The sequence below is a fragment of the Pseudarthrobacter sp. 1C304 genome (genome assembly GCF_052245515.1).
In the GTDB taxonomy this organism is placed as follows: domain Bacteria; phylum Actinomycetota; class Actinomycetes; order Actinomycetales; family Micrococcaceae; genus Arthrobacter.
The window spans coordinates 1-57,671 of the sequence record NZ_JBQQCH010000005.1; the positions used below are offsets into that span (position 1 = coordinate 1).

The following is a 57,671-nucleotide window of genomic DNA, read 5'->3' on the forward strand; positions in this document are numbered from 1 at the left end:
GGGTTCTAGATGTTGAAGCCGAGGGCGCGCATCTGGTCGCGACCGTCCTCGGTGATCCGCTCCGGACCCCATGGCGGCATCCACACCCAGTTGAGGCGCCATTCGTCGACCACACCGTCCAGGGCCTTGCCCACCTGCTCCTCGATCACGTCGGTGAGCGGGCAGGCGGCGGTGGTCAGCGTCATGTCGATGAGCAGGGCGCCGTCGTCGTCGGAGTACTTCAGGCCGTAGAGCAGCCCGAGGTCAACGATGTTGACCCCCAGTTCCGGGTCGATCACATCCTTGAGTGCCTCTTCGACATCCTCGAGGCCCGCGCGGGCCACGTTGAGTTCCGTCATCGTCAAGTCCTTACTAGGCCTGTGCCGCGGCGTCCGCCGCAGCGATGGTGGCTGCCCCGGCGCCAGTGGCGTAGCGGTCGTAGCCTTCTTCTTCGAGGCGGTCGGCGAGCTCCGGGCCGCCTTCTTCCACAACCTGGCCGTCAACGAACACGTGCACGAAGTCCGGCTTGATGTAGCGAAGGATCCGCGTGTAGTGCGTGATGAGCAGGGTGCCCATGTTGCCTTCGGCGTGGGCGCGGTTGACGCCCTCCGAGACAACCTTCAGTGCGTCGACGTCCAGGCCGGAGTCGGTTTCGTCCAGGACAGCGAATTTCGGCTTGAAGAGTTCCAGCTGCAGGATCTCCACGCGCTTCTTCTCGCCGCCGGAGAAGCCCTCGTTGACGTTGCGCTGGGCGAAGTCGGCGTCAATGCGCAGCTGCTCCATGGCGGCCTTGACGTCCTTGGTCCACGTGCGCAGCTTGGGCGCTTCGCCGTCGATCGCGGTCTTAGCGGTGCGCAGGAAGTTCGTCATGGTGACGCCCGGCACCTCCACGGGGTACTGCATGGCCAGGAACACGCCGGCGCGGGCGCGCTCGTCGACGCTCATGGCCAGGACATCCTCGCCATCCAGCGTGATGGTGCCGGAGGTGACGTTGTAGCGGGGGTGTCCGGCGATGGTGGACGCCAGGGTGGACTTACCGGAACCGTTGGGGCCCATGATGGCGTGGGTCTCGCCGGTCCGGATGGTCAGGCTGACGCCCTTCAGGATTTCCTTCGTGCCCTGCTCGGTGTCGATGCTGACGTGCAGGTCCTTGATCTCAAGAGTAGACATGTGCCTTGTTCTCCTCTGCACGGTGCCCTCCGGCACGGTGCGGTTTCTTGTCGATAAGTTCTGTGGTGCGGGTTGCCGGCTGCGGGCAGCTAGCTGAAAGTCGGGGCCTCGGCGCCGTTCAGGACGTTGGTGAAGTCCACATAGACCTTGTCGTCCTGGACGGTCACGGCAAAGACGGGAACGGGATCGTAGGCCGGCAGCTGGAGCGGCTCACCGCTGCGCAGGTCGAACTGGGAGCCGTGGCCCCAGCACTCGATCTTGCAGCCTTCCACCTCGCCTTCGGACAGCGAGATGTCCGCATGCGAGCAGGTGTCCCCGATGGCATGGATTTCGCCCATGGAGTCCTTGACGATCGCGACAGGGTAGTCATCGATCAGGATCCGCAACGCCTGCTTGAGTTGAATCTCGCTGGCGTTGCAGACCAGCTCGCCCTTTGGCTGTTCAGTCATTGATGCCCGTTCCTGTCCTTGGGTGCCGTGCGTTAGTGGTTCGTCGCCGCGAGTTCACGCTCGACGGCGTCCGTCAGGCGCTCCTCGATGGCCGGCACCCTGATCTGCTGGATGATCTCGTTGAGGAACCCGCGGACCACCAGCCGGCGGGCAACATCCTCCGGGATGCCGCGGGCCATGAGGTAAAACAGGTGCTCGTCGTCGAACCGGCCGGTGGCGCTGGCGTGGCCAGCACCTTCGATGAGGCCGGTTTCGATCTCAAGGTTCGGCACGGAGTCCGCGCGGGCGCCGTCCGTGAGGACCAGGTTGCGGTTGGCCTCGTATGTGTCGGTGCCCTCGGCTTCCTTCCGGATCAGGACATCGCCCACCCAGACGGTGTGCGCGTTCCGGCCCTGCAGGGCGCCCTTGTAGAGGACGTTCGACTTGCAGTTGGGCACCGCGTGGTCAACGAACAGGCGCTGTTCCAGGTGCTGGCCTGCGTCGGCGAAGTACAGGCCGAACATCTCCGCTTCAGCGCCCGGCGCGGTGAACCGTGCCGACGGCGTGACGCGCACCAGGTCCCCGCCGAGGGAGACGACGATGTGCTTGAACTTGGCGTCGCGGCCCAGCTTGGCCTGCTGCGATGAGGCGTGGACAGCGTCGTCGTTCCATTCCTGGAGTGAGATGACGGTCAGCTGCGCGCCGTCCTCGACCAGGATCTCGACGTTCTCCGAGAGCACCGCGGTGCCCTGGTGGTCCAGGACCACCACGGACTTGGAGAAGCGTTCCGCCACGATCACGATGTGCTGGGCGGACGCGTCCGTGCCGGTGCCGGTGATCCGCACGGTCACTTCGCCGTCGGCCTGGACCTCGGCGGGGACCGTGATGACGGTGGCCTGGCTGAAGTTCTCCCAGGCGTTGGCGGAGACGCGGTCCTCGGGGATGGCGGCGGAGCCGATCCGGCGGTCATCGCGGCCGACGGTTTCCACCTGCACGTTGCCCGGCGCGGTGACGTCCACCGTGGTGGCGTTGCCGTCAAGGACTGCGGTATGCAGGCCGCGGAGGCGCTTGAGCGGGGTGAACCGCCAGTCCTCCTCCATGCCGGTCAGCGGCTTGAAGTCGGCCAGCTTGTAGGAGGTCAGGCGGCCGGCGCGTGAGCTGTCCGGAACGCCGACGCCGCCGCCGTGTGAGTGGCTCTTGACGGCGTCGCCGGCCAGCGGCGACTTGGAGTCCGCGGCGTTCAGCGGCGACAGGCTCTCGCCTTCCTCCGTGAACCCGTCAATGAACGGCTGGGCTGACGGCGCGCCGATGCGTGCCTTTTCAGTAGTGATGTCAGTCATTAACCGACCGATCCTTCCATCTGCAGTTCAATCAGTCGGTTCAGCTCGAGCGCGTATTCCATCGGCAGCTCGCGGGCGATGGGCTCGATGAAACCGCGGACGATCATCGCCATGGCCTCGTCTTCACGCATGCCGCGGGACATCAGGTAGAACAGCTGCTCTTCGCTGACCCGCGAAACAGTGGCCTCGTGGCCCATGGTCACGTCATCCTCGCGGATGTCGATGTACGGGTAGGTGTCCGAGCGGCTGATCGTGTCCACCAGGAGCGCGTCGCAGCGCACCGTGTTGGCCGAGTGCTTGGCGCCCTCGCGGACCTGGACCAGGCCGCGGTAGGCGGCGCGGCCGCCGCCGCGGGCCACGGACTTGGAGATGATGGAGCTCTTGGTGTTCGGCGCGATGTGGACCATCTTCGAGCCGGTGTCCTGGTGCTGGCCCTCCCCGGCGAACGCGATGGACAGGGTCTCGCCCTTGGCCCCCTCGCCCACGAGGTAGACGGCCGGGTACTTCATGGTGACCTTGGAGCCGATGTTGCCGTCGACCCACTCCATGGTGGCGCCCTCTTCGCAGATGGCACGCTTGGTCACCAGGTTGTACACGTTGGTGGACCAGTTCTGGATGGTGGTGTAACGGACGCGGGCGCCCTTCTTCACGACGATCTCCACGACAGCGGAGTGCAGCGAGTCCGAGGTGTAGATCGGGGCGGTGCAGCCTTCGATGTAGTGGACGTAGGAGTCCTCGTCCGCGATGATCAGCGTGCGCTCGAACTGCCCCATGTTTTCCGTGTTGATGCGGAAGTAGGCCTGCAGCGGGATGTCCACGTGGACGCCCTTGGGCACGTACACGAAGGAACCGCCGGACCACACGGCCGTGTTCAGCGACGCGAACTTGTTGTCGCCCACGGGAATGATGGTGCCGAAGTATTCCTGGAAGATCTCCGGGTGCTCGCGCAGGGCCGTATCGGTGTCCAGGAAGATGACGCCCTGGGCCTCGAGGTCCTCGCGGATCTGGTGGTAGACCACCTCGGACTCGTACTGGGCAGCGACGCCGGAGACGAGGCGGCTGCGCTCAGCTTCCGGGATGCCCAGCTTCTCGTAGGTGTTCCGGATGTCCTCGGGCAGGTCTTCCCACGTGGCGGCCTGCTTTTCCGTGGACCGCACGAAGTACTTGATGTTGTCGAAGTCAATGCCGGACAGGTCCGCGCCCCAGGTGGGCATGGGCTTGCGGTCGAAGTACTTCAGGCCCTTGAGGCGCAGGTCCAGCATCCACTCCGGCTCGCTCTTCTTGGCCGAAATGTCCCGGACAACGTCCTCGTCGATGCCGCGGCGGGCGTTGGCGCCGACGTCGTTCTTGTCGGACCAGCCGTACTCATAGGTTCCGATTCCGTGGAGCTCGGGATTCTTTTCCAGAATCTCCGAGATCACAGTGGATTCAGCAACCTTCTTCTCTGATAGTTGGTCCGTCATCACGGCCTTTCTTGCAGATGGTTGGATTCTTCGTCCAGGCTGGCCGGTGCTGCGGGACTGGCGGCCCCGGAAGCGGCCGGACGGCCTGTAGGTATGTGGGTGGTGCAGACGTGCCCGCCGCGCGCCAGCGTGGAAAGCCGGCGCACATCGACGCCGACCAGGCGCGAGAACACGTCGGTCTCGACGTCGCAGAACACCGGGAACTGCGCGGCCAGCTGCTGGATGGGGCAGTGTCCCTGGCACAGCTGGACGCTGGACAGTGCGGCCGGCAGTGGCGCCTTGGCCTCGATCGACGCCGTGGAGGCCACGAAGCCGTCGCGGCTCAGCGCCTCGGACAGCGCCTGCGCCCGGGCGGTGATGTCCGGCCCGGCAGCGTTGATCTCCGGCGCGTAGCGGCGTTCCATGTCGCCGAAGCGCTCGACGGCGAACTGCCGCACGGCGTCGGGCCCGGCCATCTCACTGAGCCGCTGCAGCGCCAGGGTGGCGATGTCCAGGTAGTCGTTGCCGAGTGTGGACTGGCCCTGCGAACTGAGCACGTACCGCCGGGCGGGGCGTCCTGCCCCGGCGCCGGCGCGGGCTGCCCGCTTGACCTCGATCACGCCGTTCCGTGAGAGATGGTCCAGGTGGCGGCGGACGGCTGCCGGCGTGAACCCGAGCAGGTCGCCGAGTTCCGCGGCGCTGATGGGGCCGTGCTCCAGGACGGCGTTCAGGACGCGGTCCCTGGTGCGCTCGTCGGCGTCGGACGCCGGAAGAACGGGCGCAACCTGCGCCGGCCGGGGTCCACGGGCCCCCGCTCCCCCTGCCCCGGACAGGGCAGCAGACCCCGCGCGGGGACGACCGCGCCCGGCGGGGGCAACAGAACTCGAGGAACTCACGGAATACACAACACAATCATGTCGTAATTTACTCCCCCGATCCAGTAAGGCATGGCTATCCTCGGACCGCCCGGGCACTCGGCCGCCCGCCGGACCGGGGCGTACTACATCCCGTAGAATGCTATGGTGCGATCCCCCGAATCCCCCGTCCTCTCCATCAACGGGCTAGTCAAGGATGTTGGGCCGCTGCCCACCCTCGACGGCAAGATGCTGCGGGTGGTCAGCGGCCTTTCCCTCGTCGCCGAACGCGGCCAGGTCACCGCGCTCCTCGGCGCCAACGGAGCCGGCAAGACCACCACCATCGAATGCGCCCAGGGTCTGCAGAAACGCACCCACGGCAGCATCAGCCTCCTGGGCCAGGACCCGGACACGGCCGGGGCCGGGCTGCGGTCCCGCGTCGGCGTGATGCTGCAGGACGGCGGGCTCCCGCCGTCGGCCCGGCCCATTCCCCTGCTGCGGCACATCGCGGGCATGTACCAGGACCCCTGGCCGGTCGGGGAGCTCATTGAGCGGCTCGGGATCGACGCCTTCAGCCGCACCTCCGTGCGGCGGCTTTCCGGCGGGCAGAAGCAGCGCCTCGCGCTCGCCGCGGCCCTGGTCGGCAACCCCGAGGTGCTCTTCCTCGACGAACCAAGCGCCGGCCTGGACCCGCAGTCGCGCCAGCTGGTGTTCGGGCTCATCTCCGAACTCCGGAACCGGGGCATGGGGATCATCCTGACCACCCACCTGATGGATGACGCCCAGCGGCTGGCCGATTACGTGTACATCATTGACGCCGGGCGCAACGTCGCCGAGGGGACGGTCGCGCAGCTGCTGCAGCACCCCCTGCCGCCGGGCGCTGGGGAACAGCACGTCCGCACCCTGCTGTTCGAGGCGGACCCGGGGCTGGACTTCACCGGGGTGCTGCCCGACGGCGTCGACGTCACCGAAGCGCGGGCCGGCAGCTACGCCGCCACCGGCGCGCTGACGCCGGCAGACCTCGCCGCCATCACCGCCTGGTGGGCCGCCCGCGGGATCATGCCCCGCTCGCTGAGCCTGGAGGCCCGCAGCCTCGAGGACGTGTTCCTCGACATCTCCGGAAGGGAGATCCGATGACCCGCGACAGTGCCGCGCTGGGAAACGCGCCTGCGGGCAGCACCCACCCGGGCCGCCCCCTGGGCGGCGCACCTGCCTCCCTGCCGCGCCGCATACTGCTGCAGGGCAGGTACGAGACCGTCACCATGCTGCGGAACGGCGAACAGCTGATCCTGGCGATCGTGCTGCCGCTGCTGGCCATGGTGGGCCTCACCGTGACGCCCCTGCTGGACGGGTTCGGCGCGAGCCGGATCAACGTGGCCGTGCCGGGCATCCTCGCCTTGTGCGCGATGTCCACCGCGTTCACCGGGCAGGGCATCTCCACCGGCTTTGACCGCCGCTACGGCGTGTTGCGGTTCCTGTCCACCACGCCGCTGGGACGGACCGGCCTGATCGCCGGGAAAGTCCTGGCCGTGCTCGCGGTGCTGGCGCTGCAGGTCCTGGTGGTTACGGCGGTGGCCCTGCCGCTGGGCTGGACGCCGGACCCCCAGGGCTGGGCCCCGGCCCTGGGACTGCTGGTGCTGGGCGCCGCGGCGTTCACCGCCCTGGGCCTGCTGGTGGCCGGAACCGTCCGCCCCGAAGCGACCCTCGCGATCACCAACCTGCTGTGGATCCTCCTGGGCGCCCTCGGCGGCATTGTGATCCCCGCGGAGCGGCTGCCGGCGGCCCTGCAGGCCGTGGTGCACTTCCTGCCTTCCGGCGCCCTGGGCGCAGGGATGCGGGAAGCGTTCCTGGCCGGCACCGTCAACCCCGCCTCCGTACTTATCCTGCTGCTCTGGACGGCGATCGCCGGCGGCGCAGCCACCCGTTGGTTCAAATGGAATTGAGAAAACTGTGAGCACGGCCTCCCGCCCTCCCCGGACCGCGACCCGGACCGTTTCCTGGCTGCCCGTCACCGTCGACAAGACGGTGAAGCGCCTTGCGGTGCTGTCCCTGATCGGCCAGACCATGCTGATCGTGACCGGCGGCGCCGTCCGCCTCACGGCGTCCGGCCTGGGCTGCCCCACCTGGCCCCGCTGCACGGAGGCCTCGCTCGTGAACACCCCGGAAATGGGGATCCACGGCATCATCGAATTCGGCAACCGCCTCCTGACCTTCGCCCTGGCCGCCATTGCCCTGGCGATGCTCGTGTACCTGTGGAACCTCCGCAAGGAACGCCGCGACCTGTTCCTGCTGGCCCTGGGCCTGCTCGCCAGCATCCCGGCCCAGGCCGTGATCGGCGGCATCACGGTGCTGACCCAGCTGAACCCCTGGGTGGTGGGGCTGCACTTCCTGGTCTCCATGGCCCTCGTGGTGGTGGCAACCCTCCTGGTGAACCGGGCCTACGGGCGGACGGGGAAATTCCGGACGGTGGAGCTCGTGGCGCTGCCGGGCATTGCGCGTCCGCTCATGACCGCCGTCGCGGTGTTCGCAGCCGTGGCGGTCTGCCTCGGCGTTGTGGTCACCGGCGCCGGGCCGCACGCCGGTGACGCCGACGCTCCGCGCAACAATCTGGACTGGGACCTGTTCTCGCACATCCATGCCGTTCCGGCCTACCTGGTGACCGCGGGCGCACTGTTCGCGCTGTACCTCGTGATGAGGGACCGGATCGCGGGCCCGTTCCGCACCGCCGTCGTGCTGCTCCTGGGGATCACCGTGCTGCAGGCCGCCATCGGGTTCACGCAGTACTACAACGGGATCCCGGCGCTCCTGGTGGGGGCGCACATGCTGGCGGCCGCCCTGCTGATGAGCGCGGCCACCAACGCGGCCGACCTGGCCCGCAGCAGCCCGGTCAAATAAAGCACCGCCGACCACAACGCGGGGTCAGATACTGCCCATTCCGGGCCTCCGGATGGACGGTATCTGACCCCGCGTTGTTTATCTGCGGCAGGAACGGACCGCAGCAGTCTGTCTTGCCCCGGTGCCTGCCTCGGAGCAGCCGTCCGGGGGCACTTTGGCGGCAATTTCCGACGTCGGACCTCAACTTGTCGGCGTGTCCGCGCCAATGTGCCCCCGGAACGCTGGCCGCCGCCGAGACATAGCGGCCCGGAGTATGGCGTCGAGGGCGGCTACCGTGGCGGCGGCCCGAGGGTCCAGGCTGTCGCGTCCCCGAGCCTGCCTCGGAGCAGCCGTCCGGGGGCACGTTGGCGGCGATTCCCGACGTCGGACCTCAACTTGTCGGCGCGTCCGCGCCAATGTGCCCCCGGAACGCTGGCGGCGGCGCTGCTGACGAGCGCGGCCACCAACACAGGCCGACCTCGCCCGCAGCAGCCCGGTCACCCAGGTCCGCCCACACAACAACGCGGGGTCAGATACGGTCCGTTCCGGGTATCCGGAGGGACGGCATCTGACCCCGCGTTGTTTGTGTGGAGCCGGGACGGGCCGCTGGTCAGCCGCCCATGAGGGCGGAACCGACGAACGGGTCGACGGCGAGGGCAATGAAGAGCAGGGTCAGGTAGCTGATGGAGCCGTGGAAGACCTTCATGGCGCCCTTGTTGGACACGTCGCCTGCCTGCGCCCGGTTGTACAGGGCGTGGGATTCGTACAGGAACCAGGCTCCGGCGAGGACTGCGGTGATGGAGTACACCCAGCCGGCGCCGCCCACCGGGATCAACAGCAGCGAACACGCCACCATGGCCCAGGCGTACAGGACCACCTGGACCGAGACCACCTTCGCCCCGGCAATGGCGCCCAGCATGGGGACGTTCGCATTGCGGTAGTCCTCGCCGTAGCGCATGGACAGCGGCCAGTAGTGCGGCGGGGTCCAGAGGAAGATGACCATAAAGAGCACAATGGCGGGCCACTCCACGGTGTTGGTCACCGCGGCCCAGGCGATCAGCACCGGGAAGCACCCAGCCGCGCCGCCCCAGACGATGTTCTGCGCCGTGCGGCGCTTGAGGATCATCGTGTAGATGACCACATAGAAGACGATGGCGCCGAGTCCCAGCCAGGCCGACAGCGGATTGGCCCCGAACCAGAGGATCGCGATGGCCGCCGCGCCCAGGAGCCAGGAGAAGACCAGCGCCTCGCGGGGGGTCACCTCGCCCGTGACGAGCGGCCGGTTCTCCGTGCGGTGCATGAGCTTGTCGATGTCGCGGTCAAGGTAGCAGTTGAACGCGCCCGCGCTGCCGGCGGCGAAGGCACCGCCCACGAGGGTCGCCAGGATCAGGCCGATCGAGGGGAAGCCGCGTTCCGCGTAGATCATGGTGGGGAGAGTGCTGACCAGCAGCAGTTCAATGACGCGGGGTTTGGTCAGCGCCAGATAGGCCTTGGCTTTGCGGGCGAAGCCGACCCTTCCGCGGATGGGCGAAGCGGTCAGCGGCGTATCTGTTGTGCTCACGGTGGCAGTCACTCTGTTCTGTCTGGCTGTTCAGTCCGGCTGGTTCCGCAACGCGGGTTTGCATACAGGAAGGGTCCGTCGCAGTCCACAGGCAAGGCCCGTGTTCACAGAAGGCCCGGTGCACAGGTATGGCGCGGGCAAGTCGCCCGCCCCCGTTGGTAGCCACCCACCATCATACCGTGCGGGCCCATGCGGGCGACCCCCGGGCGACCCCGGGACGGCCCCGGGAGGGCCCCCGGACGGGACACACAGCACGGTTTCCGGGACCGCTCCCGCCACGCCGCGGCAGTGTCCCCATGATTCGGGGAGATTAACGCGTACTCACAGCCGGTGCGGGCGGCGGTGATTCATATAAGCGTAAATCCCGTCCATTTAGTGAGATATAAAGCCCCCGGCGGTCGGAATGGGGCTAAGCTGTCAGCAAGATCAGCGTGCACGGGCCTCTGCCGCACACGGCCGTCCCCGCGCGTCTGGAGCTCCTGCAGATGTGCGTTTGCGCACGCGACTGAATGATAGATCAACGTTTCGATGGTGAACGGCTGGTACGTACCGCAGCGGGCACCGAACTGTGCCCCGCGCGGGACTGACCATACCTCCCGCCGTCAGCACAGAGAGGGGCCCGGTTTTCGTGCCACATTTGGAAGAGCAAGAACTGTCATGGACTGACTTGGACCAGCGCGCCGTGGACACCGTCCGCGTCCTGGCGGCCGACGCCGTGGAGAAGGTCGGCAACGGCCACCCCGGCACCGCAATGAGCCTGGCCCCCGCCGCCTACCTCCTCTTCCAGAAACTGATGCGGCACGACCCGCAGAACCCCGACTGGCTGGGGCGCGACCGGTTCATCCTCTCCCCCGGCCACACCTCCCTGACGCTGTACATCCAGCTCTTCCTCTCCGGCTACGGCCTGGAGCTGAAGGACCTTGAGGCACTGCGCACGTGGGGTTCACTGACCCCGGGACACCCGGAATACAAGCACACCAAGGGCGTCGAAATCACCACCGGGCCGCTGGGCCAGGGCCTCGCCTCCGCCGTCGGCTTCGCCTACTCCCAGCGCCGCCAGCGCGGACTGTTCGACGCCGACGCCGCCCCCGGCACCAGCCCGTTCGACCACACCGTCTGGGTCATCGCCTCCGACGGCGACCTGCAGGAAGGCGTCACCTCCGAGGCGTCCTCGCTTGCCGGACACCAGGAGCTCGGCAACCTCGTGGTGATCTACGACGAGAACCACATCTCCATCGAGGACGACACCGACATCGCCTTCACCGAGGACGTCCTGAAGCGCTACGAAGCCTACGGCTGGCACGTCCAGCGCGTCGACTGGACCCGCACCGGGGAGTACAAGGAAGACGTGGCCGAACTGCACGCCGCCCTGCTGGCCGCCAAGGCAGAGACGTCCAAGCCCTCCATCGTCTCGCTGCGCACCATCATCGGCTACCCGGCGCCGAAGAAGCAGAACACCGGCAAGATCCACGGCTCCGCCCTCGGGTCCGAGGAAGTCGCGGCCCTGAAGAAGGTCCTCGGCTTCGACCCGGAACGCGCCTTCCAGGTCGACGACGACGTCCTCGCCCACGCCCGCCAGGCCGTGGACCGCGGCGCCGCCGCCCGCAGCGAATGGCAGGAAGCCTTCGAGGCGTGGCAGTCCGGCAACCCCGAGGCAGCCGCCCTCCTGGAACGCGTCGAGGCGAAGAAGCTCCCCGCAGAACTCGACGCGGCCCTCCCGGTCTTCGAAGCCGGCAAGGATGTCTCCACCCGCGCCGCCTCCGGCAAGGTCCTGAACGCGATCGGGCCGGTCATGCCGGAACTGTGGGGCGGCTCGGCCGACCTCGCGGAGTCCAACAACACCACCATCGAAGGGTCGCCGTCGTTCATCCCGGCGTCCCGCTCAACGGACGCCTGGAAGGGCAACCCCTACGGCCGTGTGCTGCACTTCGGCATCCGCGAGCACGCAGCGGCGTCGATCGTCAACGGCATCAGCCTGCACGGGCGCACCCGCGCTTTCTCCGGCACCTTCCTGATCTTCAGCGACTACCAGCGTCCGGCGATCCGCCTCGGCGCCCTGATGGGCGTGCCGTCGCTGTATGTCTGGACGCACGACTCGATCGGCCTCGGCGAGGACGGCCCCACCCACCAGCCGGTGGAGCAGCTCGCATCCCTGCGCGCCATCCCGGGCCTCGACGTCGTCCGCCCGGGCGACGCCAACGAGGTCGCGGCGGCCTGGAAAACGATGCTCGAAAACCACGAGAACCCGGCCGGCATTGTCCTGACCCGGCAGAACATTCCCACCTACGCCCGCGGCACCGGCGACGCCGACGGCGACACGTTCGGTTCCACCGCCGGCGTCGCACGCGGCGGCTACGTCCTGGCCGAGGCATCGGCCAACGGCGCCACCGTCGACCCGCAGGTCATCCTGATCGGCACCGGCTCCGAGGTCCAGCTGGCCGTCCAGGCCCGCGAAGCGCTGCAGGCTGACGGCATCCCCACCCGCGTCGTCTCCATGCCCTGCGTGGAGTGGTTCAACAAGCAGGACGCCGCCTACCGCGAGGCGGTGCTCCCGGCAGCAGTCAAGGCCCGCGTCTCAGTCGAAGCCGGGCTCGCCCTGGGCTGGAAGGAATTCGTCGGCGACGCCGGCCGTTCCATCTCCCTCGAGCACTTCGGTGCGTCTGCAGACTACAAGCGCCTGTTCCAGGAATTCGGCATCACCGCGGAGGCCGTAGCCGCCGCCGCCAAGGATTCCCTCGCCGGCCTTCCGGCCTGATCCGCACTTCCCGTTTTCCGGGCCGCCGCCCACCGACGGCGGCGGCCCCCTAGCTTCAGGAGTTCCCCATGAACACCACCCCCACCGCTACTCCCACGCAGATGCTTTCCGATGCCGGCGTTTCCATCTGGCTCGATGACCTCTCCCGCGGCCGCCTGGCCACCGGCACCCTGCGCAAGCTGATCGAAGAGAAGAACGTGGTTGGTGTCACCACCAACCCGTCCATCTTCCACGCCGCCATCACCACCGGCCACGACTACGACGCCATCGTCGCGGCCCAGGCCGCCGCCGGCGCCACCGTCGAAGATACCGTCTTCGAAATCACCACCACCGACGTGGCCGACGCCTGCGACCTGTTTGCCCCCGTCGCCGCGGCCACCAGGGGTGTCGACGGCCGTGTGTCCATCGAGGTGGACCCCCGCCTCGCCTGGGACACCGCCGGCACCATCGCCGAGGCCAAGCACCTCTACAAGAAGGTCAACAAGGACAACGTCCTGATCAAGATCCCGGCCACCCTCGAAGGCCTCGAGGCCATCACGGCCACCCTGGCCGAGGGCATCAGCGTCAACGTCACCCTGATCTTCTCGCTGGAGCGCTACCGCGCCGTCATCAACGCCTTCCAGTCCGGACTGGAACAGGCCAAGGACAACGGCCACGACCTCTCCAAGATCCACTCCGTGGCGTCCTTCTTCGTCTCCCGCGTGGACAGCGAGATCGACAAGCGCCTCGACGCGATCGGCACGGACGAGGCCCGCGCCCTCAAGGGCAAGGCCGGCGTGGCCAACGCCCGCCTGGCCTACCAGGTCTACGAGGAACTGTTCTCCACCGAACGCTGGGACCTCCTGGCCGACGCCGGAGCCCTTCCGCAGCGCCCCCTGTGGGCCTCCACCGGCGTCAAGGACCCGGCCTACCCGGACACCCTTTACGTCACGGAACTCGTCGCCCCCGGCGTCGTGAACACCATGCCGGAGAAGACGCTCGACGCCACGTTCGACCACGGCACCGTCACCGGCAACACGATCAGCCGCGGCTATGACGACGCCAACGCCACCCTGAACGCCCTCGACGGGCTCGGCGTCTCCTACAACGAGGTCGTCGCCCTGCTGGAGTCCGAAGGCCTCGACAAGTTCGTGGCAAGCTGGAAGGAACTGCTGGCCGACGTCGAGGGCGCCCTCGCCGCTGCACGGAAGGACGCATAGTCCCCATGACCACTCTCAGCTACGACGCCACGGGCGCCGCCCGCCTGGCCCATGAACAGCACCTGCCCGCCCTGCTGGAGGACAAGGTCGCCACCCGGATCTTCGCCAAGGACCCCACCCTGTGGGGCCCCGACGCCGAGGCCGAGGCGTCCGTCCGGCTCGGCTGGGTCGAGGCGGCCACCGTCTCCCAGCCGCTGGTCGCGGACATCCTGGCACTCCGGGACGCCCTGCGCGCCGAGGGCGTCAGCCGGATTGTCCTCTGCGGCATGGGCGGCTCCTCCCTGGCCCCCGAGGTCATCGCCGGAACCGCCGGCGTCGAGCTGACGGTGCTGGACAGCACCGACCCGGAGCAGGTGGCGGCCGCCCTGGCCGACCGCCTGGGCGAGACCGCGATTGTGGTCTCCTCCAAGTCCGGCTCCACCCTGGAGACGGACTCCCAGCGCCGGATCTTCGAGCACGCCTTCACCGAGGCCGGGCTCGACGCGAAGAGCCGCATCATCATCGTCACGGATCCGGGCTCACCGCTGGACAAGTCGGCCCGCGAGGCCGGCTACCGGGCCGTCTTCAACGCCGACCCCAACGTCGGCGGACGCTACTCGGCGCTCACCGCGTTCGGGATGGTCCCGTGCGGCCTGGCCGGCGTCGACATCCAGGCCTTCCTGGACGAGGCGGAGGAAGCCGCCGAGGTCCTCAACGAGGACGGCGAGGAGAACATCGGCCTCGCCCTGGGTGCGGCACTGGGCGGCACCAGCCCGCTGCGCGACAAGATCGTCATCGCCGAGGACGGCTCCGGGATCAAGGGCTTCGCCGACTGGGCCGAGCAGCTCATCGCCGAATCCACCGGCAAGCTCGGCACCGGCGTCCTGCCGGTGGTCGCCGGACCCGCGTCTCCGGAGGCCCAACTGGGCGCCGACGACGTCCTGGTGGTCCGGCTCGTCGCCGCGGACGCCGACGTCGAACTCGGCGCAAACGAGGTCGCCATTGGCGGCGGTCTGCCCACGCAGATGATGACGTGGGAGTTCGCCACCGCAGTGGCCGGGCGCCTGCTGGGCATCAACCCGTACGACCAGCCCGACGTCGAAGCCGCCAAGGTGGCCGCACGCGGGCTGCTGGACGCCCAGCCGGAACCGACGCCCGCCGCCTTCACCGACGGTGCCATCGAGGTCAGCGGCGGCGGCTGGCTCGGCGGCGCGGACACCGCGGAAGCGGCCGTCCGGGCCCTGCTGGGCGAACTCGGCCCGGACAGCTACCTGAGTGTCCAGGCCTACTTCGACCGGATCGCCTACGCGCCGCTGGAGGGTGTGCGCGACCAGCTGGCAGCGGTCAGCGGCCGTCCCGTGACGTTCGGCTGGGGTCCGCGCTTCCTGCACTCCACCGGGCAGTTCCACAAAGGCGGACCTGCGATCGGCGTGTTCCTGCAGGTGACCGCCGCGGCCGCGGCGGACCTGGGCATCCCGGACCGCCCGTTCAGCTTCGGCGAACTCATCGCGGCCCAGGCCGCCGGCGACGCCCAGGTCCTCTCCGACCACGGCCGCCCGGTCCTCCGGCTGCACCTCACGGACCGCGCCGCCGGCGTCCGCCAGCTGCAGGACCTCGTCTCGGCCCTGGCGGGCCAGGCAGTCACCTCCACCGAAAGCTAAGGCACCCACGCAACCATGCCAGAAACACACAACGGCGGCCGCACGTCCCCGACGCGTTCGGGACGGGCTGGCCGCAACCCGCTCCGGGACCCGCGGGACCGGCGCCTGAACCGTATCGCCGGACCGTCGTCGCTGGTCCTGTTCGGGGTCACGGGGGACCTCGCCCGCAAGAAGCTGATGCCTGCCGTGTACGACCTGGCAAACCGCGGGCTGCTGCCCCCGAGCTTCGCGCTGGTGGGCTTCGCCCGGCGGAACTGGGAGAACGAGGACTTCTCCGCCGAGGTGAAGGAGGCCGTCAAGGCCTACGCCCGCACCCCGTTCGATGAGACGGTGTGGAAGCAGCTCTCCGAGGGCATCCGCTTCGTGCAGGGCGAGTTCGACGACGACGACGCCTTCAAGCGCCTGAGCGAGACCATCGACGAACTGGACGAGCAGCGCGGCACCCGTGGGAACCACGCGTTCTACCTCTCCATTCCGCCGAATGCGTTCGAACTGGTCTGCACGCAGCTGTCCAAGCACGGGCTGGCCCAGGCCGAGGGCGACAAGTGGCGGCGCGTGGTGATCGAAAAGCCGTTCGGGCACAACCTGGAGTCGGCACGCCAGCTCAACGACATTGTGGAGTCAGTCTTCCCGCAGGACGCGGTGTTCCGGATTGACCACTACCTGGGCAAGGAGACGGTGCAGAACATCCTGGCGCTCCGCTTCGCCAACCAGCTGTTCGAGCCGCTCTGGAACGCCAACTATGTGGACCACGTCCAGATCACCATGGCCGAGGACATCGGCACCGGCGGCCGGGCAGGGTACTACGACGGCGTGGGCGCTGCCCGCGACGTGATCCAGAACCACCTGCTGCAGCTGCTGGCGCTGACCGCGATGGAGGAGCCCATCTCCTTTAACGCCGACGACCTCCGCACCGAGAAGGAGAAGGTCCTCGCCGCCGTCCGGCTCCCCGAGGACCTGTCCACCCATTCGGCGCGCGGGCAGTTCACCGGCGGCTGGCAGGGCGGCGAGGAAGTGGTGGGCTACCTGGAGGAAGAGGGCATCCCCGCTGACTCCAAGACGGAGACATTCGCCGCGATCCGGGTGGACATCAACACCCGCCGCTGGGCCGGCGTGCCGTTCTACCTTCGCGCCGGCAAGCGCCTGGGCCGCCGGGTGACCGAGATCGCCGTCGTCTTCAAACGCGCGCCCAACCTGCTCTTCACCGACCACGGCGAGGACGACTTCGGCCAGAACGCCGTCGTGATCCGGGTCCAGCCCGACGAGGGTGCCACCATCCGGTTCGGGTCCAAGGTTCCCGGCACACAGATGGAAGTCCGCGACGTCACCATGGACTTCGGTTACGGCCACTCCTTCACGGAGTCCAGCCCCGAGGCCTATGAACGGCTCATCCTGGATGTGCTGCTGGGCGAACCGCCGCTGTTCCCCCGGCATGCCGAGGTGGAGCTGTCCTGGAAGATCCTCGACCCGTTCGAGGAGTACTGGGCGTCCCTGGACGAGCAGCCCGACCCGTACGTCCCCGGAAGCTGGGGCCCCGCCTCCGCCGTCGAACTCCTTGCCCGTGACGGACGAACCTGGAGAAGGCCATGATCGTAGATCTTCCCGACACCACCACCTCCAAGATCTCCAAGAAGATCATGGCCCTGCGCGAACAGGGCGGCGTGATTGCCCTGGGCCGGGTGCTGACCCTGGTGGTCGTCACCAAGAACGGCCTGGAGGAGGAAGCCATCGAGGCGGCCAACGAGGCCAGCCGTGAGCATCCCTGCCGGATCATCGTCCTCGCCGACGCCGGGGCCGAAGCCCCGACCCGGCTGGACGCGCAGATCCGCGTGGGTGGTGATGCCGGAGCCTCCGAGGTCATCTTGCTCCGCGGCTACGGCGAACTCGCTGAGGAAAGCGAATCCCTCGTGGCGGCCCTGCTTCTGCCGGACGCGCCGATTGTGGCCTGGTGGCCGCACGGGGCACCGAAAAACGCCTGCGAGACGTCGATCGGTCGGATCGCGCACCGCCGCATCACGGACTCCGCCAACGAGGCCGACCCGCAGGGGGCGCTGGAGAACATCCGCCGCACCTACAAGGCGGGCGACACCGACCTCGCCTGGACCCGGCTCACCAACTGGCGGATCCAGCTGGCAGCGGTCCTGGACCAGGTGGACGACTCGCCGGTCACCGCCGTCGCTGTCGAGGGCGCCTCCGACTCGCCCAGCACCATCCTGCTGGCGGCATGGCTCACCCTGGCCCTCGATGCGCCCGTGACAATCGTGGCGGACCCCGCGGGGACGGGCATCCGGCGGGTGCGGCTGACCCGGACGGGCGGCGACGTCCAGCTGTTCCGGCCCGGCCTCACCGTGGCGGAGCTCACGCAGCCCGGCCAGCCGGCGCAGCGCATCTCGTTGCCGCGCCGCAGCCTGAAGGACTGCCTGGCCGAGGAGCTGCGCCGCCTCGATCCGGACGAAGTGTTCGGCGAAGTGATTACTATTGGACTGCCCCGTACCAATCTAAGGAGTGTCCGTCCCAGTGAGCGCTGACCCCAGAGTAAGCATCCATCCTGACTCGACCGTCCTCATGGCCGCGATCGCGGCCCGGCTGATCACGAAACTGGTGGACATCCAGGACAGACACGGCGAGGCCACGGTGGTGCTTACCGGCGGGTCGATGGGCATCGGCTCGCTCAAGGCCGTGGCGGAATCGCCGGCGTCCCCCGCCGTCGACTGGTCCAAGGTCAACTTCTGGTGGGGCGACGAGCGTTTTGTCGCAGCCAACGACCCGGAGCGCAACGCCTTCCAGGCGCGCGAGGCGCTGCTGGCGCGGATCCCCGCCGACCCCGCCCGGATCCACGAGCCCGGCTCCGCCGACGACTTTGATACCCCCGAGGAAGCGGCCGCCGACTATGCCCGCCGGCTCGGCGAGGCAGCGGCCGCGGAGCACGCCGCGGACATGTCCGATGACCGTCCGGAGAATCCCGCAGAGCTCCCCCGCTTCGACATCGTGCTGCTCGGGGTGGGACCTGACGCCCACGTCGCGTCCCTCTTCCCGGAGCAGGCCGGGATCCGGGAGAAAACCCTCCCGGTGGTGGGGGTCCGTAACTCGCCCAAGCCGCCGCCGTTGCGGGTTTCCCTCACGCTGCCCGCCATCAACACGGCCTCGGAAATCTGGATGGTGGTCGCCGGGGACGACAAGGCAGGCGCCGTGGGGCTCGCCCTTGCGGGGGCCAACCCGGTGCAGGTGCCCGCGGCCGGCCCGCGGGGACGGAAGGAAACCCTCTGGCTGATCGACGAAAACGCGGCCGCGCGGGTCCCGGAGCAGCTGGTCCGCAAGGGCTGAGTCCGCCAGAATGGTTCAGCACGGGCGCTCCCGCGCTGACCCCGGCTAGGCCGGCGGGGCACCGCGCCGGGACCGAAGCCTCTCAAGCGCTCCGGCCAGCACGTCTTCGGCGTCCTGGCTGGAGCGCCGCTCTTTAACGTATTCCAGGTGGCTCTTGAACCCTTCCACGGGGGCTTCCTCGAGAGCGAACTGCGCCTCGTCCCGGGTGGCGGTCCCGCCGCAGCGCCGGCAGTCCCAGACCCCGGGGATCTGCTCGTCGGGCAGCTGGGCGAAGACCAGCGGCGTCTCATGGCCCTTGGCGCACTGGTAGGTGACGCGGATGCGGGGCGAGCGGACAGCGGCGCCGTCGAGCGGCTCGTGGCGCGGCGCGGCCCCTTCGGTGGCTCCTACACGGATGCCCCGGAAACCGGAGGCAGAATGCAGCATCGGGAACTCCTGGCTACTTGGCGGACGGAAAGCGCATGCAGTCAGCCACAGTGTAGGTCGAAGTTCCCGATGCCGGGGAGGGTCCTAGGACCCCTATGAAATTGTGCCGGGAGCCGGTTAGGAGTCGCCGCCGCCGGTGAACCGCATCATCAGGCCGAGTCCAACAATGACAATGCCCCAGGTGATGCCGAGGATGATCGTGAAGCGGTTCAGGTTCCGCTCGGCCACGCCGGAGGAGCTCAGCCCGGAACTCATGCCGCCGCCGAACATGTCGGACAGACCGCCGCCACGGCCCTTGTGGAGCAGGATGAGCAGGGTCAGCAGGAGGCTGGTGATGCCCAGGAGGACCTGCAGGATGACATGAAGAACGTCCACGACGGCCTTTCAGAAGATGGGGATTGCGGGGGCCACGACGGTGTCCGGACTAATCCGTCAGCAGGTGACTCTCGAACCTGACAATATTAGCAAACTCGGCGGCGTCCAGGCTGGCACCGCCGACCAGCAGTCCGTCCACGTCGCGTTCCTTGAGGATGGCGGCGGCGTTGTTGGCCTTGACCGAGCCGCCGTAGAGGAGGCGGGTCTTGCCGGCGACGTCCGCGCCGAAGAGGGTGGCCAGCTCGGCGCGGATGGCGGCGCACATTTCCTGCGCGTCCTCGGGTCCCGCGACCTCGCCCGTCCCGATGGCCCACACCGGCTCATAGGCGACCACCAGCTCGGCGGCCTGCTCGGGAGTCAGTCCCTCGACGCCGGCACGCAGCTGGGCGAGGGTGTGGTCCACGTGCGTGCCCGCCTGGCGGATCTCCAGCCCTTCACCGACGCAGAGCACGGGGGTGATGCCGTGCCGGAAGGCCGCCTTGGTCTTGGCGTTCAGCACGTCGTCGGTCTCGTGGTGGATGGTGCGGCGTTCGCTGTGGCCGACCAGGACGTAGCTGCAGCCCAGCTTGGCGAGGAACTGCCCGGAGATGTCGCCCGTGTAGGCGCCGGAGTCGTTCGGGGAGAGGTCCTGGCCGCCGTAGACGATCTTTAGTTCGTCGCCCTGGACCAGGGTCTGCACGCCGCGGAGGTCGGTGAACGGCGGGAAGACGGCGACCTCGGCCCGGCTGTAATCGTGCTTGGCGTCGGACAGGGTCCACGCGAGTTTCTGCAGGAGGGTGATGCCCTGGACGTGGTCCATGTTCATCTTCCAGTTGCCTGCAATGAAAGGCGTGCGGTCGAAGGTGCCGTTGGTTGACGTAGTCACGTGGTCTCCAAAAGGTCGTAGCAGTGGAACAGCCGGCAGGGCGCCCCGTTCCGGGAAGATGCGCCCTGCCGGCTGGAGGTTCTATCGGTCCAGGACGCTGAGGCCGGGAAGGTCCTTGCCTTCGAGGTACTCGAGGCTGGCGCCGCCGCCGGTGGAGATGTGCCCGAACGCCTCATCGGCGAAGCCGAGGGTCCGGACCGCCGCAGCGGAGTCGCCGCCGCCCACCACGGTGAACGCGCCGGTTTCGGTCAGTGCCTGGGCGACGGCCCGGGTGCCGGCGGCGAAGGCCGGGAACTCGAAGACGCCCATGGGCCCGTTCCAGAACACGGTCTTGGCACCCGCTATCCGGTCGGCGAAGGCCTTGGACGTTTCCGGTCCGATGTCCAGGCCGATGCCCCCGGCACCAAAGCTGCTGTCCTCGATCGCGTCGGCGCGCACCGTCTCATGGTCGGCGTCGGCGGCGAACTTGGCAGCCACGACGACGTCGGTGGGAACCACGAACTCGGTTCCGGCCTCGGCGGCGCGCTTCAAGTAGTCCTGGACGACGGGGATCTGGTCCTCCTCGAGCAGGCTTCCGCCGACCTTGTGGCCTGCGGCCGCGAGGAAGGTGAACAGCATGCCGCCGCCGACCAGGATCGTGTCGGCTTTGCCGATCAGGTTGTCGATGACCGCGAGCTTGTCCGAGACCTTGGATCCGCCGAGGACCACAACGTACGGCCGCTGCGTGTCGGTGGTGAGCTTGCGCAGCACTTCGACTTCGGTGCGCACCAGGTCGCCCTGGTAGGACGGCAGCCGCCGGGCGACGTCGTACACGGTGGCGTGCTTGCGGTGCACAGCGCCGAAGGCGTCATCCACGAAAGCGCCGTTGTCACCGGTCAGGGCCACGAGTTCGTCGGCGAACGCGCCGCGTTCGGCGTCGTCCTTGGACGTCTCCCGGGCGTCGAAGCGCACGTTCTCCAGGACCAGGGCTTCGCCGTCCTGCAGCGCGCCGGCGGCCGCGACCGCGGCCCCGCCGACGGTGTCATCGGCCAGGGAAACCTTGAAGGAGGCCAGCTCGGCGAGCCGCGCCACGGCGGGCTTGAGCGAGTACTTGTCCTCTGGTGCGCCCTTGGGGCGGCCAAGGTGTGCTGTCACCAGCACGCGGGCACCGGCGTCCGTGAGCTTCGACAGCACTGGCAGGGAGGCCTTGATGCGGCCGTCGTCAGTCACTGTAGAGCCGTCGAGCGGCACGTTCAGGTCACTTCTGACCAGAACGTACCGCCCGCGGACACCATCAGCGATCAGTTCGTTGAGGGTGTGGAATGTCATGTGTCTTACCCTAGCCCAGCTTGGCTGCGACGAGCTCCGTGAGGTCGACGAGGCGGTTCGAGTAGCCCCATTCGTTGTCATACCAGGAAACAACCTTGACCTGGTTGCCGATCACCTTGGTCAGGCCGGAGTCGAAGATGGACGACGCCGGGTCCCCGACGATGTCCGAGGACACGATCGGCTCGTCCGTGTAGGTCAGGAGGCCCTTGAGCTCGGGAGTCTCGGAGGCTGCCTTGAGGGCGGCGTTGACTTCCTCGACGGTGGTCTCGCGGGAGACGGTGACGGTGAGGTCCGTGGCGGAGCCGGTGGGCACCGGTACGCGGATGGCGTAGCCGTCGAGCTTGCCCTTGAGTTCCGGCAGGACCAGGCCGATGGCCTTCGCGGCACCCGTGGAGGTGGGCACCATGTTGATGGCGGCGGCGCGGGCGCGGCGGAGGTCCTTGTGCGGGCCGTCCTGCAGGTTCTGGTCGGCGGTGTAGGCGTGGACCGTGGTCATCAGGCCGCGCTCGATGCCGAAAGCGTCGTTGACCACCTTGGCCAGCGGGCCGAGGCAGTTGGTGGTGCAGGAGGCGTTGGAGATGATGTGGTGCGCCGCCGGGTCGTAGAGGCCGTCGTTGACGCCCATCACGATCGTGATGTCCTCGTCCGAGGCCGGAGCGGAGATCAGGACCTTCTTGGCACCGGCGTCGATGTGCTTCTGCGCATCGGCGGCCTTGGTGAAGAAGCCGGTGGATTCGATGACGATGTCGACGCCCAGCTCGCCCCAGGGCAGCTTGGCCGGGTCGCGCTCGGCGAGGACCTTGATGGTCTTGCCGTCGACGACGATGTTGCCGTCCTTGACCTCGATCTTCTCCTGCAGGCGCCCGCCCACGGAGTCGTACTTGAAGAGGTGGGCCAGGGCTTCCGGGCTGGTGAGGTCGTTTACGGCGACGATCTCGAGGTCGGCCCCCTGGGCGAGTGCGGCGCGGAAGTAGTTGCGGCCGATACGGCCGAAGCCGTTGATACCAATACGGGTGGTCACGTTTTCAGTCTCCTTGGTGCTCCTGCGAGCACGACTAGTTGAGAAGGCGCTCAAGCCAACTAACAGATCCCGCACGCCATTGGGCAGAGATGATTTACAGATCGGAGGGCGACCAGCCTCATTGCTGAAGGCTAACCGCCTTCCGTGACCTATCTTACGTTTAAGTTGGACTGCCCCCGCAAGTGCGGGGGCAGTCCGTCCACTATTCGAGCCTGACGGCGGCAAATGTGAGCTTTGTTACGTGCAGGTTAACTGCGGCCCAACTGCAGCTGCCCCGATGGCCCGGTGCCCGGTGCCCCGGACGTGGCCTAAAGCGTGATGAGGCCGGTGGCGTTCTTGCGGGCGGCGTCGAAGCGCTTGGCGACGTCGGCCCAGTTCACGATGTTCCAGAATGCCTTGACGTAGTCAGCCTTGACGTTGACGTAGTCCAGGTAGAACGCGTGCTCCCACATGTCCAGCATCAGCAGCGGGGTGGTGCCCAGCGCGACGTTGCCCTGCTGGTCGTAGAGCTGCTCGATGACCAGGTTCCCGCCGATGGGCTCGTAGGCCAGGAAGCCCCAGCCGGAGCCCTGCAGGCCCAGTGCGGCGGCGCTGAACTGGGCGCGGAACGCGTCGAAGGAGCCGAAGGCGTCGTCGATGGCGGCTGCCAGCTCACCCTCGGGCTTGTCGCCGCCGTCCGGGGACAGGTTGTTCCAGAACACGGAGTGGTTGATGTGGCCGCCGGTGTGGAACGCGAGGTCCTTGGAGAGGCGGTTGATGTTGGCGAAGTCGCCCTTCTCGCGCGCCTCGGCCAGCTGGGCCAGGGCGTTGTTGGCGCCGGTCACGTAGGCGGCGTGGTGCTTGCTGTGGTGCAGCTCCATGATGCGCGCGGAAATGTGCGGCTCCAGCGCTGCGTAGTCATAGCTGAGTTCTGGCAGTACGTATTCGGTCACAAAGTCCTCCAATGTCGTGGACAGGTTGTCCGTGTTGGTAACTCTCGGTTGTGCATCCGGATGGCTGGCATCCGGAAGTCTGTGGATCGGGATCCAGTGGGCATAGCCTCCGCTCCCCCCAAGGTATTCCCACCGGTCCGATCCGATTCTGCCGGTGTTCCTTCGGGGAAGGCTACTCGTCCAGCATTTCAGGTGTCACATTGGCTTCCGTGCCGGGAATGCCAAGGTCCTGGGCGCGCTTGTCCGCCATCGCCAGGAGCCGGCGGATCCGGCCGGCGATGGCGTCCTTGGTCATGACGGGGTCGGCCAGGCGGCCCAGTTCGTCCAGGCTGGCCTGTTTGTGCGCCACGCGGAGTTCCCCGGCGTACTTGAGGTGGTCCGGGACGTCGTCCCCCAGGATTTCCAGGGCACGGTCCACGCGGGCGCCGGCGGCCACGGCAGCCTGTGCCGACCGGCGCAGGTTGGCGTCGTCGAAGTTGGCCAGCCGGTTCGCGGTGGCGCGGACCTCCTTGCGCATCCGCCGCTCTTCCCACACCATCAGCGCGTCGTGGGCGCCCATCCGGGTCAGGAGCGCGGCGATCGTATCGCCGTCGCGGATGACCACACGGTCCACTCCCCTGACCTCGCGGGCCTTGGCCTGGATTCCCAGCCGGCGGGCGGCGCCGACCAGGGCCAGCGCGGACTCGGGGCCGGGGCAGGTGACCTCCATAGCGGAGGACCGTCCGGGTTCCGTGAGGGAACCGTGGGCCAGGAACGCGCCGCGCCAGACAGCCTCGGCGTCGGCGGCGGACCCGTTCACCACCACTGAGGGCAGGCCGCGGACGGGCCGGCCGCGGGCGTCCAGCAGGCCGGTCTGGCGGGCGAGGGCTTCGCCGTCGCGCACCACGCGGACCACGTAGCGGCTGCCGCGGCGCAGGCCGCCGCCGGAGACGACGATGATTTCGCTCTGGTGCCCGTAGACCTCGGCGATGGCGGCGCGGAGACGCCGCGCGGTCGAGGCGAGGTCCACTTCGGCCTCGATCACGATCCTGCCCGAGATGATGTGGAGTCCCCCGGCGAACCGGAGCATGGCGGACACTTCAGCCTTGCGGACCGAGGACTTCTTGATGTCCAGCCGGGAAAGTTCTTCCTTGACTGATGCTGTCAGTGCCATGGCACCTTTCCTACCTGTTCCCGAAAATGTCGTGGTACGCCGTTGCCAGACGCAGCGGGTCGTGGATCGGCCGGCGGTTCGACGCCCCCACTTTACCCAACACCACCTCGGCACCGAGCATCCCGGCCGCCTGTTCGAAGTCGGCGCGGTCGGCCACGGAGGCCGGATCGGCCAGGACGACGTCGATCGTGAAGTCCGGCGCATACTCCCGGAGGACCCGCAGGTGGTCCGCGGCGGTCATCCCGAGGGTTTCCTTGGTGTCTGTGGCGAGGTTCATGGTGAGGCAGCGCCGGGCGGCCGTGCTGCAGAGCGCCTCGCGCATTTCGGGCAGCAGGAGGTGCGGAAGCACGGACGTGTACCAGGAGCCGGGGCCCAGGATGACCCAGTCGGCGAGTTCAATCGCGGTGAGCGCCTCGATGCAGGCGGGGGCGTTGTCCGGCAGGAGCCGGACGTGCTCCAGCGAGCCGGCGACGGCGCACTTTGCCTGCCCGGTGATTCTCTGGAGCGCCGTGCTCCCGTCCGGCGCCGTCACGCGGGCCTGGCCCTCGATGGTCAGCGGGACGCTGGACATCGGCAGGACTTCGCCGCGGGCGCCGAGCAGCGCGCCGGCCCATTTGAGGCCGGCGACGGTGTCGCCGAGCAGTTCCCACAGCGTCACGATCAGCAGGTTGCCCATGGCGTGCTCGTCCAGCGAACCGCCGGGGCCCTTGCCGGGAGCGAACCGGTGCTGCATCACGTCGCGCCAGGTGCGGCCCCAGTCCGTATCGTCGCAGAGAGCGGAGAGCGCCATCCGGAGGTCGCCGGGCGGCAGGACGCCGTACTCCTCGCGCAGCCTTCCGGACGAGCCGCCGTCGTCAGCGACCGTCACGATGGCGGTCAGCTCCGACGTGAGCAGGCGCAGGGCGGACAGGGAGGCGGCGAGCCCGTGCCCGCCGCCGAGCGCGACGACGGACGGCCCCTTGTCCTGCTGGCTGGCGAAGGACGAACTGGCCGCGGGGACGAGCGGCAGGGGCCCGGTCAGCAGCGCCATTACTCGCGGCCCAGATCCCGGTGGGTGGTGGTCACAGTCACGCGGGGGTACTGCGCCAGCCGGCGGGACAGCTCGACGGCGACCGCGACGGAGCGGTGCTTGCCGCCGGTGCAGCCCACGGCAATGGTTGCGTAGTGCTTGTTTTCCCGGCGGTACCCGTCCAGGACCGGTTCGAGGGCCAGGACGTAGCGTTCCACGAAGTTGCTGACGCCCTGCGCTTCCAGCACGTAGTCGCTGACGTCCTTGTCCAGGCCGGTGTGCGGCCGGAGCGCAGGCACCCAGTGCGGGTTGGGGATGAACCGCGCGTCGGCGACGAAGTTCGCATCGACGGGGAGGCCGTACTTGAAGCCGAAGCTCATCACGTTCAGGCGGAGGGCCACAGGGCCGGTCTCGCTGAACAGTTCGGTGATCGCCGTGGCAAGGCCGTGGACGTTCAGCGCGGACGTGTCCAGGACGATGTCGGCGGAGGTCCGGAGCTCGTGCAGCAGCTCCCGCTCTGCGGCGATGCCGTCCAGGATCCGGCCGCCGCCCTGCAGCGGGTGGGGCCGCCGGCCCTGTTCGAAACGGCGGACCAGGACGTCGTCGTTCGCGTCCAGGAACAGGACCCGGAAGCCAACCCCGCTGGTTTCGAGGTTGCGGAGGGCGGTGCGGATGTCGGCGAAGAGCTCCTTGCTGCGGACGTCCATCACCACGGCGAGCTTGGAGATGGACCCCGGGGCGTGGGACACGATCTCCGCGAGTGTGCCCAGCATCTGCGGCGGGAGGTTTTCCACGACGTACCAGCCGTGGTCCTCCAGGGCGTCGGCTGCGGTGCTCCGGCCGGCTCCGGACATGCCCGTCACCACCAGCAGTTCGGCCTCAACGGGTTTGACCGGCGTCATGCCGTCCGGTTCCGTCCCGGATCCTGCCGTCGACTCTGCCATCAGTGAAGCCCCGTTCTGCTGTGCTGTTGTGCTGCTGTGCTGTTGTGCTGCTGTGCTGTGCTGCCGTGCTGGTCCCGCTGGCGGCCGCGGCGCGGACACCCGTGCCCCGGCCGTTACCCAGTCCTTACCCTAGCTAAGTTTCCCGGTGCTAGCTAAGTCTCCAGGACTTCGCCGGTGGTCATGTTGATGGCGGGAACGGCGGCCGTGTTGGCGTCGTCGCTGAAGTGCCGGACGATCGCCGCGGCCAGCGACGGGCCGATCCCTTTCGCTCCGGTGAGTTCCTCGGCGGTGGCGGCCCTGATGCTCTTGACCGAGCCGAACTCGGCCAGCAGGGCCTTGCGCTTGGAGTCGCCCAGGCCGGGGACCCCGTCCAGCGCCGAGACGGTCATGGCCTTGCCGCGTTTCTGCCGGTGGAAGGAGATCGCAAAGCGGTGGGCTTCGTCGCGGATGCGCTGCAGCAGGTACAGCCCGGCGGAGGCGCGCGGCAGGATGACGGGGAAGTCGCTGTCGGGCAGCCAGACTTCCTCAAGGCGCTTCGCGAGCCCCACGACGTAGACGTCGTCGATGCCCAGCTCGGCGAGGGCGCGGGCCGCCGCGTTGACCTGGGGCTTGCCGCCGTCGACCACCACCAGGTTGGGCGGGTAGGCGAACTTGGCCCGCGGGACAGGGGTGGTGGTGTCGGCGAGCATGGTGTCCGCGGCGGCGGATGGCGGCCCGGCCACCGCCGCGTCCGCTGCGGCGGTGAGCATGGCCTGATGGCCCGGCTGCCGCGCGGCGTCGGCCTGGACGGCCTGCTCCTGCAGGTAATTCCGGAACCGGCGGGTCAGCACGTCGTGCATGGCCGCGGTGTCGTCCGTGGCGGCGGCGCCGGTGACGGAAAACTTCCGGTAATCCGACTTCTTGGGCAGGCCGTCCTCCACCACCACCATGGAGCCGACGACGTTGGTGCCCTGGACGTGGGAGATGTCGAAGCACTCGATCCGCAGCAGCGCGACGGGCAGCTCCAGCGCTTCCTGCAGTTCCTGGAGCGCCTGCGACCTCATGGTCAGGTCCCCGGCGCGCCGGGACTTGTGGAGTTTCAGCGCGTGCTCGGCGTTGTCCCGGACCGTGGACAGCAGGGTGGCCTTGTCGCCGCGCCGGGGCACCCGGATGTCCACCCGGGCGCCCCGGAGTCCGCTGAGCCACTGCGCCAGCTCGGCGTCGTTGCTGGGTTCCACCGGGACCAGGACCTCGCGGGGCAGCCTTCCCTGCAGCCCTGCCTCCTCGCCGTAGACCTGCTGGAGCAGGTGCTCCACGAGGTCGGGGGTGGTGGTGTCCTCGACCTTTTCGACCACCCAGCCGCGCTGGCCGCGGATGCGGCCGCCGCGGACGTGGAAGACCTGCACTGCGGCTTCGAGTTCGTCCTCGTGCAGGGCGAAGACGTCCGCGTCCGTGCCCTCGGCGAGGACCACGGCGTTGCGTTCAAAGACCTTCTTGAGCGCGACAATGTCGTCCCGGATCCGCGCGGCCCGCTCGTAGTCGAGTTCCGCTACGGCGGCGGCCATGTCCTTCTCCAGCCGGGTGACGAACGGCTTGGCTTCCCCGCCCATGAAGCTGCAGAAGTCCTCGGCCAGGGCGCGGTGGTCCTCGGCCGAGATGCGCCCCACGCATGGCGCCGCGCACTTGTCGATGTAGCCGAGCAGGCACGGACGGCCGCTGGCCTCGGCGCGCTTCAGGACACCGGAGCTGCAGCTGCGGACCGGGAACACGCGCAGGAGCGTGTCCATGGTGTCCCGGATGGCCCCGGCCGTGTACGGGCCGAAGTAGCGGGTGCCCTTGCGCCGTTCACCGCGCAGCACCTGGACCCGCGGGTACTTCTCCCCCATCGAGACGGCGAGGTAGGGGTAGCTCTTGTCGTCCCGGAACATCACATTGAAGCGGGGCTTGAATTCCTTGATCCAGGTGTATTCAAGCTGCAGCGATTCGAGCTCGCTGCCGACCACGGTCCACTCGACGCTGCTGGCCGTATGGACCATGGCGTAGGTCTTGGGCAGCAGTCCGGCCGGGTTGGCGAAGTAGGAGTTCAGCCGGGACCGGAGGTTCTTGGCTTTGCCGACGTAGATGACCCGGCCGTGCGGGTCGCGGAAGCGGTACACGCCCGGATTGGTCGGAATTTCACCCGTCTGGGGTCGGTAACTCGCTGGATCTGCCACAGTTCAAGTCTACTGAGGGCCCGGACGTGCCCGGGACGGTTAAGCCGCGGGCCGAGGTTCCCGGCCGCGGCCCGCGCCCGCCCGCAGCCCGTCTAGTCGGTGGCCTTGCTCTGGTTGTAGCTGGTGGAGCGCTCCTGGCCGCTGAGTTCGGCGATGGCGTCCATGATGCGGTCCGTGGCCTGGCGGCGCGCGGGCAGGGAGTGGTCCGGGCCGGTCTTGTCGAAGTACAGCGGCTCGCCGACCTTCATGGTGAAGTGCTGCGGTTTGACCGATTTGCTGTCCGCGGGCTGCAGGTTCCCGGTCCCGATCAGGCCGACCGGGATCACGGGGGCGCCGGTGGTCAGCGCCAGCCACCCCACTCCGGTGCGGCCGCGGTACAGGATGCCGTCACGGGAGCGGGTGCCCTCCGGATAGATCCCGACGCCCCGGCCGGAGTCGAGGATTTCCAGCAGGGTCTTGAGGGCCTGGACGCTGGCGGCCTGTTCACCGCGTTCCACCGGAATGGAGCCCACCGCCTCGAAGAACGACTTCATCACCTTGCCCTTGACTCCGCCGGTGGTGAAGTATTCGGCTTTGGCGAAAAACGCGACCGGGCGGGGCATCAGGGCCTGGACGATCACGCTGTCCAGGAAGGACAAATGGTTGGGCGCCACAATGAACGGGCCCTCCTTGGGCACGTTCTCGAGTCCGATGACCGTGGGCCGGCAGGTGCTGGTGACCAGGCCCCGCGTGGTCCAGCGGATTGCGTCAAACATTGCCATGGGTGTGCACCTCGTTCAGGGCCGTCGTGGTCAGGTCCGGGTCTGCGGTGCGGGCGTGTGCCGCGTCCCGCCGGGCAATGGTTTCGTGGAGGGCCGTGCTGCTGTGCACGATTTCCACGGCTCCGGCGGCGTGCAGCTCACCGTCCGGAGCGAAGCCCCAGGCCACGCCGATGCAGTCGAGGCCGTTGGCCGCGGCTCCGGCCACGTCCTGCGCCCGGTCCCCCACCATCACGGCGTGCCGGGTGTCGAGCCCGTGGACGGAGGCGAGGTCTGACAGGGCAGCGGCCACAATCTCGGTTTTACCGGACGGCACGTTGGCTGCTGCAGCCTCATCCGCGGCCGAGCCGCGGATGGTGTGGAACAGGGCGGCGATGCCGTGGTGCTCGAGGACGGTGCGGGCGATGCCTTCGGGTTTCTGGGTGGCCACGGCGATCGGCCGGCCGGCGTCGGCGAAGGACTCCAGCAGGGTCCGGATGCCCGGGTAGAGCCGGCTTTGGCCTATGCCGGTGCTGAGGTAGTGCGCGCGGTAGATCCGGATGGCTTCGTCGAGCTGTGCTGCCGGGACTCCGGCGATGTCCGTCAGCGAATGGCTGAGTTTCGGGCCGATCATGGCATCCATCCGGTCTTTGCCGGGGATGCCGAGTCCGAGCTCGGTGAGGGCCGCTGCGATTCCGTCCGAAATCCCGCCGGCCGGATCGACAAGAGTGCCGTCCAGGTCGAAGATCACGGGCACTGTTGTTTGCGTCACCGGCCTAGTTTCTCACGAGTAGGCGGATGCCAGAAACTCGCATGCCGGCACGGGAATATATCGCCCCGAAGCGGCCGGCCGACGCCGGTGCGGTGCCTGCAGTGCAGGCACCGCACCGGCGGTGCTCAGGCGAGGATCTCGGCCAGGAAGGCCGCCGTGTGGCTTTCCTTCGACTTGGCGACCTGTTCCGGCGTTCCCGTGGCGATGACGCGGCCGCCGCCGGACCCGCCGTTGGGACCCAGGTCCACGATCCAGTCTGCGCTCTTGATGACATCAAGGTTGTGCTCGATGGTGATGACGGTGTTGCCCTTGTCCACGAGGCCCTGGAGCACCAGGAGCAGCTTGCGGATGTCCTCGAAGTGCAGGCCCGTGGTGGGCTCGTCCAGGACGTAGATGCTGCGCCCGTTCGAGCGTTTCTGCAGCTCTGCCGCGAGCTTCACCCGCTGCGCCTCGCCGCCGGAGAGCGTGGTGGCGGGCTGGCCCAGCCGGACGTAGCCGAGTCCGACGTCCACCAGGGTCCGGAGGTGCCGGGCGATCGGCGAGAAGGCCGCGAAGAACTCCGCGCCTTCCTCGATCGGCATGTTCAGGACATCCGCGATGGTCTTGCCCTTGTAGTGGACCTCGAGCGTCTCGCGGTTGTACCGGGCGCCGTGGCACACCTCGCAGGGCACGTAGACGTCGGGCAGGAAGTTCATCTCGATCTTCAGCGTGCCGTCGCCGGAGCAGGCCTCGCAGCGGCCGCCCTTGACGTTGAAGGAGAACCGGCCCGGGAGGTAGCCGCGGACCTTGGCCTCCGTGGTTTCGGCGAAGAGCTTGCGGATGTTGTCGAAGACGCCCGTGTAGGTGGCCGGGTTGGACCGCGGGGTGCGGCCGATGGGGCTCTGGTCGACGTGGACCACCTTGTCCAGGTGCTCCAGGCCCTGGACCGACTTGTGCCGCCCGGCCACCTGCTTGGCGCCGTTGAGCTTGTTGGCCAGGACCTTGTACAGGATCTCGTTGACCAGGGTGGACTTGCCGGAGCCGCTGACGCCGGTCACCGCGGTCAGCAGGCCCAGCGGGAAGGCGGCGTCCACGTTCAGGAGGTTGTTCTCCTTGGCGCCGATGACCTTGAGCTCGCGCTTCTTGTCGTACTTCCGGCGCTTCTTGGGGACAGCGATCTGTTTCCGGCCGGACAGGTAGTCGCCGGTGAGCGATCCGGTGTTCTCGAGCAGTTCCTTGTAGGAGCCGGAGTGCACCACCATGCCGCCGTGTTCGCCGGCGCCCGGTCCAATGTCCACCACCCAGTCCGCCTCCTGGATGGTGTCCTCGTCGTGTTCGACCACGATCAGCGTGTTGCCGAGGTCCCGCAGCCGGGTGAGCGTCTCGATCAGGCGGCGGTTGTCCCGCTGGTGCAGGCCGATGGACGGTTCGTCCAGGACGTAGAGCACCCCCACGAGGCCGGAGCCGATCTGGGTGGCCAGCCGGATGCGCTGGGCCTCGCCGCCGGACAGGGTGCCGGACGGGCGTTCCAGGTTCAGGTACTCAAGGCCGACGTCGAGCAGGAAGGTCAGGCGGGCCTGGATCTCCTTGAGGACCTGGTGGGCGATGTGGGCCTCACGGCCGGTGAGGACCAGGTTGTCGAGGAAGTCCGCGCATTCGCGCATCGGCAGGGCGGCGACCTCGGCAATGGACTTGCCGTTGATCAGCACCGAGAGCGACGCCGGGTTCAGGCGTGCGCCGTTGCAGGCCGGGCACGGGATCTGCCGCATGTACTCCTCATAGCGGTCCCGGGCCGAGTCGGAATCCGTTTCGAGGTGCTTGCGGTGGATGTACTGGATGACACCCTCGAAGCCGGTGCTGTATTTGCGTTCCCGGCCGAAGCGGTTCCGGTACTGCACCACGACCTTGTGGTCCTTGCCGTGCAGCACGGTCTGGCGGGCGTCGTGGGAGAGCTTGTCCCACGGGGTTGTCATCGAGAACCCGAGTTCCTTGGCGAGCCCGCCCAGCAGGCGGTTCCAGTACTCGGTGGTCGCCGTGCCGAGCGACCAGGGCGCGATGGCGCCCTCCGCGAGGGACAGCTCCCCGTTCGGGATGATCAGTTCCTCGTCCACCTCCAGCTTGGTGCCGATGCCGCTGCACGCGGAACAGGCGCCGAAGGGGTTGTTGAAGGAGAAGGAGCGCGGCTCGATCTCGTCGATCGCGAGGGGGTGCTCGTTGGGGCAAGCGAGGTGCTCGGAGAACGCGCGGATCCGTTCCGGATCATCGGCGTCGAGGTCGACGAACTCGGCCAGGATGCGGCCCTCGGCAAGGCCCAGGGCGGTCTCCACCGAGTCGGTCAGGCGCTGGCTGATGCCGTCCTTGACCACCAGGCGGTCCACCACCACCTCGATGGTGTGCTTGAACTGCTTCCCCAGCTTGGGCGGATCGCTCAGCTGGATCAGCTTGTCATCCACCCGCGCACGCGAGTAGCCCTTGGCCGTGAGTTCCTTGAACAGTTCGACGAACTCGCCCTTGCGGCCGCGGACCACGGGGGCCAGGACCTGGAACCGTGCGCCCTCCGGCAGTTCCATCAGCTGGTCGACAATCTGCTGCGGGGTCTGCTTGGTGACGGGCTCGCCGCAGACGGGGCAGTGCGGGCGGCCGACGCGGGCCCACAGGAGGCGCATGTAGTCGTAGATCTCGGTGATGGTGCCCACGGTGGAGCGCGGGTTCTTGCTGGTGGACTTCTGGTCGATCGACACCGCGGGCGAGAGGCCCTCGATGAAGTCGACGTCGGGCTTGTCCACCTGGCCGAGGAACTGCCGGGCGTAGGCGGAGAGCGATTCGACGTACCGGCGCTGTCCCTCCGCGAAGATCGTGTCGAAGGCCAGGGACGACTTTCCCGAGCCGGAGAGCCCGGTGAAAACGATCATCGAGTCGCGCGGCAGGTCCAGGTCCACATTGCGCAGGTTGTGCTCGCGGGCGCCTTTGACCACGAGGCGGGACATGTCGGGCCGCGTCACCGCGGGGCGGGTATCGAGGGCCCGCCCCGGTGTTGCGGAGTCGCTCGGGCCTGCGCTTTCCGCCACTGCGGCGGTCTGGTCATCAACGGCTGGATCTTCAGCTACGGCTTTAGGCACGCTACCAATGCTAATCGAAAACTTCTTCGAATCTATATTCCATACTGTGTCCCGGGCCGGGAAAAGCGCCCCCGTGTGTTAGCCGGCGCTACTCCCGGTCGTACGCTGCGGCGAGCAGCTGCACGGCTTCCGCGAAGCTCGCTCCGCGGGCTTTGGCGGAGGCGGCGAATTCGGCGGCGGCGGCGGACAGCGAGCTCCAGGCCTCGTCCCTGGCGCACACCACCGTTCCGTTCCGGCCCTGGGTCAGCACGACGCCGGCGGCCTCAAGTTCCTTGTAGGCGCGGGCCACCGTGTGCGGTGCGACGCCGAGTTCGACGGCGAGGGCCCGGACGGCCGGGAGCCGGGTCCCGGGGGCGAGGCTGCCCGTCTCGGCGCGCTCGATGATATTGAGCCGGAGCTGTTCGAACAGCGGGACGGTGCTGCCCGGGTTGGGCCGCCAGGTGCCGGGAAAAGGCCTTGCCGAGGCTTCCGCGGCGCTCACTCCCCCGGCTCCCGGGCGTCGTTGCGGTGTTCGCGGCGGGCGAACTGCGCCTCGTACATTTGCAGGTAAAGCCCGCCCTGGGCCATCAGCTGCTGATGGGTCCCCTGTTCAACGATCCGTCCGTGGTCCATGACCAGAATTAGATCAGCGTCGCGGACAGTGGACAAGCGGTGGGCGATGACGAAGCTGGTCCTGCCCTGCCGGAGCCCGCGCATGGCGTGCCGGATCTGGGCTTCGGTGCGGCTGTCGACGGAACTGGTGGCCTCGTCCAGGACCAGGATGTTCCGGCCCGCCAGGTGCGCCCGGGCGATGGAGATGAGCTGGCGCTGCCCGCGGCTGAGCGAGCCGCCGTCGTCGCCCGGCACGGTGGCGTACCCGCAGGGCAGGGCCCGGACGAACTGGTCCACGTGGCTGGCCTGCGCCGCGGCGGCGATCTCGTCGTCGCCGGCGTCCGGTCGCCCGTACGCGATGTTGTCCCGGATGCTGCCGGTGAACAGCCAGGTGTCCTGCAGCACGGTGCCGATCCGGGCCCGCAGTTCATCCCGGGACTGGTGGGTGGTGTCCGTGCCGTCCACCGTGATCCGGCCGGAGTCCGGGTCGTAAAAGCGCATCAGGAGGTTTACCACCGTGGTCTTCCCGGCTCCGGTGCTGCCCACGATCGCCACCGTCTGACCGGATTCCACTGTGAAGGAAAGGTCCTGGACCACCGGTGCACCCGGGCTGTAGCCGAAGCTGACGTGGTCGAAGACGACCCTGCCGGAGCCGGCGGGCGCCGCCGGGGCCGGCTCCCCGGCCGCTCGCGGCGCGTCCTCGGCCTCGATCTCGGGCGAATCCAGGAGCTCGAAGACCCGCCCGGCCGAGACGAGGCAGGACTGCACGAGGGTCAGCATCCCGCCGACCTGCGCCATCGGCTGGCTGAAGAGCCTACTGAACTGGATGAACGCCTGGAGGCCGCCGATGGTCAGGGCGCCGGCCAGCACCTGGAGCGCCCCGACGACGGCGACGGCGATGTAGTTGAGGTTGGACACAAACACCATCAGGGGCTGGACGACGCCGGAGACGTACTGCGCCCGGGCGCTGGCGCGAAACAGCTTGTCATTGCCGTCCCTGAAGACCGCCGCGGCTTCCTCCTGCCGGCCAAAGGCTTTGAGGACCTCATGGCCGGTGACGGACTCCTCAAAGTGGGCGTGCAGCTCGCCCGTGCCCGCCCACTGTTCGGTGAAATGGGCCTGGGATCTCCGGGCCACGGGGACAGTGATGAGCGTGGAGACCGGGACGGAGACCAGCGCGATCACGGCCAGCACCGGAGAAAGCCACAGCATCATGGCGAGTGACCCGGTGAGCATCAGCAGGGACATGATCAGCTGGTTGAGGAGCTGGTTGAGGGCCTGGGCGACGTTGTCGACGTCGTTCGTGGCGCGGCTCAGCACGTCGCCGCGGCGCTGCTCGTCAAAATGGCTGGACGGCAGGACGTGCAGTTTCCGTTCCACCGAGGCCCGCAGTCCGTAGCCCAGGCGCTGCACGGCGACAGCGGTCAGGGATCCCTGGACCCAGCTGAAGACGGAGGCGCCCAGATACAGGACAGACACCACGGCCAGCAGCGCAGCCAGCTCCGCCTGGTTGAAGGTTCCGCCGACCGCCCCGGCGACGACGACGTCGGTGGCGTCCCCCAGTAATTTCGGCGCCGCCACGTTGAGGGCCACGAACGCGCACGTGGCGGCGATGACTCCGGCCATCAGCCACCTCGAGGGCCGCAGCAGTCCGAGCAGCCGCCGCGCGGTGCGCCAGTGGATGCGGACGCCCTTCGGGGGTTCCTCCGGGAAGACGGCGGGGAGGGACTGGTTGCGGCCGCCGGACGGCGTGTCCACCAGGGGCTGGTCCCGGGCGTCGCGCGGCGCGGGCGCCTCGGCTCCGGCCTCGGTTCCGGCAGCCGTTTCAGCGTCGAGCGCCTGCTCCGGGGTCACCGGGTCTCCTCCAGCACCAGCTGGGAGGCCGCGATCTCCCGGTAGCTGGGCGAGGATTCCATCAGCTGCCGGTGTGTCCCCTGCGCCACCACCCTGCCGTCCTCGAGGACCAGGATGAGCCCCGCGTCCACGATGGTGGCGACGCGTTCGGCCACAACCAGCACGGTAGCCGTGCTCAGCAGCGGCGCCAGCGCCTCGCGGAGGCGTCGGTCCGTGCCGTAGTCCAGGGCGGAGAAGCTGTCGTCGAACAGGTACACGGGCGCCTCACGGAGCAGCGCCCGCGCGATGCACAGGCGCTGGCGCTGGCCGCCGGAAAAATTGGTGCCGCCCTGGCTGACGGGGGCTTCCAGTCCCAGCGGCAGCCGCCGGACGAAGCCCTCGGCCTGCGCGCTGCGCAGCACCCGCCAGAGGTCCTCGTCCGTCGCCGCCGGGGCACCCATCCTGAGGTTGGCGGCGAGCGTCCCGGAGAACAGGTAGGAATGCTGGGGCACGACGGCGGTCAGGCGCCGCAGGGCCTCCAGGGGCAGGGTGCGCACATCGCAGCCGCCGATGCTGATGGTTCCGCCGGTGGCGGCCAGGAACCGGGGCAGCAGGTTCAACAGGGTGGTTTTGCCGCTGCCCGTGGCGCCGATGACCGCCGTCACGGTTCCGGGGACGGCCGTGAAGCTGACCCCTTCGAGGACGGGGGCCTCAGCGCCGGGGTACGCGAAGGAAACGTCGGTGAATACCACGTCGTGGCCCTTCAGGGCGCCGCCGCCGGTGCCGTCCGTGATGGCCGGAACCGTGTCCAGGACGGCCTGGATCCGTTCCGCGGACGCCGCCGCGCGGGGGGCCGTCATAAAGACGTACATCGCCATCATGATGGCGATCAGGATCTGCAGGATGTAAGCGATGAACGCCGTCAGTGCGCCTATCCGCATCTCGCCGGACTGGATCCGGTGCCCGCCAAACCAGACCACCCCGACGGAGGACAGGTTGACCACCAGCATGATCAGCGGCATCATCCCGGCAACCAGCAGCGCCGACCGCAGGTTGTTCTGCGTCAGGTCCTTGTTGACGGCGTCGAAGCGCCGGATCTCGTGGCCCTGCCGCACAAAGCCGCGGATGACGTTGGCGCCGATGATCTGCTCGCGCAGCACCCGGCCGACGCGGTCGATCAGGTCCTGGCCCTGGCGGTAGAGCGGCACCAGCCGCCGGACGATCAGGGCCATGATCACCGCGAGCACCGGAACCACCGCGACCACGATGCCGGACAGGACGATGTCCTGGTGCATGGCCAGCACGATGCCGCCGACAAAAATCGCCGGCGCCGCGACCAGCATGGTGAACACCAGCACCGCAAGGTTCTGGATCTGGGTGACGTCGTTGGTGGCCCGCGTCACCAGGCTGGAGGCACCGAAGGAGCCCACCTCCTGGGATGACAGGGACTGCACCTTGGCGAACAGCTCCCCGCGCAGCTGCCGGCCCAGTTCCATCGCCGCGACGGCGCCGAGGTAGCCCGCGGCGATGGCAGAGGCCACCTGCACCAGGGCGGCCGCGGCCATCCAGGACCCCAGCTGCAGGATTGCCGGGACCTGGCCGCGCACCACCCCGTCGTCGATGATGGCCGCGTTCAGGGTGGGGAGGAGGAGGTTGGCGGTGGTCTGCACCAGCTGCAGGAGGACGATGGCCAGCACGGTCCCCTTGCGGGCAGCCAGCAGCCGGCCCATCAGGCCAATAAGCACCGGACCTCCATCACTTGTACAGGGCACGGATCAGGGTTCGCCGATGCAGCCGCCCCCACGCTGCCCGGTCATTGTAAGCACGATCACACCGTGCCTCGTTGTCATGCCCCGGTGTCGTGCTCCGGTGCCACAAGGGGGCCAGCCCCGCGGCGGCCGGCCCCGTCGCGGGCCGCCCCGTCAGCGGCCGCGGCTCATTCCCGTTTGCGGGCCACAGCGAAAATCCGGCGGAACGGGAACACCGTGCCGTGCGGGCCGGCCGGGTAGGCCTCGGCCAGGCGCGCCGAATAGTCGGCTTCGAACTCACGGGCCTCGGGCGCGGACAGGGCGGCAAGCACGGGCCGGAGCCCGGTGCCGCGCACCCATTCCAGCACGGGGTTTTCGCCGGGGAGGAGCTGGCTGTAGGTGGTCTCCCACGCGTCCGCATCGCAGCCGGCGTCGAGCATGATGTCCAGGTACTCCTCCGGGCCGCCGGTGACGTCGTCATGGCGCAGCACCCCGGCGAGCCGGTCCGCCCACGCGCCGGACTCCGCTAGGCCCCGCATCAGGGTGTGCGAGGGGGCATTGAAGTTCCCGGGCACCTGCAGCGCGAACCACGCCCCCGGCCTGAGGGCCTCCAGCCAGCGGCTGAGCATGGCGCGGTGGCCGGGAACCCACTGCAGGGCGGCGTTGGTGACCACAACGTCCGTCCCGGCCGCGGGCATCCAGCCGGCGATATCCGCCTGGCCGAAGGACAAGTTGGGCAGCCGCCCGGCGTGGGCCTCCGCCCGGACGAGCATCTCCGGGGACGAGTCCAGGCCGGTGACGTGCGCCGCGGGCCAGCGCTCGGCGAGGGTGGCCGTCAGGTTCCCGGGGCCGCAGCCCAGGTCCACGACGTGCCGCGGGGCGTCCGCGTGGATCCGGGCCGTCAGGTCAAAGAAAGGCCTGTCCCGGTAGTCCCCGAACTGCACGTACTTGGCGGGGTCCCACTTCATGCGTTCCTCCAGTCACCGTCAACGTTGCGACGTCCCGAAGCCTATCCCCGGCCGGGACGGCAGCCAAGGAACCGCGCCCGGGCCGGGCGGCGCGCGTGCAGCCTGGGCGCCCGGGCGCAGGCGCCGCGGGACGGGTGCTGCGGCGCCGGCCACTAAGCTGGGAAGCAATGAAACTTGTTGATCAGCTCCCCGCCCCGGCAGCCCGCGTCCCCGGCACGGCCGGCCTCGACCCGGACGAGCTCTACACCCGGTTCGTGGAGTGGACGGAAACCCGCGGCCTTGCCCTGTACACCGCCCAGGACGAGGCCATCATGGAGCTGGCCTCCGGCTCCAACGTCATCCTTGCCACCCCCACCGGTTCGGGCAAGTCCCTCGTAGCCATCGCCGTCCACTTCCAGGCCATGGCCCGCGGGCAGCGCAGTTACTACACCGCCCCGATCAAGGCCCTGGTCTCGGAGAAGTTCTTCGCCCTGTGCGAGATTTTCGGCGCGGAGAACGTGGGGATGATCACCGGCGACTCCGGCGTCAACCAGGACGCCCCGATCATCTGCTGCACCGCCGAGATCCTGGCGAACATCGCCCTCCGCGAGGGCGCCGCCGCCGAACTGGGCGCCGTCATCATGGACGAGTTCCACTTCTACTCCGACCCGCAGCGCGGCTGGGCCTGGCAGGTGCCGCTGCTGGAACTTCCGCAGGCGCAGTTCCTGCTGATGTCGGCCACCCTGGGCGACGTCAGCCGCTTCGAGGCCGGGATCACCGACCTGACCGGGCGTCCGACGACGACTGTCAGTTCCGTGGAACGGCCCATCCCGCTGCACTACTACTACGAACAGACCCCGGTCCACGAGACCCTTGAGGAGCTGCTGGCCACCAAGCAGGTCCCCGTGTACGTGGTGCACTTCAGCCAGGTGGAGGCGATCGACCGGGCGCAGAACCTGATGAGCATCAACGTCTGCACCCGGGAGGAAAAGGACAGGATCGCGGAGCTGATTGCCGGGTTCCGGTTCGCGGCGGGGTTCGGCAAGACCCTCAACCGGCTCGTCCGGCACGGCATCGGTGTCCACCACGCCGGCATGCTGCCCAAATACCGCCGCCTCGTGGAGCAGCTCGCGCAGGCCGGCCTGCTCAAGGTCATCTGCGGCACGGACACCCTCGGCGTGGGCATCAACGTCCCCATCCGCACGGTGCTGCTGACCGCGCTAAGCAAGTACGACGGCGTCCGCACCCGCCTGCTGAACTCCCGCGAATTCCACCAGATCGCCGGACGGGCCGGACGGGCCGGCTACGACACCGCCGGGACCGTGGTGGTGCAGGCCCCCGAGCACGTCACGGAGAACGTCAAGGCGATGGCCAAGGCCATCGCCAAGTTCGGCGACGACCAGAAGAAGCTCCGCCAGGTGGTCAAGAAAAAACCGCCGGAGGGCTTCGTGTCCTGGGGCGAGCCCACCTTCAAGCGGCTCGTGGAGTCCGTCCCGGACCCGCTGGTCTCAAGCTTCACCGTGACCCACGCGATGCTGATGAACCTGATGGAACGGCCCGGGGACCCGTTTGCGGCCGCCCGCCGCCTGCTGACCGAAAACCACGAGCCCCGCTCCTCCCAGCTGCAGCTCATGAAGAAGGCCCTCGGCATCTACCGGGAGCTCCTGGCCGCCGGCGTGGTGGAGCGGATCCCGGCTTCCGAGCAGGGCGCGGACGGGCGCACCGTCCGCCTCACCGTGCACCTGCAGGCCAACTTCGCCCTGAACCAGCCGCTCTCCCCCTTCGCGCTCGCCGCGCTGGAGCTGCTGGATCCGGAGTCGCCGTCGTACGCCCTGGACGTGGTGTCCGTGATCGAATCCACCCTGGAGAAACCCCGGCAGATCCTCTCCGCACAGCAGAAGAAGGCCCGCGGTGAGGCCATCGCCGCGATGAAGGCCGACGGGATCGACTACGACCAGCGCATGGCCATGCTGGAGGAGGTCTCCTACCCGCAGCCGCTCGCGGAGCTCCTGGGCGAGGCCTTCGACGTGTACCGCCGGGCCGCCCCGTGGATCGGCGATTTCGAGCTGGCCCCCAAATCCGTGGTCCGGGACATGTACGAGCGGGCGATGAACTTCGGCGAGTTCGTGCAGTTCTACGGCCTGGCCCGGTCCGAGGGGATCGTGCTGCGCTACCTGGCCGACGGTTTCAAGGCGCTGCGGCAGACCGTCCCGCAGGACGCGCTCCGCGAGGACCTGGCGGATCTCATCGCCTGGCTCGGCGAACTGGTCCGCCAGGTGGACTCCAGCCTGCTGGACGAGTGGGAGGAGCTCACCTCCGGAAAGGCCCCGACGCCGCACGACGCTCCCCCGCCCCCGCCGCCGTCACTCACCTCCAACATCCGCGCCTTCCGGGTGATGGTCCGCAACGAGATGTTCCGCCGGGTGGAGCTGTTCGCGGACGAGGATGCCGCCGCCCTCGGTGACCTCGATGCCGGCTCCGGCTGGGACGCCGAGCGCTGGGAGGACGCGCTGGATGACTATTTCGACGAGCACGACGACATCGGCACCGGCCCCGACGCCCGCGGCCCGGGCCTGCTGATCATCACCGAGGAGCCGGGGGCCTGGAAGGTCCGGCAGATCTTCGAGGACCCCGCCGGCAACCACGACTGGGGCATCTCCGCGGAGGTGGACCTGGCCGCGTCGGACGAGACGGGCACCGCCGTCGTGCGGGTCACGGACGTCAACCGGCTCTAGGCGCCGGGCCCGGCGACACGCTTTCTGCCTGACGCCACGACCCGGGCCTGGCGATGCGGATCCTGCTGCACGACGCGCCAAGTGCCCTGCGCGCCCGTATACCCGCCGCGCCAGGATTTCTAGGCCGCGCAGGACAGGAACCGCGTCGCGGAACGTGGCGGCAGAGCCTGAGCGACGCGCTTAGTTGCCGACGCTGTGGTTCGGCGGGGAGCCGGCGGAGCCGAGGCGGCTGCGGGCGGCTTGTAAACTCGGACAATGAGTGTAATCCGGCCCGCCACGGCAAACGATGTCCCCGCAATCCTCCAGATGATCCATGACCTGGCCATCTACGAGAAGGAGCCGGACGCCGTCCGGAACACCCCCGAGATGCTCACCGAGGTCCTGTTCGGCGAGAACCCGCGGGTCTACGCGGCGATGGCAGAGAACGAGGCCGGCGACGTGCGCGGCTTCGCGCTTTGGTTCCTGAACTACTCCACCTGGGAAGGTGTCCACGGCATCTACCTGGAAGACCTGTACGTGCGTCCCGAGGCCCGCGGCGAAGGCCACGGCAAGGCCCTCCTGCAGCACCTGGCGGCAACGGCCGTGGAACGCGGCTACGCACGCGTGGAATGGAGCGTCCTGGACTGGAACGAGCCCTCCATCAATTTCTACAAGAAGCTGGGCGCCAACCCGATGTCGGACTGGTCCACCTTCCGCCTCACCGGTGAGGCGCTGGAAGCCTTCGGCGGCCGCGAGCTCCGGACCGGTGCCCGGGAGGTGCCGGCCCGTGGGTGACCGGCCCGCCCCCGGGGCGGACCTCCCCATGACCGGCTCCGGCGCCGCGGACCTGCTGGAGGCCGCACGTCCGCCGGTGCCGCACACCGTCAAGGCCCGGCACGAATACCGGGGAATGCGCACAGCGGAGCACTACTTCGAAGTACCGCTGGACCATTTCACCGGCGACGGGACGCCCGGGGAGACCATCACCGTCTTTGCCCGTGAGTACGTTTCCGCGGACCACAGCGAAGAGGAGGCCGCCCGGCTCCCCTGGCTCCTGTACCTGCAGGGCGGCCCTGGCGGACGCGGCAACCGCTTCCCGTCCCTGGGCGGCTGGAGCAAGGCCGCGGCCAAGGATTTCCGCATCCTCATGCTGGACCAGCGCGGCACCGGACTGTCCTCCGCGATCGACCGCAACACCCTCCCGCTGCGGGGCAACGACGCCGACCAGGTGGAGTACCTGACGCACTTCCGGGCGGATTCAATTGTGGCCGACGCGGAGGCGATCCGGCTGGCCCTCGGGTCCGGACCGTGGACGGTCTACGGCCAGAGCTACGGCGGCTTCTGCGCGCTCAGCTACCTCTCGTTCGCCCCGGAGGGCCTCCGGGAAGTGCTGATCACCGGAGGGCTCGCCCCGCTGACGGGCCCGGCAGACCGGGTCTACCAGGCCACGTTCCAGCGGGTGGCCGCCCGCAACGCGGAATATTTCGCCCGGTACCCCGAGGACCGTGCGGCGGTCACCCGGATCGCCCGGCACCTGCGTGACACGGAGGAATTCCTGCCCGACGGCGGGCGGCTCACCGTGGAACGCTTCCAGATGGTGGGCTCCTTCCTGGGCGGCAACACCCGGGTGGATGCCCTGCACCACCTGCTGGAGGACGCCTTCGTCGGGACGCCCGGCGGGGAGCGCCTCTCGGACGCCTTCCTGGAGCAGGTCCGCGGCCTGGTGTCCCGCTCGGCCAACCCGCTGTACGCCCTGATGCACGAATCCATTTACGGCCAGGGCGAACCCACCGACTGGGCCGCCTGGCGGGTGCTGCAGGACTTCCCGGAGTTCTCCCCGGAAGCCCCCGAGCCGCTGCTCACCGGCGAGATGGTCTACCCCTGGTATTTCGAGCAGGACCCCGCCCTCCGGCCGCTGCAGAACGTTGCCCTGCTGCTCGCCGAAAAGGACGACTGGCCGGCGCTGTACGACCCGGAACAGCTGGCTCGCAACACGGTGCCGGCGGCCGCGGCCGTGTACAGCGAGGACATCTACGTGGACCGGGAGCTCTCCCTCGAAACTGCCGCGGCGGTCCGCGGCCTGCAGGTCTGGGAGTCGGCGGACTTCCACCATGACGGCATCGCCGACGACGGCGAGGGCATCTTCGCCCGGCTCCTTGGGCTGACCCGCTCCGTCCGTCGGTAAATCGGGGCCGTCCGTAAATCGGGGCCGCCCCTAACCCGGGCCCGTCCCCGAACCGGGGCCGTCCCTAACCCGGGGCCCGTCCCTAACCCGGGGCCGGCCCTCCGCTGCCTAGGCCGGGGCCGGGGCGCTGCGGTCCCGGGCGGCAGCGCCCACCGCGGCCGCCAGCACCGCCAGCGCCACGGCGGCGGCCGCCAGGTTCAGGCCCTGATAGCCGACCCCGCTCATCACCAGCCCGGAGAACCCCGCCCCGACCGCGCCCGCGACCCCCATCATGGTGTCCGAGACGCCCTGAACCAGGACCCGGTCGTCGGCGCCCACACTTTCGGCGAGCAGGGTGGACCCCGCGATGGTGGCCGCGGACCAGCCCAGGCCCAGCAACACCAACCCCACCGTCACCAGGACAGGCTGGGACTGCCCGAAGCCGGCCACGAGGACCGAGACCAGGATCAGCCCGTGCCCCAGCAGGATGACCGTCAGCCGGCCCGTCTTGTCCGTCAACCAGCCCATCACCGGTGAGAGCGCGTACATCCCGGCGATGTGCAGCGAGATGGTGAAGCCGATCAGGACCAGGACGTCAGTGCTGGCCGCGTGGGCGTGTCCGTCCGGCATGCCGGCCAGTGGGCCCTCGGTCAGCAGCTGCAGGTGCAGGGGCGTCATCGACATGACCGCGGCCATGCAGCCGTGGGCGGCGATCACTGCGAGGAGGGCAAGGCGTGCCCGCGGCGAGGCCTTGATGGCGCGCAGTCCGTGACGGAGGCCGTGCTGCCGTCGGGCTGCGGACGTGCCTTTGGCGCCGGCCTCCGCCGGACTGCCCGAGCGGAGCCGTGCGGCGAGCAGCAGCGGGTCCGGCCGCAGTCCGAAGAGCAGCAGCAGTGCCGCCATCGCCAGCCCGGCGGCGGAGAACACGAACGGGCCCGCCAGCGCCGGGAGGCCGAGTGCTTCCCCGACGATGGCGCCGGGACGGATCAGGTTGGGCCCGGCCACGGCCCCGATGGTCACGGCCCACACCACGATCGCGAGGGACCGGCCGCGGTGCTCCGGGGCAGCGAGGTCGACGGCGGCGAAGCGGGCCTGGAGGTTGGCGGCGGTGCCGAGGCCCAGCAGGGCGGCGGCCGCCAGCAGCACCGGAAAGTTCAGCGTCACCGTGGACACGATCACCAGCAGGGCCCCGGCCATGGCCGCGAGCAGACCCGTGACGAGCGAAGTCCGGCGGCCGCGGCGCCCGGCCAGCCCGGCGAGGGGCAGGGCGGCTGCCGCGGCCCCGAGGGTCATGGTGGTGGTGACCGACCCGGCCCACGCGTTGGAGCCGGAGAGCTGGACGGCCAGCAGGGACCCGACGGACAGGCTGGCGCCGCTGCCGATGCCGCTGAGGAGCTGCGCGGCGCTGAGCACCCAAACAGTACGGCGCTGGATCCGTTGGGGATCCAGCGCCGTACTGTTTACTGCTGTTGCGTCAAAGATTTTCACGGTCCGAGCTTAGCCGAACCGCAGGGTTATTCCGCGTCGCTCATGCTCTTCCGCGCATCGTCCACGAGCCGCTCGTCGACCGGGGACTGCGTGGCCTTGGAACTGAGCAGGCTGGCGATCACGGCGATGAGGATGGTGCCGATGATGACGCCGAGCGAGACGAACGTCGGGATCTCGGGGGCCCATTCGATGTGCTGGCCGCCGTTGATGAAGGGCAGCTCGTTCACGTGCATGGCGTGCAGGACCAGCTTCACGCCGATGAACGCAAGGATCACCGAGAGCGCGTGCTTGAGGTAGACCAGGCGGGTCATGAGGCCGCCGAGCAGGAAGTACAGCTGCCGCAGGCCCATCAGGGCGAAGATGTTGGCGGTGAAGACGATGAACGCGCTCTGGGTCAGGCCGAAGATGGCCGGGATGGAGTCCACCGCGAAGAGCAGGTCCGTGAGGCCGATGGTCACGAAGACGATCAGCATGGGGGTGAAGACCTTCTTGCCGTCCACCACGGTGCGGAGCTTGCCGCCGTCGAACTTCTCCGACATCGGCAGGACCTTGCGGATGCGGGCGATGAGGGGGTTTTCCTTGTCCTCTTCCTCGTGTCCGTCGTCCTGGGCCTGCTTCCACGCGGTCCACAGCAGGAAGGCGCCGAAGATGTAGAAGACCCAGCTGAACTGTTCGATCACGATCGCGCCGAGCAGGATGAAGATGCCGCGGAGGATCAGGGCGATGATGATGCCCACCATCAGCACTTCCTGCTGGTACTTACGGGGTACCGAGAAGCGGGCCATGATGATGATGAAGACGAAGAGGTTGTCGATACTGAGGCTGTATTCAGTGACCCAGCCGGCGAGGAACTGCCCGCCGTATTCGGGCCCGGTGAAGGCGAACATGGCACCGGCGAAGACCAGGGCGAGGGCGATGTAGAAGGACACCCACAGGCCGGCCTCCTTCATGGAGGGCTCGTGCGGTCGCTTGAGGACCAGCAGCAGGTCAATGGCCAGGATGATGCCGAGAACGACGAAGGAGCCGATCTCGAACCAGACGGGAAGTTCGGGCACGAAGATACCTTTCGCAGGGTGTGACGGTGCGGTGTAAGTCTCTCCGGCTGGCTGGCGTCCGGTACTGAGGTACCTGGGACTGCCTGGCCGCCCGCTACGCCCGGCAGGGCATCTGTGCCGTGCGTGTTGACGATCGTAGCGCTTGGGATACTCCCCTACGTCCGCCCCACATTACCCTAGGCATGCCCCGCGGACTGCATTTGACGCAGCTCCTTCTTCAGCTCCCCCACCTCGTCGCGGAGCCGTGCGGCGAGCTCGAACTGCAGTTCCCCGGCGGCGGCGTGCATCTGTTCCGTCAGCTGCTCGATCAGGCCCACCAGGTCCTCGGCCGGTGCGGCGGCGAGGCCGTCCGCCCGGACCTTGGCGGTACCCTTGCCCTTGCCCTTGGCCTTGCCCGCGGCGGCGAGGAGCTCGCGGGTGTCCGCGTCCTCCTTAGCGATCTGGTCGGTGATGTCGGCGATTTTCTTCCGCAGCGGCTGCGGGTCGATGCCCTTCTCCGTGTTGTAGGCGACCTGGATGGCGCGGCGGCGGTTGGTCTCGTCGATGGCGTGGGCCATGGAATCGGTGATCTTGTCCGCGTACATGTGGACCTGGCCGGACACGTTGCGGGCGGCACGGCCGATGGTCTGGATCAGCGACGTCGACGAGCGCAGGAAGCCCTCCTTGTCTGCGTCCAGGATGCTCACCAGCGACACCTCCGGGAGGTCCAGGCCTTCGCGGAGCAGGTTGATGCCGACCAGGACGTCAAAGACCCCCATGCGCAGTTCGCGGAGCAGCTCCACGCGGCGCAGCGTGTCGACGTCGGAGTGCAGGTACTCCACTTTCACGCCGTGGCCCAGCAGGTAATCGGTGAGGTCCTCGGCCATCCGCTTGGTCAGCGTGGTGACGAGGACGCGTTCGTTCTTGGCGGTGCGGGTGCGGATTTCCCCCAGCAGGTCATCGATCTGGCCCTTGGTGGGCTTCACGATGACCTCGGGGTCGATCAGGCCGGTGGGCCGGATGATCTGCTGCACGAACCCGTCCGCCTTGCCGAGCTCATACTTGCCGGGCGTCGCGGACAGGTAGACCGTCTGCCCAACGCGCTGCAGGAACTCGTCCCACTTGAGCGGGCGGTTGTCCATCGCGGAGGGCAGGCGGAACCCGAAGTCGACGAGGTTCCGCTTGCGGGACATGTCGCCTTCGTACATCGCGCCGATCTGGGGCACGGTGACGTGGGATTCATCGATGACCAGCAGGAAGTCGTCCGGGAAGTAGTCCAGGAGGCAGTGCGGGGCGCTGCCGGGCTCGCGCCCGTCAATGTGCGAGGAGTAGTTCTCGATGCCGTTGCAGAAGCCCATCTGCTGCATCATCTCGAGATCGTAGGTGGTGCGCATCCGGAGCCGCTGCGCCTCGACCAGCTTGTTCTGGCTCTCCAGGACCTTGAGCCGGTCCGCCAGTTCGTCCTCGATCCGCTTGATGGCCCGGCCCATCCGTTCCGGCCCGGCGACGTAGTGCGAGGCCGGGAAAACATACATTTCCTCTTCCTCGCGCAGCACTTCGCCGGTCAGCGGGTGCAGGGTCTGAATGTTCTCGATCTCGTCGCCGAAGAACTCGATCCGGATGGCGAGCTCCTCGTACATCGGGATGATCTCCACGGTGTCCCCGCGCACCCGGAACGTGCCGCGGTGGAAGTCCACGTCGTTGCGGGCGTACTGCATGGAGACGAACTTCCGGAGCAGGTCGTCCCGGTTCATCTCGGCGCCCTTGCGGAGCGTCACCATGCCGGCGATGTACTCTTCCGGGGTGCCCAGGCCGTAGATGCATGAGACGGTGGCCACCACGATCACGTCGCGGCGGGTCAGCAGGGCGTTGGTGGCGGAGTGCCGGAGCCTCTCGACTTCCTCGTTGATGGAGGAATCCTTCTCGATGAAGGTGTCCGTCTGCGCCACGTAGGCTTCGGGCTGGTAGTAGTCGTAGTAGGAGACGAAGTACTCCACGGCGTTGTTCGGCAGCAGTTCGCGGAATTCGTTGGCGAGCTGGGCGGCCAGGGTCTTGTTCTGCACCATCACGAGGGTGGGCCGCTGGACCTGCTCGATCAGCCACGCCGTCGTCGCGCTTTTACCGGTGCCGGTGGCGCCGAGCAGCACCACATCCTTCTCGCCGTTATTGATGCGCTCCGTCAGCTCGGCGATCGCGGCCGGCTGGTCGCCTGCCGGCTGGAACTCGCTGATGACCTCGAAGGGTGCCACGACACGGTTGATCTGCTGGGCGAGACTCATGTACCTAATCTACCGCTGGGGTGCGACGTGATGTCCTGATTCAGCTTTGGGCGGTACCGGGCGCCCCGGTGGTGTGCGACGGCGGCTGCCATCCGGTGCGCTGCACCCACGCGTCCATCCTTGGCGCGGCGTAGTCCGTGAACCAGCCTTCCTTGTCGGCGGCGTAGCCCGCGGTGGACTTGTCGACGCCGTGAAGCTTGGCGGCCCGGCGTTTCTCGGCCAGATAGTCGGCCCGGGCGGCGGCGTCGTCGCGCAGCCAGTCCCGGAAGCACAATGCGAACCGCCAGCCCGGGGAGCCGACGGCCCGGACGTGGAGGTTGACCGCCCGCCCGGGATCCGCGTTGCCGTGCAGCCGTTTGGGCCAGTCCGCGCGGTCCGGGTGCGGGGGCTTGGGATTGTCAGCGGCAGTCCCCGGCCAGGCCGGGTAACCGGCGTCGGCCAGGACCGCGGCGATCCGGTCCGCGGCGGCCATGTTTTCCACGCCGAGCTGGAGGTCCAGCACGTCCTTCGCGGCGAGCCCGGGGACAGCGGTGGATCCGACATGGTCCAGGGCCAGGACGTCCGGGCCCGCCGCCGCCCGCAGGCGCGCCATGAGCCGTTCGGCCTGCGCCGGCCAGTCCGGGTTGGCCGGGACCAGCACCGGCCCGCCGGTGCGCGGGGCGAGGCGGTGCCGGGCCAGGTTCCCGGCGAAGGGCGCAAGCCGGAACTTCCAGAGCCGGTCGACGGCGTCGCGCAGTTCTTCCTTCGACCCGGAATTGTCCAGGACGACGTCGGCCGCCGCGAGCCGGTCCTCCCGGGAGGCCTGGGCGGCCATCCTGGCGCGGGCCTGCTCCGGGGTCATCTGCCGGTGCTGCACCATGCGCTCCACCCGGACGGACCCGGGGGCGTCCACCACCACCACGAGGTGGAAATTGGCGCCCTGGCCGGTTTCCACCAGCAGCGGGATGTCCTGGACCACCACCGCACCCTTCGGGGCACCGGCTGCCAGCGCGGCGGCCCGCTCCCGGACGAGGGGGTGGATGATGCCGTTCAGCACCGCGAGCCGTTCGGGGTTTCCGAAGACAAGCGCGCCGAGCTTGGGCCGGTCCAGGCCGCCCGACGGCGCCAGCACGGCCCGGCTGAAAGCCTCCACCACCTGCGCGAGTCCGGGCGTGCCGGGTTCAACCACTTCCCGGGCGAGGGCATCGGCGTCGATCACCACCGCGCCGAGTTCGCGCAGGCGCGCGGCGGCCACTGACTTGCCTGAGGCGATGCCGCCCGTCAACCCGATTTTCAGCACCCCACCAGACTAAACTGATCGGGTGGCTGAAGAGGCGGTTTTCCCGGAGAGCAGGGCCACCGTGTACAGCACGCTGGCGGCCGGCCCGGCATTCCGCCACGAGATCGAGGTGAAACGCTCCCGCTTCATCACCGTCCTGCAGCGCACCGGGGACGAGGACAGCGCACGGGCGCTGCTCGCCGGGCTGCGCCGGGAGTTCCACGATGCGCGGCACCACTGCTCGGCGTTCGTGCTGGGGCCGGACCGCGACGTCCAGCGGTCCAACGACGACGGCGAACCCTCCGGCACCGCCGGCATCCCCATGCTCGACGCGCTGCTGAAGCGCGAGACGGCACCCGGCGTCACCGACCTCAGCGACGTGACCGCCGTCGTCGTCCGGTATTTTGGCGGCATCCTGCTGGGCGCCGGCGGGCTGGTCCGTGCGTACTCCGAATCCGTGACCGCCGCCCTGGACCGGGCAGCGCTGGTGCAGCGCCGCAGGCTGCGGATCTGCGCGGTGGGCGTCCCGCACGCCGGGGCGGGCCGGCTGGAGAATGACCTGCGCGCCGCGGGCTACGTCATGGCCGAAACGGCCTATGAGGCGCAGACTACAGTTCTGAAGCTTGCACTGCCGGACCATCCGGCGGATCTGGCCCGGGCGGGTGAACGGCTCGCCGCGCTGTCAGCCGGAACCGCCGCCCTGCTGCCCGGAGGAACGGAGTGGATGGATGTCCCCCTCACCTGAGCTGCCGCAGCCCCCGGTCCGGCTCGTGGACGTCTCCGGGGCGGTCCTGGAGCAGCTGCTGGTGGTGGCCATCCAGGACGCGGACGCCGACGAGGTGACGCCGCCGCTGGGCAGTGCCGCCGGCTGGAATTCGGAACGGATCAGCTGGTTCCGCGAGTACCACCATGCCGCCGCCGGCCTCGACGGGCCCGCGCAGCAGAAGAGCTGGGCCATCAGTGCCGGCGGGAAGCTGGCCGGCTCCATCCGGCTCAGGCGGACCGGCCCGGACACCCTGGAAACCGGGATCTGGCTGGCCCGCAGCCACCGGGGCAAGGGAATCGCGCGGGAGGCCCTCCGGCTGGTGACCGAGCGGGCAGCGGCCTCCGGCGCGGCGTTCCTGGAGGCCGACACCACGGCAGGAAATACCGCCGCGCTGGCCCTCCTGCGCTCCGCCGGGGCGGCCTTCGAGGAGGGCGAGGCATCGCGCACCGCCGCGGTCCCGGTCAAAGCCAGGATTGCCCTGCGCTAGATAGATAAACCCTGCCCGGAGCGCCCGCCACTGGACATGTCCCCCGGTCACCCCACACCCTCCACCGGACATGCGCCACGTTCACGCCCACCGCGGGACATAACACAAGTATGTCCACTCACCACGGCCAAGGATGAGCATGTCCCCCGCACAGCGTCACACGAGCCGCAGGCCGCCGTCGGACATGCGCCACACTGACCCGCGCCACTGGACATAACGCCAGTATGTCCACTCACTGCGCCCAAGGATGAGCATGTCCCGCGCTGCACTCGCTCCGGCTGTGTGGTCGAACTGCGCAGGCCCAGGGCGGCGCAAAGTTAGGGGGTTGTGCCGGGGGTAAGAAGCGATCCGCGAAGGAATCCGTCCATCAGGTGTCCGCCGCTGGCATCCAATACCCGGGCGGCGAGGTGGCTCAGACGCTCCGCGCTGTGGTCCGGGGAGCCCGCCCAGTTCAGCAGCCCGGTGGCGGTGTCATTCGCGGGCAGCTGTTCCAGCCGGCGGACCAGCCATTTGCCCTTTCCCAGCCACTTGCCGTGCTGCAGCAACAGGAGCTCCACCGACTGCTGGAATACCTCGGCGGACGTCGCAAAGGACTCAGCTCGAACCACGGCGCCCCGCAGGTCATCGAGGGAGTTGCTCAGCTCGTAGCGGCGCAGATCCCGTTCCTCAGCCGTCAGCGGCTCCGGGCCGCGTTGCATGTACCGCCGGGCGTCCCGCTGCCATGACTCCGCAAGCCCGCTGCCTGCGCCGGTGAGAAGGATCCCTTCGGCGCAGAGGTCGCCGAGGACTGCGCAGCGCTCGGCGCGCTCCCGCGCATACCAGAAGCTGATACTGGCCGGCGTGTGGACAAACTCCTCCACAATCTGCCCACGGAAACGCGTCGTCCGGGCGTAGTTGGCGCCGCCGTTGGGGTACAGGACCACGATGTCGAGATCGGACGTGGGGGTACTCCGGCCCCGGGCCGTGCTGCCCCCAAGGATGGAGGCAACGGCGTCGGGGTGTCTCTCCGCGACGAAGTCCCGGGCCGCATTGATCGGATCCATCAGGCAATAGTGCCCGACGGAAGCCCGCCCAGGCCGGAACCACACGCCGATGTGCCCTGCCTCGCCCACAGCCGCCGTCGGACATGTCCCCCGGCCGGGCCGGGAAACGGACATAAAGACCCTGTGTCCCACGGCCGCGGCCAAGAATGGGCATGTCCTTAAAACGAAAGGTGGCCGCCCCCCAAGGGGACGGCCACCTTTACGGTGCTACTTCAAGCTGGCAACTGCCAGGCTCCGGGAGCGGACTCCCGGGAACCTGAGGCAATTAGTTGCCGGTCAGCTTCTCGCGCAGTGCGGCAAGAGCCTCGTCAGATGCCAGGGTACCGGCGCCTGCGTTCGACTCAGCAGCCGGCTCCGAGGAGTAGCTGGTGGTGCCGGAATCGCTCTCGCCGGACGTTGCAGCTGCAGCGTCGTCGGCAGCGTGCTGGGCAACCTGCTTCTTGTGGGCTTCCCAGCGGGTCTGGGCGTCAGCGTACTGCTGCTCCCAGACGGCGCGCTGCGTCTCGTAGCCTTCAAGCCACTCGTTGGACTCCGGATCGAAGCCCTCCGGGTACTTGTAGTTGCCCTCTTCGTCGTACTCGGCGGCCATGCCGTAGAGAGCCGGATCGAATTCGGTGGACTCGGCGTCGACGCCCTCGTTGGCCTGCTTGAGGGAGAGGGAGATACGGCGGCGCTCGAGGTCGATGTCGATGACCTTGACGAACAGCTCGTCGCCAACGGAGACAACCTGCTCGGCCAGCTCAACGTGGCGCACGGCGAGCTCGGAGATGTGGACCAGGCCTTCGATGCCGTCTTCAACGCGAACGAACGCGCCGAACGGAACCAGCTTGGTGACCTTACCCGGAACAACCTGGCCGAGGGCGTGGGTGCGGGCGAAGGTCTGCCACGGATCTTCCTGCGTAGCCTTGAGCGACAGGGAAACGCGCTCGCGGTCCAGGTCGACCTCGAGAACCTCGACGGTGACTTCCTGGCCAACTTCGACAACCTCGGACGGGTGGTCGATGTGCTTCCAGGACAGCTCGGAAACGTGAACGAGGCCGTCTACGCCGCCCAGGTCCACGAAGGCACCGAAGTTGACGATGGAGGAAACGACGCCGGGACGGACCTGGCCCTTTTCCAGCTTGTTGAGGAACGTGGAGCGGACCTCGGACTGGGTCTGCTCGAGCCATGCACGGCGGGACAGCACAACGTTGTTGCGGTTCTTGTCCAGCTCGATGATCTTGGCTTCGATCTGCTGACCGATGTACGGAGCAAGGTCGCGCACACGGCGCATCTCGACGAGGGATGCGGGCAGGAAGCCGCGCAGACCGATGTCGAGGATAAGACCACCCTTGACAACCTCGATGACGGTACCGGTAACGACGCCGTCTTCTTCCTTGACCTTCTCGATGTCGCCCCAGGCACGCTCGTACTGAGCACGCTTCTTGGAGAGGATCAGGCGGCCTTCTTTGTCTTCCTTGGTGAGCACCAGGGCCTCGACGAGATCGCCGACGGCGACAACGTCACCGGGATCAACATCGTGCTTGATGGACAGCTCGCGGGAGGGAATGACACCTTCGGTCTTGTAACCGATGTCGAGCAGAACTTCGTCGCGGTCGACCTTGACGACGGTACCTTCGACGAGGTCCCCGTCGTTGAAGTACTTGATGGTGGCGTCGACTGCTGCGAGGAAGTCCTCAGCGGTACCGATGTCGTTAATCGCGACTACGGGGGTACCGGGCTTCTCGGTGGAGGTGATGGTCATGTAGTAGGGGCTCCGTTGTGGATAGTTAGTCGGTCAGGCAAACCGCTGCGCCCGCGTCGGCGACACGGGCACAGAACACGGCACAACGCCGGGTCATCCTGATTTGTGGATTGTTAATGCGCACACGTAGTGCACGCCCGTTTAGTCTAGTCGCTTTGATGAACGGGGGTCAAAGCGCGAGGGGGCGGCGGAGGCCGCCCTAGAAGTGCGTCAGGCAGTGCGGTGCGCGTTCGACGGCGAACATGCGTTTCGCTGTCAGCGCCGCCCCGGGTGCGTGCTCGGTGATACGCCCGGCGGTGGCCAGGGTGACCGGGCAGACACCGCCCAGGTAGATGGATCCAAGGTCCGCGACGTCGAGGGCCAGGTCCGGTTCAGCACCGTCCGCCGCTGCCTGCACAGCCGCTTCCCCGCCGCTCACCGAGAGCGAGAACGTGCCGGCCGCGAAGCCGAGAGGGTCCCGGACGCGAAGCACCAGGACGCCGTCGGACGAGTAGCGCCGGGCACCCAACGCCTTCTCCACATCCAGTATCCGCAGCCACAGCATGTCCCGGGCGTCCGAGGCGTTGACGCAGCGAGGATCCCGGAGCGCCCACGGAAGCGGGTCGTCCACCGGCGCCTCGTCCCACGTCACGCGTTCGACGAGATCGATGGCTCCGAGGTACTGCCACAGCTCCAGGTAGGCGGCCCGTGTGGCCGCCACCAGGTCGACCACCTCCATGGTGTACGGGGTGCTGGACCAGCCGCCGAACTTGTAAGACACATAGCCGTCCACGTCCCCGTCGGGGCCGTAGTGCAGCGCGACCTTGACCTTCGGGTCATCGCCGTCGTCGCGGCTGACGGAACCCGAGGCGAACTGCCGGTAAAACTCGTGCCGGCCCACGGAGCCCGGCGTCTGGCGGTGGAGCCGGTCGAAGATCACCGGGGCCAGCTCCAGGAGCACCTTGGGATCAGCCACCTCGACGGTGCCGACAGGGGTGTGGTCCACCACGAACCGCGCGCTCGTGTCCACCTTGACCGACTGCTCCGACGTCGCGACGCCGAAGCCGAAACGTCCGTAGATGGACGCTTCGGAGGCGGTCAGCGCGGCCATCGCCAAACCTTCCTGCCGCGCCAGCCCCAGCTCCTCGGCCATCATCCGGCGCAGCAGCCCGCGGCGGCGGTGCGAGGTCCGCACGGTGACCGCAGTCACCAGCCGGGTGTCCAGCAGCCGCCCGAAGCCGACATTCAGCGTTTTGGTCATCGTCCCGAACGTCGCCACCGGCACCTCGGCACCGAGTGCGTGGTCGGCGACGGGCCCGGTCTGGTAGGCGCCGGTCATCACGCGCCCGTCCGCGCGCTGCATCTCGAGGCCCTTGTCGACCCGTTCATCGCTGCGGCGGGAATCGTGGAACCCGAAGGCCACGGCGCGCATCCAGGCGACTGCCTCCGGGTACGCCGGGTGGTCCTTGGCCGCCGGCGTGAAACGCCTGATCTCGTACTGCTCTCCCACGTGCTTTCCCCCTAGGAATTCTGCCAAACGCCCCGCCGGGGCCGGTTTAGTGCCCGCCTCACGCTCTCCGTGCGCCACTTCAGGGACCAGTTCATCATGGACCTGCAGCAGCATGCGGGATTTCAGGACCTGACGAGCCTAGCCAAGGTCTGCGGCCGCCACCAGTACCCGCGGGCCGGCGGGTACTGCGCGCGGCCACACCTCGCCTCCCTGTGCGCCCCGGAAACTCTAGCCATCGCATTCCATGCTGTTGCACAATGTGCCAACAACTTCATAGCTCCGAGTGCAACAAGGCGTGGCACGCGTCAGAGGCGGGGCGGGCGGCCGGCGCCACGGCTCTATTCCTGCCCCGGCCAACAGACCTAGTGAGGACTCATGAATGTTTCCCAGGCTGAAGACACGCCCGACACTTCCCTGCTGAAAGTCTTGGGCAACTGGGACGCCCTGGCCCTCGGCTTCGGCGCCATGATCGGCTTCGGCTGGGTGGTGCTCACCGGAGGCTGGATAGCATCCGCCGGCACGATGGGTGCTGTTCTGGCGATGGTGACCGGCGGCGCCATCATGATGGTGGTGGGGTTGACCTACGCAGAGTTGACCGCGGCCATGCCCAAAGCGGGTGGTGAGCACAACTTCCTGCTCCGCGGCATGGGTCCGCGCTGGTCCTTCATTGGATCCTGGGCCATCACAGGCGGCTACATCACGATCGTTGCCTTTGAAGCTGTGGCGCTGCCTCGAACCGCGCAGTACCTCTTCCCTGATCTAAGCCAGGTTCCGCTCTGGGAAGTAGCCGGGTACCAGGTGCACCTCACCTGGGCGCTGGTGGGAGCTGTTGCGGCGGTGGTGATCACCGGAATCAACATCCTCGGCGTCAAGCTGGCGGGAGCCGCCCAGACGTTCGTGGTGGTTTTCCTCCTGGTCATTGGCCTCATGCTTGTCCTTGGATCTTTCGTCGGCGGGTCGGCGACGAACATGGAGCCATTCTTCACCGGCGGCATCAACGGGTACTTCGCGGTCCTCGTGGTGGTTCCGTTTCTCTTCGTTGGCTTCGACGTCATCCCCCAGTCCGCGGAAGAAGTGAACATCCCGGCACGGCAGCTCGGTAAGCTCGTCGCAGTCGCCGTCCTGCTCGCCACGATCTGGTACGTCATGACGGTCCTGACCACGGCCTCGGCAATGCCGGCGGCGGACATCGCCCAGGCGGATATTGCCACGGCCGATGCCATGGGGGCGCTGTTCGGCAGCGACATCATGGCCAAGATCCTGATTGCCGGCGGAATTGCCGGGATCCTGACCTCGTGGAATTCGCTGCTGCTCGGGGCCTCACGGCTGATGTACTCGATGGCCCGCTCCGGGATGTTGCCGGCGTGGTTCGCCAAGCTGCATCCCAGCTACCGCACACCCGTCAACGCGCTGCTGTTCATCGGTGCGCTGTCCTTTCTCGCACCGTTCTTCGGCGTATCAATGCTCGGCTGGCTGGTGGACTCCGGCGCACCAAGCATCGTGATCGCCTACATCCTGGTGTCGGTGGTGTTCGTGATCCTGCGCCGCCGCGAACCCGGGATGGACCGGCCGCTCCGCGTCGGCGGGCAAGGCAACGGCGGCATCGTGATCGGCATTGCGGCCGTGGTGCTGTGCCTGGGACTGCTCAGCCTCTACCTCCCCGGCATGCCGGCAGCCCTCACCCCACCGCCCTGGATCCTCTTTGGGCTGTGGTGGGTGCTCGGGCTGGTCCTCTTCTTCCGCATACCGTCCGGCATTGCCCCCGGCGAAGACGCCGAGCACAAGCTGCTCGAACGCCTCAAGCAGCGGCGCCTCGACACCAGGAACGGCTGAGAGGACGCTCACCGGTCCCGAGCGGTCCACCCCGCCGGGGCCGGTCTAGTGCCCGGCCTCGTACCAGCTGGAGCCGATGCCGATCTGGACCTCGAGCGGGACGGTCAGCTGCGCCGCGGCGCCCATCTGCTCGGTCACAAGCTTCTCCACGGCCTCACGCTCTCCACGCGCCACCTCGAGGACCAGTTCATCATGGACCTGCAGCAGCATGCGGGACTTCAGGCCCTGCTCCGCCAGCGCTCCGGCCACACCCAGCATGGCGCGCTTGATGATGTCCGCGGCGGAGCCCTGGATGGGCGAGTTCAGCGCGATCCGTTCCGCGTTCTCGCGGAGCTGGCGGTCGGTGCTGGTGAGGTCCGGGAGGTAGCGGCGGCGGCCTTCGATGGTGGCGGTGTAGCCGTCGATCCTGGCCTGGTCCACCACGCCGCGGAGGTAGTCGCGGACGGCTCCGAACCGGTCGAAGTAGTCCTTCATGAGGGTCCGGGCCTCGTCGACGGAAATCTCCAGCTGCTTGGAGAGGCCGAACGAGGTCAGCCCGTAGGCCAGGCCGTAGGACATGGCCTTGACCTTCGAGCGCATGGCACTGGTCACCTGGTCGGTGGGCACATGGAAGATGTTGGACCCGACGAACCGGTGCAGGTCCTCGCCGTCCTTGTAGGCCTGGATCAGGCCGGCGTCCCCCGAGAGGTGCGCCATGATGCGCATTTCAATCTGCGAGTAGTCCGCGGACAGCAGGCAGTCGTACCCTTCGCTGACCACAAAGATGCCGCGGACGCGCCGGCCTTCCTCGCTGCGGATGGGGATGTTCTGCAGGTTCGGGTTGTTGGAGGAGATCCGTCCCGTGGCCGCGACGTT

General features: G+C 68.4%; 47 protein-coding genes (1 of these 47 running past the window's edge). 15 read left to right on the plus strand and 32 right to left on the minus strand.

Features of this window, described 5'->3' with window-relative positions; genetic code table 11:
- Positions 1-5: 5 nt before the first annotated feature.
- The 6 genes from ACTWQD_RS11210 to ACTWQD_RS11235 all read right to left on the minus strand — a co-directional run bounded on the left by ACTWQD_RS11210 (position 6) and on the right by ACTWQD_RS11235 (position 5,264).
- The gene (locus ACTWQD_RS11210; RefSeq protein WP_443196210.1) at positions 6-338 is read right to left on the minus strand and encodes a metal-sulfur cluster assembly factor; all 333 of its coding nucleotides are present in this window, start codon (positions 336-338) and stop codon (positions 6-8) included.
- Between the two features lie 13 nt (positions 339-351).
- Positions 352-1,149, minus strand: coding sequence for a Fe-S cluster assembly ATPase SufC (sufC, locus tag ACTWQD_RS11215; RefSeq protein ID WP_066438090.1), 798 nt, complete (start codon positions 1,147-1,149; stop codon positions 352-354).
- A gap of 89 nt (positions 1,150-1,238) precedes the next feature.
- On the minus strand, positions 1,239-1,598 hold the full coding sequence (locus ACTWQD_RS11220; protein ID WP_443196211.1) for a non-heme iron oxygenase ferredoxin subunit: 360 nt from the start codon (positions 1,596-1,598) through the stop codon (positions 1,239-1,241).
- 32 nt (positions 1,599-1,630) lie between these two features.
- Positions 1,631-2,917, minus strand: coding sequence for a Fe-S cluster assembly protein SufD (gene sufD / locus ACTWQD_RS11225; RefSeq protein WP_443196212.1), 1,287 nt, complete (start codon positions 2,915-2,917; stop codon positions 1,631-1,633).
- On the minus strand, positions 2,917-4,380 hold the full coding sequence (gene sufB / locus ACTWQD_RS11230) for a Fe-S cluster assembly protein SufB (RefSeq protein ID WP_443196213.1): 1,464 nt from the start codon (positions 4,378-4,380) through the stop codon (positions 2,917-2,919). The genes sufD and sufB overlap by 1 nt, the downstream gene beginning before the upstream one ends.
- The gene (locus tag ACTWQD_RS11235; protein WP_443196214.1) at positions 4,380-5,264 is read right to left on the minus strand and encodes a helix-turn-helix transcriptional regulator; all 885 of its coding nucleotides are present in this window, start codon (positions 5,262-5,264) and stop codon (positions 4,380-4,382) included. Before ACTWQD_RS11235 ends, sufB begins: the two co-directional genes overlap by 1 nt.
- 117 nt (positions 5,265-5,381) lie before the next feature.
- Here ACTWQD_RS11235 and ACTWQD_RS11240 point away from each other — a divergent pair, with 117 nt between their 5' ends.
- Genes ACTWQD_RS11240 through ACTWQD_RS11250 form a run of 3 tightly spaced genes read left to right on the plus strand, consistent with a single transcriptional unit; the run spans position 5,382 to position 8,108 of the window.
- Entirely contained in the window at positions 5,382-6,350 is a 969-nt protein-coding gene (locus tag ACTWQD_RS11240; protein ID WP_443196412.1) for an ABC transporter ATP-binding protein, read from the plus strand.
- A complete protein-coding gene (locus ACTWQD_RS11245; protein ID WP_443196215.1) occupies positions 6,347-7,156 on the plus strand; it encodes an ABC transporter permease in 810 nt (269 codons plus the stop codon). Before ACTWQD_RS11240 ends, ACTWQD_RS11245 begins: the two co-directional genes overlap by 4 nt.
- 7 nt (positions 7,157-7,163) lie before the next feature.
- A complete protein-coding gene (locus ACTWQD_RS11250; RefSeq protein ID WP_443196216.1) occupies positions 7,164-8,108 on the plus strand; it encodes a COX15/CtaA family protein in 945 nt (314 codons plus the stop codon).
- 589 nt (positions 8,109-8,697) lie between these two features.
- Here ACTWQD_RS11250 and ACTWQD_RS11255 read toward each other — a convergent pair.
- The gene (locus ACTWQD_RS11255) at positions 8,698-9,660 is read right to left on the minus strand and encodes a heme o synthase (RefSeq protein ID WP_443196217.1); all 963 of its coding nucleotides are present in this window, start codon (positions 9,658-9,660) and stop codon (positions 8,698-8,700) included.
- A gap of 625 nt (positions 9,661-10,285) precedes the next feature.
- On the opposite strand from ACTWQD_RS11255, the gene tkt reads away from it, so the two are divergent.
- The 6 genes from tkt to pgl all read left to right on the plus strand — a co-directional run bounded on the left by tkt (position 10,286) and on the right by pgl (position 18,566).
- Positions 10,286-12,403, plus strand: coding sequence for a transketolase (tkt, locus tag ACTWQD_RS11260; RefSeq protein WP_443196413.1), 2,118 nt, complete (start codon positions 10,286-10,288; stop codon positions 12,401-12,403).
- Between the two features lie 68 nt (positions 12,404-12,471).
- Complete coding sequence (tal, locus tag ACTWQD_RS11265; protein WP_443196218.1) at positions 12,472-13,602, plus strand: transaldolase; 1,131 nt, start codon at positions 12,472-12,474, stop codon at positions 13,600-13,602.
- 5 nt (positions 13,603-13,607) lie between these two features.
- A complete protein-coding gene (locus ACTWQD_RS11270) occupies positions 13,608-15,242 on the plus strand; it encodes a glucose-6-phosphate isomerase (RefSeq protein WP_443196219.1) in 1,635 nt (544 codons plus the stop codon).
- Positions 15,243-15,257: 15 nt separating this feature from the next.
- Entirely contained in the window at positions 15,258-16,832 is a 1,575-nt protein-coding gene (gene zwf / locus ACTWQD_RS11275) for a glucose-6-phosphate dehydrogenase (protein ID WP_443196220.1), read from the plus strand.
- Positions 16,829-17,770, plus strand: a complete 942-nt coding sequence (locus ACTWQD_RS11280) for a glucose-6-phosphate dehydrogenase assembly protein OpcA (protein WP_443196221.1) — start codon at positions 16,829-16,831, stop codon at positions 17,768-17,770. Before zwf ends, ACTWQD_RS11280 begins: the two co-directional genes overlap by 4 nt.
- Positions 17,760-18,566 (plus strand): 6-phosphogluconolactonase, encoded by an 807-nt coding sequence (gene pgl / locus ACTWQD_RS11285; protein ID WP_443196222.1) that lies wholly within the window; start codon positions 17,760-17,762, stop codon positions 18,564-18,566. Before ACTWQD_RS11280 ends, pgl begins: the two co-directional genes overlap by 11 nt.
- Positions 18,567-18,611: 45 nt before the next feature.
- On the opposite strand, the gene ACTWQD_RS11290 is transcribed toward pgl, so the two are convergent.
- The 17 genes from ACTWQD_RS11290 to ACTWQD_RS11370 all read right to left on the minus strand — a co-directional run bounded on the left by ACTWQD_RS11290 (position 18,612) and on the right by ACTWQD_RS11370 (position 38,538).
- Complete coding sequence (locus ACTWQD_RS11290) at positions 18,612-18,992, minus strand: RNA polymerase-binding protein RbpA (protein WP_443196223.1); 381 nt, start codon at positions 18,990-18,992, stop codon at positions 18,612-18,614.
- 117 nt (positions 18,993-19,109) lie between these two features.
- On the minus strand, positions 19,110-19,367 hold the full coding sequence (gene secG, locus ACTWQD_RS11295) for a preprotein translocase subunit SecG (protein WP_443196224.1): 258 nt from the start codon (positions 19,365-19,367) through the stop codon (positions 19,110-19,112).
- Positions 19,368-19,416: 49 nt separating this feature from the next.
- Positions 19,417-20,232 carry a triose-phosphate isomerase gene (gene tpiA, locus ACTWQD_RS11300; protein WP_443196225.1) on the minus strand — a complete coding sequence of 272 codons (816 nt, stop codon included), beginning with the start codon at positions 20,230-20,232 and terminating at the stop codon, positions 19,417-19,419.
- 81 nt (positions 20,233-20,313) lie between these two features.
- A complete protein-coding gene (locus tag ACTWQD_RS11305) occupies positions 20,314-21,540 on the minus strand; it encodes a phosphoglycerate kinase (RefSeq protein WP_443196226.1) in 1,227 nt (408 codons plus the stop codon).
- A gap of 10 nt (positions 21,541-21,550) precedes the next feature.
- The gene (gene gap / locus ACTWQD_RS11310; protein WP_066438138.1) at positions 21,551-22,561 is read right to left on the minus strand and encodes a type I glyceraldehyde-3-phosphate dehydrogenase; all 1,011 of its coding nucleotides are present in this window, start codon (positions 22,559-22,561) and stop codon (positions 21,551-21,553) included.
- Between the two features lie 308 nt (positions 22,562-22,869).
- The gene (locus ACTWQD_RS11315; protein WP_066438139.1) at positions 22,870-23,493 is read right to left on the minus strand and encodes a superoxide dismutase; all 624 of its coding nucleotides are present in this window, start codon (positions 23,491-23,493) and stop codon (positions 22,870-22,872) included.
- Between the two features lie 172 nt (positions 23,494-23,665).
- Complete coding sequence (whiA, locus tag ACTWQD_RS11320; RefSeq protein WP_066438143.1) at positions 23,666-24,646, minus strand: DNA-binding protein WhiA; 981 nt, start codon at positions 24,644-24,646, stop codon at positions 23,666-23,668.
- Between the two features lie 10 nt (positions 24,647-24,656).
- On the minus strand, positions 24,657-25,676 hold the full coding sequence (locus ACTWQD_RS11325; RefSeq protein ID WP_443196227.1) for a gluconeogenesis factor YvcK family protein: 1,020 nt from the start codon (positions 25,674-25,676) through the stop codon (positions 24,657-24,659).
- Positions 25,676-26,599: an RNase adapter RapZ gene (rapZ, locus tag ACTWQD_RS11330; protein WP_443196228.1), complete on the minus strand. Its 924-nt coding sequence runs from the start codon at positions 26,597-26,599 to the stop codon at positions 25,676-25,678. Before rapZ ends, ACTWQD_RS11325 begins: the two co-directional genes overlap by 1 nt.
- Positions 26,600-26,751: 152 nt before the next feature.
- Positions 26,752-28,791, minus strand: coding sequence for an excinuclease ABC subunit UvrC (gene uvrC, locus ACTWQD_RS11335; RefSeq protein ID WP_443196229.1), 2,040 nt, complete (start codon positions 28,789-28,791; stop codon positions 26,752-26,754).
- Positions 28,792-28,883: 92 nt separating this feature from the next.
- Entirely contained in the window at positions 28,884-29,552 is a 669-nt protein-coding gene (locus ACTWQD_RS11340) for a lysophospholipid acyltransferase family protein (protein ID WP_443196230.1), read from the minus strand.
- Complete coding sequence (locus tag ACTWQD_RS11345; protein ID WP_443196231.1) at positions 29,539-30,300, minus strand: HAD hydrolase-like protein; 762 nt, start codon at positions 30,298-30,300, stop codon at positions 29,539-29,541. The genes ACTWQD_RS11340 and ACTWQD_RS11345 overlap by 14 nt, the downstream gene beginning before the upstream one ends.
- A gap of 125 nt (positions 30,301-30,425) precedes the next feature.
- Complete coding sequence (gene uvrA / locus ACTWQD_RS11350; protein WP_443196232.1) at positions 30,426-33,398, minus strand: excinuclease ABC subunit UvrA; 2,973 nt, start codon at positions 33,396-33,398, stop codon at positions 30,426-30,428.
- A gap of 88 nt (positions 33,399-33,486) precedes the next feature.
- Positions 33,487-33,879 carry a GntR family transcriptional regulator gene (locus ACTWQD_RS11355; RefSeq protein ID WP_443196233.1) on the minus strand — a complete coding sequence of 131 codons (393 nt, stop codon included), beginning with the start codon at positions 33,877-33,879 and terminating at the stop codon, positions 33,487-33,489.
- Positions 33,876-35,615, minus strand: a complete 1,740-nt coding sequence (locus ACTWQD_RS11360; protein ID WP_443196414.1) for an ABC transporter ATP-binding protein — start codon at positions 35,613-35,615, stop codon at positions 33,876-33,878. Before ACTWQD_RS11360 ends, ACTWQD_RS11355 begins: the two co-directional genes overlap by 4 nt.
- 224 nt (positions 35,616-35,839) lie before the next feature.
- Positions 35,840-37,552 carry an ABC transporter ATP-binding protein gene (locus ACTWQD_RS11365; RefSeq protein WP_443196415.1) on the minus strand — a complete coding sequence of 571 codons (1,713 nt, stop codon included), beginning with the start codon at positions 37,550-37,552 and terminating at the stop codon, positions 35,840-35,842.
- A gap of 206 nt (positions 37,553-37,758) precedes the next feature.
- Positions 37,759-38,538, minus strand: coding sequence for a trans-aconitate 2-methyltransferase (locus tag ACTWQD_RS11370; protein ID WP_443196234.1), 780 nt, complete (start codon positions 38,536-38,538; stop codon positions 37,759-37,761).
- Positions 38,539-38,705: 167 nt separating this feature from the next.
- Here ACTWQD_RS11370 and ACTWQD_RS11375 point away from each other — a divergent pair, with 167 nt between their 5' ends.
- The 3 genes from ACTWQD_RS11375 to ACTWQD_RS11385 all read left to right on the plus strand — a co-directional run bounded on the left by ACTWQD_RS11375 (position 38,706) and on the right by ACTWQD_RS11385 (position 43,416).
- Positions 38,706-41,252, plus strand: coding sequence for a DEAD/DEAH box helicase (locus ACTWQD_RS11375; RefSeq protein WP_443196235.1), 2,547 nt, complete (start codon positions 38,706-38,708; stop codon positions 41,250-41,252).
- Positions 41,253-41,507: 255 nt separating this feature from the next.
- Positions 41,508-42,026: a GNAT family N-acetyltransferase gene (locus ACTWQD_RS11380; RefSeq protein ID WP_443196236.1), complete on the plus strand. Its 519-nt coding sequence runs from the start codon at positions 41,508-41,510 to the stop codon at positions 42,024-42,026.
- Between the two features lie 28 nt (positions 42,027-42,054).
- Entirely contained in the window at positions 42,055-43,416 is a 1,362-nt protein-coding gene (locus ACTWQD_RS11385; protein WP_443196416.1) for an alpha/beta fold hydrolase, read from the plus strand.
- A gap of 108 nt (positions 43,417-43,524) precedes the next feature.
- Here ACTWQD_RS11385 and ACTWQD_RS11390 read toward each other — a convergent pair whose 3' ends face one another.
- From ACTWQD_RS11390 to coaE, 4 genes are all read right to left on the minus strand, one after another.
- Entirely contained in the window at positions 43,525-44,883 is a 1,359-nt protein-coding gene (locus ACTWQD_RS11390; RefSeq protein WP_443196237.1) for an MFS transporter, read from the minus strand.
- A gap of 26 nt (positions 44,884-44,909) precedes the next feature.
- The gene (locus ACTWQD_RS11395; protein WP_443196238.1) at positions 44,910-45,938 is read right to left on the minus strand and encodes a TerC family protein; all 1,029 of its coding nucleotides are present in this window, start codon (positions 45,936-45,938) and stop codon (positions 44,910-44,912) included.
- A 176-nt stretch (positions 45,939-46,114) separates the two neighbouring features.
- Entirely contained in the window at positions 46,115-48,196 is a 2,082-nt protein-coding gene (gene uvrB, locus ACTWQD_RS11400; protein WP_443196239.1) for an excinuclease ABC subunit UvrB, read from the minus strand.
- A 40-nt stretch (positions 48,197-48,236) separates the two neighbouring features.
- Complete coding sequence (coaE, locus tag ACTWQD_RS11405; RefSeq protein ID WP_443196240.1) at positions 48,237-49,475, minus strand: dephospho-CoA kinase; 1,239 nt, start codon at positions 49,473-49,475, stop codon at positions 48,237-48,239.
- Between the two features lie 22 nt (positions 49,476-49,497).
- On the opposite strand from coaE, the gene ACTWQD_RS11410 reads away from it, so the two are divergent.
- Both ACTWQD_RS11410 and ACTWQD_RS11415 read left to right on the plus strand, forming a co-directional pair.
- On the plus strand, positions 49,498-50,199 hold the full coding sequence (locus tag ACTWQD_RS11410) for an IMPACT family protein (RefSeq protein WP_443196241.1): 702 nt from the start codon (positions 49,498-49,500) through the stop codon (positions 50,197-50,199).
- On the plus strand, positions 50,183-50,707 hold the full coding sequence (locus ACTWQD_RS11415; RefSeq protein WP_443196242.1) for a GNAT family N-acetyltransferase: 525 nt from the start codon (positions 50,183-50,185) through the stop codon (positions 50,705-50,707). Before ACTWQD_RS11410 ends, ACTWQD_RS11415 begins: the two co-directional genes overlap by 17 nt.
- 317 nt (positions 50,708-51,024) lie before the next feature.
- On the opposite strand, the gene ACTWQD_RS11420 is transcribed toward ACTWQD_RS11415, so the two are convergent.
- The 3 genes from ACTWQD_RS11420 to ACTWQD_RS11430 form a co-directional block, all read right to left on the minus strand.
- Entirely contained in the window at positions 51,025-51,750 is a 726-nt protein-coding gene (locus ACTWQD_RS11420; protein ID WP_443196243.1) for a nucleotidyltransferase domain-containing protein, read from the minus strand.
- A gap of 265 nt (positions 51,751-52,015) precedes the next feature.
- Entirely contained in the window at positions 52,016-53,494 is a 1,479-nt protein-coding gene (gene rpsA / locus ACTWQD_RS11425; RefSeq protein WP_066438196.1) for a 30S ribosomal protein S1, read from the minus strand.
- 199 nt (positions 53,495-53,693) lie between these two features.
- Positions 53,694-54,983: a GNAT family N-acetyltransferase gene (locus ACTWQD_RS11430; RefSeq protein ID WP_443196244.1), complete on the minus strand. Its 1,290-nt coding sequence runs from the start codon at positions 54,981-54,983 to the stop codon at positions 53,694-53,696.
- A 375-nt stretch (positions 54,984-55,358) separates the two neighbouring features.
- Between ACTWQD_RS11430 and ACTWQD_RS11435 the strand changes: the two genes are divergently transcribed.
- Positions 55,359-56,816: an APC family permease gene (locus tag ACTWQD_RS11435; RefSeq protein ID WP_443196245.1), complete on the plus strand. Its 1,458-nt coding sequence runs from the start codon at positions 55,359-55,361 to the stop codon at positions 56,814-56,816.
- Positions 56,817-56,861: 45 nt separating this feature from the next.
- On the opposite strand, the gene polA is transcribed toward ACTWQD_RS11435, so the two are convergent.
- Positions 56,862-57,671: the end of a DNA polymerase I gene (gene polA, locus ACTWQD_RS11440; protein WP_443196417.1), read on the minus strand. It continues 1,830 nt past the right edge of the window; the window shows 810 of its 2,640 coding nt (coding positions 1,831-2,640); the start codon falls outside the window, past its right edge; its stop codon occupies positions 56,862-56,864.

Excerpts from the sequence above, each read along its gene's own strand:
- ACTWQD_RS11210 (WP_443196210.1), bottom strand. The coding sequence starts at position 338 with ATGACGGAACTCAACGTGGCCCGCGCGGGCCTCGAGGATGTCGAAGAG.
- sufC (WP_066438090.1), bottom strand. The coding sequence starts at position 1,149 with ATGTCTACTCTTGAGATCAAGGACCTGCACGTCAGCATCGACACCGAG.
- ACTWQD_RS11220 (WP_443196211.1), bottom strand. The coding sequence starts at position 1,598 with ATGACTGAACAGCCAAAGGGCGAGCTGGTCTGCAACGCCAGCGAGATT.
- sufD (WP_443196212.1), bottom strand. The coding sequence starts at position 2,917 with ATGACTGACATCACTACTGAAAAGGCACGCATCGGCGCGCCGTCAGCC.
- sufB (WP_443196213.1), bottom strand. The coding sequence starts at position 4,380 with ATGACGGACCAACTATCAGAGAAGAAGGTTGCTGAATCCACTGTGATC.
- ACTWQD_RS11245 (WP_443196215.1), top strand. The coding sequence starts at position 6,347 with ATGACCCGCGACAGTGCCGCGCTGGGAAACGCGCCTGCGGGCAGCACC.
- tal (WP_443196218.1), top strand. The coding sequence starts at position 12,472 with ATGAACACCACCCCCACCGCTACTCCCACGCAGATGCTTTCCGATGCC.
- ACTWQD_RS11270 (WP_443196219.1), top strand. The coding sequence starts at position 13,608 with ATGACCACTCTCAGCTACGACGCCACGGGCGCCGCCCGCCTGGCCCAT.
- zwf (WP_443196220.1), top strand. The coding sequence starts at position 15,258 with ATGCCAGAAACACACAACGGCGGCCGCACGTCCCCGACGCGTTCGGGA.
- ACTWQD_RS11280 (WP_443196221.1), top strand. The coding sequence starts at position 16,829 with ATGATCGTAGATCTTCCCGACACCACCACCTCCAAGATCTCCAAGAAG.
- ACTWQD_RS11290 (WP_443196223.1), bottom strand. The coding sequence starts at position 18,992 with ATGCTGCATTCTGCCTCCGGTTTCCGGGGCATCCGTGTAGGAGCCACC.
- ACTWQD_RS11305 (WP_443196226.1), bottom strand. The coding sequence starts at position 21,540 with ATGACATTCCACACCCTCAACGAACTGATCGCTGATGGTGTCCGCGGG.
- whiA (WP_066438143.1), bottom strand. The coding sequence starts at position 24,646 with ATGGCACTGACAGCATCAGTCAAGGAAGAACTTTCCCGGCTGGACATC.
- ACTWQD_RS11325 (WP_443196227.1), bottom strand. The coding sequence starts at position 25,676 with ATGGCGCTGCTGACCGGGCCCCTGCCGCTCGTCCCCGCGGCCAGTTCG.
- rapZ (WP_443196228.1), bottom strand. The coding sequence starts at position 26,599 with ATGGCAGAGTCGACGGCAGGATCCGGGACGGAACCGGACGGCATGACG.
- ACTWQD_RS11340 (WP_443196230.1), bottom strand. The coding sequence starts at position 29,552 with ATGGCAATGTTTGACGCAATCCGCTGGACCACGCGGGGCCTGGTCACC.
- ACTWQD_RS11360 (WP_443196414.1), bottom strand. The coding sequence starts at position 35,615 with ATGGCCGGAGTCATCGCCGCCACGTGCGCGTTCGTGGCCCTCAACGTG.
- ACTWQD_RS11365 (WP_443196415.1), bottom strand. The coding sequence starts at position 37,552 with ATGGGCCGGCTGCTGGCTGCCCGCAAGGGGACCGTGCTGGCCATCGTC.
- ACTWQD_RS11370 (WP_443196234.1), bottom strand. The coding sequence starts at position 38,538 with ATGAAGTGGGACCCCGCCAAGTACGTGCAGTTCGGGGACTACCGGGAC.
- ACTWQD_RS11375 (WP_443196235.1), top strand. The coding sequence starts at position 38,706 with ATGAAACTTGTTGATCAGCTCCCCGCCCCGGCAGCCCGCGTCCCCGGC.
- ACTWQD_RS11380 (WP_443196236.1), top strand. The coding sequence starts at position 41,508 with ATGAGTGTAATCCGGCCCGCCACGGCAAACGATGTCCCCGCAATCCTC.
- ACTWQD_RS11385 (WP_443196416.1), top strand. The coding sequence starts at position 42,055 with ATGACCGGCTCCGGCGCCGCGGACCTGCTGGAGGCCGCACGTCCGCCG.
- uvrB (WP_443196239.1), bottom strand. The coding sequence starts at position 48,196 with ATGAGTCTCGCCCAGCAGATCAACCGTGTCGTGGCACCCTTCGAGGTC.
- ACTWQD_RS11415 (WP_443196242.1), top strand. The coding sequence starts at position 50,183 with ATGTCCCCCTCACCTGAGCTGCCGCAGCCCCCGGTCCGGCTCGTGGAC.
- ACTWQD_RS11420 (WP_443196243.1), bottom strand. The coding sequence starts at position 51,750 with ATGGATCCGATCAATGCGGCCCGGGACTTCGTCGCGGAGAGACACCCC.
- rpsA (WP_066438196.1), bottom strand. The coding sequence starts at position 53,494 with ATGACCATCACCTCCACCGAGAAGCCCGGTACCCCCGTAGTCGCGATT.
- ACTWQD_RS11435 (WP_443196245.1), top strand. The coding sequence starts at position 55,359 with ATGAATGTTTCCCAGGCTGAAGACACGCCCGACACTTCCCTGCTGAAA.